The organism is Hansschlegelia beijingensis (assembly GCF_014196425.1).
Lineage (GTDB): Bacteria > Pseudomonadota > Alphaproteobacteria > Rhizobiales > Methylopilaceae > Methylopila > Methylopila beijingensis.
This window is the reverse complement of the sequence record NZ_JACIDR010000002.1, coordinates 1-57,308: the sequence shown is the minus strand read 5'-3', so window position 1 is coordinate 57,308 and position 57,308 is coordinate 1. Positions and strand designations below refer to the sequence as shown.

At 67.8% G+C, this 57,308-nt stretch carries 48 protein-coding genes and 1 tRNA gene; 32 read left to right on the top strand and 17 right to left on the bottom strand.

Translation table 11 applies throughout. The features are described from left to right. Positions 1-62 precede the first annotated feature (62 nt). The gene (locus GGR24_RS06610; protein WP_183394563.1) at positions 63-584 is read right to left on the bottom strand and encodes a ferritin-like domain-containing protein; all 522 of its coding nucleotides are present in this window, start codon (positions 582-584) and stop codon (positions 63-65) included. Positions 585-657: 73 nt separating this feature from the next. After that, complete coding sequence (locus GGR24_RS06605; protein WP_183394562.1) at positions 658-1,536, bottom strand: manganese catalase; 879 nt, start codon at positions 1,534-1,536, stop codon at positions 658-660. A 221-nt stretch (positions 1,537-1,757) separates the two neighbouring features. Between GGR24_RS06605 and GGR24_RS06600 the strand changes: the two genes are divergently transcribed. Continuing rightward, the gene (locus GGR24_RS06600) at positions 1,758-2,252 is read left to right on the top strand and encodes a YciE/YciF ferroxidase family protein (protein ID WP_183394561.1); all 495 of its coding nucleotides are present in this window, start codon (positions 1,758-1,760) and stop codon (positions 2,250-2,252) included. A gap of 129 nt (positions 2,253-2,381) precedes the next feature. On the opposite strand, the gene GGR24_RS06595 is transcribed toward GGR24_RS06600, so the two are convergent. Next, positions 2,382-3,353: a LysR family transcriptional regulator gene (locus GGR24_RS06595; RefSeq protein WP_183394560.1), complete on the bottom strand. Its 972-nt coding sequence runs from the start codon at positions 3,351-3,353 to the stop codon at positions 2,382-2,384. 104 nt (positions 3,354-3,457) lie between these two features. Here GGR24_RS06595 and GGR24_RS06590 point away from each other — a divergent pair, with 104 nt between their 5' ends. The 10 genes from GGR24_RS06590 to GGR24_RS06545 all read left to right on the top strand — a co-directional run bounded on the left by GGR24_RS06590 (position 3,458) and on the right by GGR24_RS06545 (position 15,346). Next, on the top strand, positions 3,458-4,717 hold the full coding sequence (locus tag GGR24_RS06590; protein ID WP_183394559.1) for a sarcosine oxidase subunit beta family protein: 1,260 nt from the start codon (positions 3,458-3,460) through the stop codon (positions 4,715-4,717). A 12-nt stretch (positions 4,718-4,729) separates the two neighbouring features. Beyond that, on the top strand, positions 4,730-5,017 hold the full coding sequence (locus tag GGR24_RS06585; protein WP_183394558.1) for a sarcosine oxidase subunit delta: 288 nt from the start codon (positions 4,730-4,732) through the stop codon (positions 5,015-5,017). Then, entirely contained in the window at positions 5,017-7,998 is a 2,982-nt protein-coding gene (locus GGR24_RS06580) for a sarcosine oxidase subunit alpha family protein (protein WP_183394557.1), read from the top strand. The genes GGR24_RS06585 and GGR24_RS06580 overlap by 1 nt, the downstream gene beginning before the upstream one ends. Next, positions 7,991-8,569 (top strand): sarcosine oxidase subunit gamma family protein, encoded by a 579-nt coding sequence (locus GGR24_RS06575; RefSeq protein ID WP_183394556.1) that lies wholly within the window; start codon positions 7,991-7,993, stop codon positions 8,567-8,569. The genes GGR24_RS06580 and GGR24_RS06575 overlap by 8 nt, the downstream gene beginning before the upstream one ends. 85 nt (positions 8,570-8,654) lie before the next feature. After that, positions 8,655-9,350, top strand: coding sequence for a helix-turn-helix domain-containing protein (locus GGR24_RS06570; RefSeq protein WP_246398140.1), 696 nt, complete (start codon positions 8,655-8,657; stop codon positions 9,348-9,350). 161 nt (positions 9,351-9,511) lie between these two features. Beyond that, complete coding sequence (locus GGR24_RS06565) at positions 9,512-10,402, top strand: class II glutamine amidotransferase (protein WP_183394555.1); 891 nt, start codon at positions 9,512-9,514, stop codon at positions 10,400-10,402. 27 nt (positions 10,403-10,429) lie between these two features. Continuing rightward, positions 10,430-11,137, top strand: a complete 708-nt coding sequence (locus tag GGR24_RS06560) for a GltB/FmdC/FwdC-like GXGXG domain-containing protein (RefSeq protein ID WP_183394554.1) — start codon at positions 10,430-10,432, stop codon at positions 11,135-11,137. Between the two features lie 7 nt (positions 11,138-11,144). After that, on the top strand, positions 11,145-12,491 hold the full coding sequence (locus GGR24_RS06555) for an FMN-binding glutamate synthase family protein (protein ID WP_183394553.1): 1,347 nt from the start codon (positions 11,145-11,147) through the stop codon (positions 12,489-12,491). A 128-nt stretch (positions 12,492-12,619) separates the two neighbouring features. Further along, positions 12,620-13,921 carry a type III glutamate--ammonia ligase gene (gene glnT, locus GGR24_RS06550; protein ID WP_183394552.1) on the top strand — a complete coding sequence of 434 codons (1,302 nt, stop codon included), beginning with the start codon at positions 12,620-12,622 and terminating at the stop codon, positions 13,919-13,921. 588 nt (positions 13,922-14,509) lie between these two features. Continuing rightward, positions 14,510-15,346, top strand: a complete 837-nt coding sequence (locus GGR24_RS06545; protein ID WP_183394551.1) for a TorF family putative porin — start codon at positions 14,510-14,512, stop codon at positions 15,344-15,346. 136 nt (positions 15,347-15,482) lie between these two features. On the opposite strand, the gene GGR24_RS06540 is transcribed toward GGR24_RS06545, so the two are convergent. After that, positions 15,483-16,820, bottom strand: a complete 1,338-nt coding sequence (locus GGR24_RS06540) for an NAD(P)/FAD-dependent oxidoreductase (RefSeq protein WP_183394550.1) — start codon at positions 16,818-16,820, stop codon at positions 15,483-15,485. A 164-nt stretch (positions 16,821-16,984) separates the two neighbouring features. Between GGR24_RS06540 and GGR24_RS06535 the strand changes: the two genes are divergently transcribed. Further along, a complete protein-coding gene (locus tag GGR24_RS06535; RefSeq protein WP_183394549.1) occupies positions 16,985-17,929 on the top strand; it encodes a quinoprotein relay system zinc metallohydrolase 2 in 945 nt (314 codons plus the stop codon). A gap of 54 nt (positions 17,930-17,983) precedes the next feature. Here the strand turns inward: GGR24_RS06535 and GGR24_RS06530 are convergent. Together GGR24_RS06530 and GGR24_RS06525 are read right to left on the bottom strand one after the other, a co-directional pair. After that, positions 17,984-18,059: transfer RNA gene (locus GGR24_RS06530), tRNA-Glu, on the bottom strand. Between the two features lie 69 nt (positions 18,060-18,128). After that, positions 18,129-18,515 carry a DUF6476 family protein gene (locus GGR24_RS06525; protein WP_183394548.1) on the bottom strand — a complete coding sequence of 129 codons (387 nt, stop codon included), beginning with the start codon at positions 18,513-18,515 and terminating at the stop codon, positions 18,129-18,131. Here GGR24_RS06525 and GGR24_RS06520 point away from each other — a divergent pair. The 4 genes from GGR24_RS06520 to GGR24_RS06505 all read left to right on the top strand — a co-directional run bounded on the left by GGR24_RS06520 (position 18,514) and on the right by GGR24_RS06505 (position 23,601). Further along, a complete protein-coding gene (locus GGR24_RS06520) occupies positions 18,514-19,530 on the top strand; it encodes an RluA family pseudouridine synthase (protein ID WP_183394547.1) in 1,017 nt (338 codons plus the stop codon). The two genes, GGR24_RS06525 and GGR24_RS06520, sit on opposite strands and share 2 nt — an antisense overlap. Positions 19,531-19,719: 189 nt before the next feature. Beyond that, positions 19,720-20,607, top strand: a complete 888-nt coding sequence (gene rpoH, locus GGR24_RS06515; protein WP_183394546.1) for an RNA polymerase sigma factor RpoH — start codon at positions 19,720-19,722, stop codon at positions 20,605-20,607. A 281-nt stretch (positions 20,608-20,888) separates the two neighbouring features. Then, positions 20,889-22,181 carry an adenylosuccinate synthase gene (locus GGR24_RS06510; protein WP_183394545.1) on the top strand — a complete coding sequence of 431 codons (1,293 nt, stop codon included), beginning with the start codon at positions 20,889-20,891 and terminating at the stop codon, positions 22,179-22,181. Between the two features lie 67 nt (positions 22,182-22,248). Beyond that, complete coding sequence (locus GGR24_RS06505) at positions 22,249-23,601, top strand: hypothetical protein (protein ID WP_183394544.1); 1,353 nt, start codon at positions 22,249-22,251, stop codon at positions 23,599-23,601. 124 nt (positions 23,602-23,725) lie between these two features. Here GGR24_RS06505 and GGR24_RS06500 read toward each other — a convergent pair whose 3' ends face one another. The 6 genes from GGR24_RS06500 to GGR24_RS06475 all read right to left on the bottom strand — a co-directional run bounded on the left by GGR24_RS06500 (position 23,726) and on the right by GGR24_RS06475 (position 30,933). Further along, a complete protein-coding gene (locus tag GGR24_RS06500; RefSeq protein ID WP_183394543.1) occupies positions 23,726-24,601 on the bottom strand; it encodes an RNA polymerase factor sigma-32 in 876 nt (291 codons plus the stop codon). 225 nt (positions 24,602-24,826) lie between these two features. Further along, a complete protein-coding gene (locus tag GGR24_RS06495; protein ID WP_183394542.1) occupies positions 24,827-25,396 on the bottom strand; it encodes a CarD family transcriptional regulator in 570 nt (189 codons plus the stop codon). Between the two features lie 325 nt (positions 25,397-25,721). Beyond that, on the bottom strand, positions 25,722-26,060 hold the full coding sequence (gene fdxA / locus GGR24_RS06490) for a ferredoxin FdxA (RefSeq protein WP_183394541.1): 339 nt from the start codon (positions 26,058-26,060) through the stop codon (positions 25,722-25,724). Positions 26,061-26,149: 89 nt separating this feature from the next. Then, a complete protein-coding gene (locus GGR24_RS06485; protein ID WP_183394540.1) occupies positions 26,150-26,503 on the bottom strand; it encodes an RNA-binding S4 domain-containing protein in 354 nt (117 codons plus the stop codon). A gap of 4 nt (positions 26,504-26,507) precedes the next feature. Then, positions 26,508-29,879, bottom strand: a complete 3,372-nt coding sequence (locus tag GGR24_RS06480; RefSeq protein WP_183394539.1) for a helicase-related protein — start codon at positions 29,877-29,879, stop codon at positions 26,508-26,510. 163 nt (positions 29,880-30,042) lie between these two features. Next, on the bottom strand, positions 30,043-30,933 hold the full coding sequence (locus GGR24_RS06475; protein ID WP_183394538.1) for a DUF3108 domain-containing protein: 891 nt from the start codon (positions 30,931-30,933) through the stop codon (positions 30,043-30,045). A gap of 295 nt (positions 30,934-31,228) precedes the next feature. Here GGR24_RS06475 and rpmB point away from each other — a divergent pair, with 295 nt between their 5' ends. From rpmB to GGR24_RS06425, 10 genes are all read left to right on the top strand, one after another. Then, positions 31,229-31,534, top strand: a complete 306-nt coding sequence (gene rpmB / locus GGR24_RS06470; protein WP_183394537.1) for a 50S ribosomal protein L28 — start codon at positions 31,229-31,231, stop codon at positions 31,532-31,534. A 41-nt stretch (positions 31,535-31,575) separates the two neighbouring features. Next, positions 31,576-32,166, top strand: a complete 591-nt coding sequence (locus tag GGR24_RS06465; protein WP_183395185.1) for a queuosine precursor transporter — start codon at positions 31,576-31,578, stop codon at positions 32,164-32,166. Between the two features lie 410 nt (positions 32,167-32,576). Next, on the top strand, positions 32,577-33,785 hold the full coding sequence (locus tag GGR24_RS06460; RefSeq protein WP_183394536.1) for an aminotransferase class V-fold PLP-dependent enzyme: 1,209 nt from the start codon (positions 32,577-32,579) through the stop codon (positions 33,783-33,785). A 125-nt stretch (positions 33,786-33,910) separates the two neighbouring features. Then, on the top strand, positions 33,911-34,852 hold the full coding sequence (locus GGR24_RS06455; protein ID WP_183394535.1) for a D-2-hydroxyacid dehydrogenase: 942 nt from the start codon (positions 33,911-33,913) through the stop codon (positions 34,850-34,852). Between the two features lie 197 nt (positions 34,853-35,049). Next, the gene (locus GGR24_RS06450) at positions 35,050-35,916 is read left to right on the top strand and encodes an NADP-dependent methylenetetrahydromethanopterin/methylenetetrahydrofolate dehydrogenase (protein WP_183394534.1); all 867 of its coding nucleotides are present in this window, start codon (positions 35,050-35,052) and stop codon (positions 35,914-35,916) included. Then, positions 35,916-36,542 (top strand): methenyltetrahydrofolate cyclohydrolase, encoded by a 627-nt coding sequence (gene fchA / locus GGR24_RS06445; protein WP_183394533.1) that lies wholly within the window; start codon positions 35,916-35,918, stop codon positions 36,540-36,542. The genes GGR24_RS06450 and fchA overlap by 1 nt, the downstream gene beginning before the upstream one ends. A gap of 44 nt (positions 36,543-36,586) precedes the next feature. Beyond that, positions 36,587-37,765: a malate--CoA ligase subunit beta gene (locus GGR24_RS06440; protein ID WP_183394532.1), complete on the top strand. Its 1,179-nt coding sequence runs from the start codon at positions 36,587-36,589 to the stop codon at positions 37,763-37,765. A gap of 17 nt (positions 37,766-37,782) precedes the next feature. Continuing rightward, positions 37,783-38,682 (top strand): succinate--CoA ligase subunit alpha, encoded by a 900-nt coding sequence (sucD, locus tag GGR24_RS06435; protein ID WP_183394531.1) that lies wholly within the window; start codon positions 37,783-37,785, stop codon positions 38,680-38,682. Between the two features lie 94 nt (positions 38,683-38,776). Beyond that, on the top strand, positions 38,777-41,539 hold the full coding sequence (locus GGR24_RS06430) for a phosphoenolpyruvate carboxylase (protein WP_183394530.1): 2,763 nt from the start codon (positions 38,777-38,779) through the stop codon (positions 41,537-41,539). 164 nt (positions 41,540-41,703) lie between these two features. Next, positions 41,704-42,681 (top strand): HpcH/HpaI aldolase/citrate lyase family protein, encoded by a 978-nt coding sequence (locus tag GGR24_RS06425; protein WP_183394529.1) that lies wholly within the window; start codon positions 41,704-41,706, stop codon positions 42,679-42,681. Between the two features lie 91 nt (positions 42,682-42,772). Here the strand turns inward: GGR24_RS06425 and GGR24_RS06420 are convergent, their stop codons facing one another. Next, complete coding sequence (locus GGR24_RS06420) at positions 42,773-44,224, bottom strand: amino acid permease (RefSeq protein WP_183394528.1); 1,452 nt, start codon at positions 44,222-44,224, stop codon at positions 42,773-42,775. 326 nt (positions 44,225-44,550) lie between these two features. On the opposite strand from GGR24_RS06420, the gene GGR24_RS06415 reads away from it, so the two are divergent. The 4 genes from GGR24_RS06415 to GGR24_RS06400 all read left to right on the top strand — a co-directional run bounded on the left by GGR24_RS06415 (position 44,551) and on the right by GGR24_RS06400 (position 49,612). Then, the gene (locus GGR24_RS06415) at positions 44,551-45,843 is read left to right on the top strand and encodes an amidohydrolase family protein (RefSeq protein ID WP_183394527.1); all 1,293 of its coding nucleotides are present in this window, start codon (positions 44,551-44,553) and stop codon (positions 45,841-45,843) included. A 170-nt stretch (positions 45,844-46,013) separates the two neighbouring features. Beyond that, complete coding sequence (locus tag GGR24_RS06410) at positions 46,014-47,561, top strand: gamma-glutamyltransferase family protein (RefSeq protein ID WP_183395184.1); 1,548 nt, start codon at positions 46,014-46,016, stop codon at positions 47,559-47,561. 57 nt (positions 47,562-47,618) lie between these two features. Beyond that, complete coding sequence (locus GGR24_RS06405; protein WP_183394526.1) at positions 47,619-48,866, top strand: GSCFA domain-containing protein; 1,248 nt, start codon at positions 47,619-47,621, stop codon at positions 48,864-48,866. Continuing rightward, positions 48,863-49,612, top strand: coding sequence for a hypothetical protein (locus GGR24_RS06400; RefSeq protein WP_183394525.1), 750 nt, complete (start codon positions 48,863-48,865; stop codon positions 49,610-49,612). The genes GGR24_RS06405 and GGR24_RS06400 overlap by 4 nt, the downstream gene beginning before the upstream one ends. Positions 49,613-49,660: 48 nt before the next feature. On the opposite strand, the gene GGR24_RS06395 is transcribed toward GGR24_RS06400, so the two are convergent. After that, entirely contained in the window at positions 49,661-50,389 is a 729-nt protein-coding gene (locus GGR24_RS06395; RefSeq protein WP_183394524.1) for an ABC transporter permease, read from the bottom strand. Positions 50,390-50,642: 253 nt separating this feature from the next. Here GGR24_RS06395 and GGR24_RS06390 point away from each other — a divergent pair, with 253 nt between their 5' ends. Beyond that, positions 50,643-51,413 (top strand): phospholipase D-like domain-containing protein, encoded by a 771-nt coding sequence (locus tag GGR24_RS06390; protein ID WP_183394523.1) that lies wholly within the window; start codon positions 50,643-50,645, stop codon positions 51,411-51,413. Between the two features lie 354 nt (positions 51,414-51,767). Here GGR24_RS06390 and GGR24_RS17830 read toward each other — a convergent pair whose 3' ends face one another. Further along, the gene (locus GGR24_RS17830; protein WP_183394522.1) at positions 51,768-53,579 is read right to left on the bottom strand and encodes a glycosyltransferase; all 1,812 of its coding nucleotides are present in this window, start codon (positions 53,577-53,579) and stop codon (positions 51,768-51,770) included. Between the two features lie 211 nt (positions 53,580-53,790). Between GGR24_RS17830 and GGR24_RS06380 the strand changes: the two genes are divergently transcribed. Then, positions 53,791-54,903, top strand: coding sequence for a LicD family protein (locus tag GGR24_RS06380; RefSeq protein ID WP_183394521.1), 1,113 nt, complete (start codon positions 53,791-53,793; stop codon positions 54,901-54,903). Here GGR24_RS06380 and GGR24_RS06375 read toward each other — a convergent pair. Together GGR24_RS06375 and GGR24_RS06370 are read right to left on the bottom strand one after the other, a co-directional pair. Then, complete coding sequence (locus tag GGR24_RS06375) at positions 54,889-56,484, bottom strand: LicD family protein (protein WP_183394520.1); 1,596 nt, start codon at positions 56,482-56,484, stop codon at positions 54,889-54,891. The genes GGR24_RS06380 and GGR24_RS06375 overlap by 15 nt on opposite strands. Before the next feature lie 576 nt (positions 56,485-57,060). Next, positions 57,061-57,308: hypothetical protein (locus GGR24_RS06370; protein WP_183394519.1), on the bottom strand; the 248-nt coding region annotated here is incomplete at its 5' end.

Genomic DNA, 57,308 nt, shown 5'->3' with positions numbered 1-57,308 from the left:
CAGACCGGCGCCCGCGGCCGCCGCCTTACAAGGCGCGGCCGCGGGGCGGCGGCGGGGCCGCGTCAGCGGTCCGCCTTCTCGCCCTGCGAGGAGAGCGTGAGATATTTGGTCGTGATCGCCGGCACGCGCTCCTCGAGCCACGCCGCCATCGCAAGCTCCTCGTCGAGGGTCGTCTGGAGCAGCGGCACGGCGGCGGTGAAGCTTCCGGCCTCCGCGACCGTGATCAGGGAGCGGTAGCTCGCCGCCTCGAAGTTCTCGAAGGCGAAGTTGGCGAACGTGTTCTTCAGGATCTCGTCGCCCGCGATCGTGTGGCCGAGGGCCGCGAGATTGCCGCCAAGCGAGAGCGCCGCGTCCTTCAGGGCGGAATGGCTCTCGTCGAGCGAGGCCAGGATCTCCTCGAGGCGACGGATCTGCTGCTCGGTCTCGCCGCGGTGGCGCCGGAGCTGGTCGGCGACCTCGTCGTAGTTCTTCAGCCGGTCGAGCTGCCGGTCGATGAGCGACAACGCCTGGTTCTCCACGGCATGCGCGTCGCGCAAGCCGACGACGAAGGTGGAACGGACGACGTCTTGGTCGAAGGTGGCCATGGGTTCCTTCCGGAAAAAGGGGCGGGCGACGCTGCGCCCGCAAGGTGGGAGGAAAAGGGGGACAGAAGAGGCGCTATTCGGCGGCCTCGGCCGGCACGGGCGCCGGCGGGGTTCCATAGGTGCGCGGATCGACCGGCGAGAGCAGGCCCTGGTCGCTGGTGAGCGGCTCGAGCGGAACCGATCTGATCTCCCCGCGACCGTCGGCCGACACGCCGCTGGCCCACCGGCCAGTCGTGCTGACGCCGCCTTCCGAGCCGGCGACATAGAGATAGGAGACGTCGGTCTTCTCGAGCTCCTGCGGGAAGGCGGACGGCACGGGGGTGCTCTCCAGCCCGTCCTCCTCGAGTTCGCGGATCGCCGCGAGCCACTGGTTCTGGTGCATGGTGTCGCGGGCGAGCAGGAAGGCCAGCATCCGCCGCACGCCCTCGTCCTGCGTCATGTTGTAGAGCCGGGCCACTTGCAGGCGGCCCTGGCTCTCGGCCGTGAGGTTGAAGCGGAAATCGGCGAGCAGGTTGCCGCTCGCGCACATGTAGCCGGCCGTCCACGGGTTGCCGGCGCTGTCGGCCGGGCGGGGGCCGGAGCCCGCCACGATCAGGTGCTGCGGGTTCATGCCGGCGAGGATCGCGTCCTCGATGCGCGCGCCGCCCATCACCGCGCCCACCAGGGAATCCTTCGCCGCGTCTTCCTGCGCTTCGACAGGGGAGCTCTCCAGCAGGCGCGCGATCATCGTCGCAAGCATCTCGACGTGGCCGATCTCCTCGGTGCCGATGTCGAGCAGCATGTCTCGGTATTTCTGAGGCCCCCGGCATGACCAGCCCTGGAAAAGGTAGGTCATCATCACGCTGATCTCGCCCCATTGGCCGCCGAGGGGCTCCTGAAGCATCTTGGCGAACAGTGGATCCGGCTTGTCCGGGCGAGCTTCGAACTGAAGAACCTTGCGGTGACCGAACATTGATCTCTCCTTTCGCAGAGTTTGGCGCTGCGGCTGGCGCGGCGCGGTCCGGGAGGAAAGGGCGAGGGCGGAAGAATGTTCCGTTGTCGAAGCCGTTTTGGGGCCCGAGCCGCCCAGTGAATCGGCGCCGCTGTCCTGAGGAACGATCTGGCCCCTTTCCCGGTTGTTCGGGCACGGCGGCCTTGACCGCGCGTCACCGATCAAAGGGGCTGGAAAATACGATGGCGACCAAGGAAAAGACTCTGGAAGACCTCTTCCTCGACACGCTGAAGGACATCTATCACGCCGAGAAGCAGATCCTTCGCGCTCTCGGCAAGATGAGCAAGTCGGCGGAGTCCGACGAGCTTCGGCAGCTGTTCGAACAGCATCGCGAGGAGACCGACGGGCAGATCCAGCGGCTCGAGCAGGTGTTCGAGATGCTCGGCAAGCGCCCGCAGGGCAAGCCCTGCGAGGCGATGCAGGGGCTCGTCGAGGAAGGCAAGGAGATCATGGACGAGTTCAAGGGCAGTCCCGCCCTCGACGCCGGCCTGATCTCGTCCGCCCAGGCCGTCGAGCATTACGAGATGGCGCGCTATGGCACGCTCGCGAGCTGGGCGACGCAGCTCGGCATGCCCGACGCCGCGCGGCTGTTCGAAGAGACGCTGAAGGAAGAGAAGAACGCCGACCAGCTGCTGAACCGCGCGGCTCAGGCCAAGGTCAACAAGAAGGCGGCGTAAGCGACAAGGCTTATTCAAAGCGCGGCGGGTCGTCCGCCGCGCTTTTTTATTGCTGATCCGCTGATCAGCGACCGGACATGTCGATCTCTCGTCTGAGACACGAAGAGGCTGGCGGCGCCCGTCGCTCCGCTAGAGGACAGTGACGGCCGCCCCAAGCCCCGGGGCTGCGGCCTCGATGGCCGGCAGCGCCTCGGCGGTGAGCCGCTCGCGCACAAGCTCCGCGATCTCGAGCGGAATGCGGCCGAGTTGATGGCGGTATGCGACCAGCGTCAGCTGGCGGCGAAGCTGAGGCCCGGGCGTGGCCGCGAAGGCGAGCTTGCCGATGTCTTCCTTCGCCTCAAGCACGCACAGCGGCGTGGTGATGGCGAAGTGCCCTCCACTGGCGACCATCGCGGTGACGCCTGCCGGCGTGTCGAACTCCAGCCCGCGCGGCAGCTCCAGCCCGAGCCGGCGCAGATGCCTGTCGATGTCCCCGCCGGTGCTGGAGCGCGCGCTGAACCGGACGAACTTCAGCCGGCCCGCGAGCGCCTCCAGCTCGGCGAGCGTCCGCACCGGAGCTTCGTCCTTCGGCAGGACCAGAACATAGGTCTCGGCCACGATCGGCCAGCGCTCGAGGCCGCTGATGTCGCCGAGATCGTCGACGCCGATCATGACGTCGAGATTGCGGGTCACCAGCGCGCTGGCGTGCGCGGCGGTGAGGCCGGAGAAGATCGAGACCTCGTCCGCCCGCCCGGACAGGAAACGCGCCAGCGGGGCCGCGACCGTCCGCGACAGCGAGTCCACCAGCCCGATCCGCACAAGAGGAAGCCGCCCGCGGCCGACCTCGCGCAGCACGGGAGCGATCTGGCGGGCTTCCGAAAGCAGCGCGCTCGCCCGTTGCCGCAGCAGCGCGCCCGCGGGCGTCAGCGCGAGAGGCCGCACCGCCCGGTCGAACAGCCCGGCGCCGATGCGTGTCTCCAGTTCCCCGATCGCGATCGAGACCGCCGGCTGGGTGAGCCCGAGGCGCCGCGCCGCCACCGCCATCGCGCCGGCGTCGCAAACCGCCAGGAAGATCAAGAGGGAGCGGAGGTCGAAGGGGAGGTCGTCGGAGCGGGTCGCCATGCTGCGCGTCCGGATGCTGGGCGAGCGCCTATAAGTTCGATTTATGTTGAGCGCGCAAGCGCCGCGCGGGATGGCTTGTCGGACAACGGCAGTGGACAGCCTTCATGTCGACCGACAACTACTCGATCTTTTCCGTGCTCCGCGAAGCGCTCCGCGGCCACACCGGCTGGAAGCCAGCGTGGCGCGACGCGGCGCCGAAGGCCGCCTACGACGTGGTGATCGTCGGCGGCGGCGGCCATGGTCTGGCGGCGGCGCACTACCTCGCCAAGGAATTCGGCGTCACCAATGTCGCGGTGGTCGAGAAGGGCTGGATCGGCGGCGGCAATGTCGGCCGCAACACCACGATCATCCGCTCGAACTACCTGCTGCCCGGCAACATCCCGTTCTACGAACACTCGATGAAGCTGTGGGAGGGTCTTGAGCAGGACCTGAATTACAACGCGATGGTCAGCCAGCGCAGCGTGATCAACCTGTTCCATTCCGACGGGCAACGCGACGCCTATGCGCGCCGCGGCAACGCGATGCGGCTCCACGGCGTGGACGCCGATCTGCTGGACGTCGCGGAGCTCAAGCGCATCCTGCCGATGCTCGACTACGAAAACGCCCGCTTCCCGGTGAAGGGCGCGCTTCGTCAGAAGCGCGGCGGCACGGTGCGCCACGACGCCGTCGCATGGGGATACGCCCGCTCGGCCGACGGACGCGGGGTCGACATCATCCAGAACTGCGAGGTGACGGGCTTCCGCATCGAGGGCGGCCGCATCCTGGGGCTGGAGACGAGCCGCGGCTTCATCGGCGCCAAGAAGGTCGCGCTCGCCTGCGCGGGCAACTCCTCGCGCGTCGCCGCGATGGCCGGGATGCGCCTGCCGATCGAGAGCCACGTGCTGCAGGCCTTCGTCACCGAAGGCGTCAAGCCGTTCATCGACACCGTCTGCACCTTCGGCGCCGGACACTTCTACATCAGCCAGTCCGACAAGGGCGGCCTGGTGTTCGGCGGCGACATCGACGGCTACAACTCCTACGCCCAGCGCGGCAACCTGCCGACCGTCGAGGATGTCTGCGAAGGCGGCATGGCGCTGATGCCGGCGATCGGCAGGGTGCGGCTTCTGCGCTCCTGGGGCGGCATCATGGACATGTCCATGGACGGCTCGCCGATCATCGACCGTACGCCGGTCGAGGGCCTCTACCTCAACGCTGGCTGGTGCTACGGCGGCTTCAAGGCCGTGCCGGCCGCCGGCCACTGCCTCGCTCACCTGATCGCCCGCGACGAACCCCATCCGGTCGCCGCCGCCTATCGACTCGACCGTTTCGCCACCGGGCGGACGATCGACGAGAAGGGCATGGGCGCGCAGCCGAACCTCCACTGAGAGCCCATCGCCATGCGCATCGCCTGCCCCTTTTGCGGACCGCGCGGCGTCGACGAATTCGCCTATCTGGGCGACGCGACCGTCAAGCGGCCGAACGCCGACGCGCCGGACGCGCTGCCGGCCTTCGTCGAATATGTCTACCTGCGCGACAATCCGGCCGGCCTGCACCGGGAGCTCTGGCAGCACGCGCTCGGCTGTCAGTCCTGGCTGGTCGTGACCCGCAACGTCCGCACGCATGTGATTGATCAGGTCGAGGCCGCCCGCGACGTCGCCGCCGCGCGGTCCTCGGAGGCCGAGTGATGTCCCAGTCGAACCGTCTCGCCGCCGGCGGCCTGATCGATCGCGCCTCCAGCATCGGCTTCACCTTCGACGGGCGGCGCTACGCCGGCCATCCGGGCGACACGCTGGCTTCGGCGCTGCTCGCCAACGGCGTGAAGCTCGTCGGCCGCTCGTTCAAATATCATCGTCCGCGGGGGGTGCTGACCGCAGGCTCCGAGGAGCCGAACGCGCTGGTCGAGCTGCGCTCCGGCGCGCGCCGCGAGCCGAACGCCAAGGCGACGGTGGCCGAGCTCTATGACGGCCTCGAGGCGACCAGCCAGAACCGCTGGCCCTCGCTCGCCTTCGACCTGATGGCGGTGAACCAGCTGGCCTCGCCGGTCTTCGTCGCCGGCTTCTACTACAAGACCTTCATGTGGCCGGCGAAGTTCTGGGAGAAGCTGTACGAGCCGATGATCCGCCGCGCTGCGGGCCTCGGTCGGCTCTCCGGAGAGGCCGACCCGGATTCCTACGAGAAGATCACCGCGCACTGCGACGTGCTGGTGATCGGCAGCGGCCCCGCCGGTCTTGCGGCCGCCCTTGCCGCAGGCCGGTCCGGCGCCCGGGTGATCCTGGCGGAAGAGGATTTCGCGCTTGGCGGCCGGTTGAACTCGGACCGTCGGCTGATCGGCGACAAGACCTCTGCGGCCTGGGCGGCGGAAGCCGTGGCGGAGCTCGAAAGCCTCCCTGAGGTGACCGTGCTGCGCCGCACGCCCGTGGTGGGCGTCTACGACGACGGCGTCTACGCCGCCCTGGAGCGCGTTTCCGATCACATGCGCGAGCCAGGCGCGCATCAGCCGCGCCAGCGGCTGTGGCGCATCGTGGCCAAGCGTTCGGTCCTCGCAGCCGGCGCGCTCGAGCGGCCGATCCCGTTCGGAGGCAACGACACGCCGGGCGTCATGCTCGCGAGCGCGGTCCGGACCTATCTCAACCGCTTCGGCGTCGCGCCCGGCAAGCGCGCCGTGGTCTACGCCAACAATGACGACGCCGCCGCCACGATCGCGGACCTCGCCGCGGCCGGCTGCGAGGTCGTCGCGGTGGTCGACGCACGCGGCGACGCTCCGGCGCTGCATGCGGCCGCTCGGGCCGCGCGCGCCTCGCTGGTCTTCGGCGGCGCGATCGCCCGCGCCTATGGCGGCCGGTCGCTCAAGGGCTGCGAGATCGTCGACGGCCGCGGCGGCGGCTTCAAGGTCGCCTGCGACCTGATCGCGGTCTCCGGCGGGTGGAACCCGTCGATCCAGCTCACCACCCATCTCAGCGCCAGGCCGGTGTGGGACGATCGTCTCGCGGCCTTCCTTCCGGGCGCCCGGCCGGTCGGGATGGAGGTCGCCGGCGCCGCCGAGGGCGCGTATGGGCTTGGTGACGCTCTCGCGGCGGGCTTCAGGGCCGGCGCGGCGGCCGCCGAAGCCTGCGGGTTCGCCGCCGGCGCCGTCGACGTTCCCGCCACGGATCAGGAGCCGGGCGACACGCACGGCCGCGGTCCCTGGCGCTCGCCGGTGAAGCGCGGCAAGGCCTTCGTCGATTTCCAGAACGACGTCACCGTCTCCGACGTCGAGCTTGCGGCGCGCGAGGGCTTCAAGTCCGTCGAACACCTCAAGCGCTACACGACCCTCGGCATGGCGACGGACCAGGGCCGCACCTCCAACGTGCTCGGGCTCGCCCTGATGGCGGAGATCACCGGCCGCTCAATCCCCGAGACCGGCATCACCGCCGCCCGTGCGCCGTTCACGCCGGTCGCGATCGGGGCGCTCGCGGGCGCCCACCGGCACAAGGAGTTCCGCCCCACGCGTCTGCCGCCCTCGCATTTCTGGGCCGAGGAGCAGGGCGCGGTGTTCACCGAAACCGGCCAGTGGATGCGCGCGGCCTATTTCCCGCGGCCGGGCGAGAAGGACTGGTTCGAGAGCGCGGTGCGCGAGGTCACGACGGTGCGCACCGCGGTCGGCGTCTACGACGCCTCGACGCTCGGCAAGATCGACATCCAGGGCGCCGACGCCGGCGTGTTTCTGGACCGCGTCTACGTCAACGCGTTCTCCTCGCTCGCTGTCGGCAAGGCTCGCTACGGCCTGATGCTGCGCGAGGATGGCGTCGCCATGGATGACGGCACCACGACCCGGCTGGGCGAGACGCATTATTACATGACGACCACCACGGCGAACGCCGGCGGCGTCATGCGCCATCTCGAACTCTGCAAGCAGTGGCTCTGGCCCGAGCTCGACGTTCACTTCTCCTCCGTCACTGACCAGTGGGCGCAGTACGCCATAGCGGGGCCGCGCTCCCGCGAGGTCGTGGCCGCGCTGGTGGACGAAGGCTTCGACGTCTCCAATGAGGCGCTGCCCTATATGGGCGCCAGGGAGCTGACGGTGTGCGGCGGCGTCAAGGCGCGGCTGTTCCGGCTCTCCTTCTCGGGCGAGCTCGCCTATGAGCTCGCGGTTCCGGCGCGCTATGGCGACGCCATGATCCGCGCGATCATCAAGGCCGGCGAACCGTTCGGCATCTGCCCCTACGGGGCCGAGGCGCTCGCCATCATGCGCATCGAGAAGGGCCACGCCGCCGGTCCCGAGCTCAACGGCAACACCACCGCGGCCGATCTCGGCATGGGCAAGATGCTGTCGAAGAAGAAGGACTTCATCGGCCGCACCATGTCGGGCCGCGAGGCCTTCCTGGATCCGGAGCGGCCGTCGCTGGTCGGCTTCCGTCCCGTCGACCGCTCCGCACGGCTGCGTTCCGGCGCCCATTTCGTGCCGCGCGGCGAGACGCCGAGCGCCGCGAACGATCAAGGCTACATGACCTCCACGGCCTATTCGCCCAGCAACGGCCACTGGATCGGCCTCGGCTTCCTGGCCCGCGGGCCGGAGCGGATGGGCGAGATCGTCCGGGCCTATGATCCGGTGCGCGGCGGCGACGTCGAAGTCGAGGTGGTTTCTCCCGTGTTCGTCGATCCCGAAGGAGCCCGTCTCCGTGGCTGAGACCCTTGTCGCCCGCTCCGCGCTCCGCGCCCACGTCGCGCCGCCGGCCGCGCCGGCCGGGGCGCCGGGCTTCACCCTGCGCGAGGTTCCCGATCTGACCCTCGCCTCGGTCGCCGCTCTCAAGGGCCGCGAGGCCGAACTGGCGGAGGCCGTGAGGGCGGCCTATGGCCTCGATCTGCCGCAGGGACCCAAGCGCGTCGCCTCCGGTCCGGTCGCGTTCGTCGGGGCCGGCCCCGGCAAATGGCTCGCCGTGTCTTCCGCGGCGACGGACTTCTCCGCCCTGCCGGCGGCGGTGGCCGACCAGTCGGACGGCCGCTCCGCCTTCCGTCTCGCCGGACCGAAGGCCCGCGAGACGCTGGCGACGCTGATCCAGGTCGACCTTCACCCCCGCGCGTTCGGGGCGGGCGACGTGGCTCTCACCCACGCCGCCTCGATCGCTGTCACGCTCTGGCAGCTCGACGACGAGCCGAGCTACGAGATCCTGATGTTCCGCACCTACGCGGCCACGCTGTGGCGGTGGATCGTGGAGGCCGGGCGGTCGCGCGGGGTCGAGGCGCGTCTCGCCGGCTGACGATTTCGAGGGTGCGGCGCCGACGGGCTTGGGGTTTGCGAGCGGCTTCGCTAGCGTGGCCATCGGTTTCCTGGGGAAAGGTCCGATGTCCGACAGGGTCGCCAAGATGCAGGGCGCGAAGCGCGCGGATCGGTCCGAGCCGCCGCTGAGCGTCGTCGCGTCGGACGACGAGCCTTACGTCACGGGCTCGGGAGCGCCGGCGCCCGCCGAGCGGCGCACGCTTGAGCAGGCCATCGGCCTGCAGATCAGACACCACCGCAAGCAGATGGGCCTCACGGTCGCGGAGCTCGCGGCCGCGGCGAGCGTCTCGACCGGAATGCTCTCGAAGATCGAGAACGGCCAGATATCGCCGTCCCTGACGACGCTGCAGACGCTCGCGACTGCGCTCAACATGCCCATCAGCCTGCTCTTCTCGGAGTTCGAGGAGCGTCGGGACTGCTCCTACGTTCCGGCCGGGCAGGGCGTCGTCATCCAGCGCCGCGGCACGAAGGTCGGGCACAAGTACGAACTGCTGGGTCACATGCTGGGCGGGAAGGTCGCGGTCGAGCCGTACCTCATCACGCTGACGGAGGACGCGGCCCCCTATACGGCCTTCCAGCACGAGGGAACCGAGCTGATCTACATGCTGAGCGGCGAGGTGATCTATGCCCACGCCGGCAACAGCTATCACCTGAAATCAGGCGATTCGCTGCTGTTCGACTCCGGCGCCCCCCACGGGCCGGAGCGGCTGGTGGTCAAGCCCATGACCTATCTCTCGATCATCATGTACGAGAAGGACTGAGGGCGCCCTAGCGTCGCTCCGGATGGGCCGGCCCGGCGTCGCCCTCAAAAGTTTCTTGAGAAGAATTATTTTTTCCAGAACGTTGACGGCGCGGGCGCCGCTCGATAGCTTCCGATCACGCCCTTACGGGCCCTTTTCCTTGAGATCGGAGCCCCGCGCCCATGTGCGGCATCGTCGGATTATTCCTGAAGGACAAGTCGCTCGAGCCGAAGCTTGGCGAGATGCTGAGCTCGATGCTGGATGTGATGTGCGACCGCGGACCGGATTCGGCCGGCTTCGCCGTCTACGGCGCCGGCGAGGCTGGACGTGTGAAGCTCACCCTGCGCGGCCCCGAGGGCTACGACTTCGCAGCGCTTGCGGAGAAGCTTGGTTCGGACGTCCGCCTCACGGAGCGCGCCACGCACGCGGTTCTGTCGGTACCGGAAGCGTCCGAGGCTGACGTCCGCGCCTCGATCGCGAAGCTGGCGCCGGAGGTCACCGTCGTCGGCGCCGGCGCCCGGATGGAGCTCTACAAGGAAGTCGGGCTTCCGACCGACGTCGCGAACCGCTTCAAGCTCGCGGAGATGTCCGGCACGCACGGCATCGGCCACACCCGCATGGCCACCGAGAGCGCGGTCACGACCAATGGCGCGCACCCGTTCTCGACCGGCGCCGACCAGTGCCTCGTGCACAATGGTTCGCTGTCGAACCATCGCGGCGTCCGCCGCAATCTCGAGCGCGAAGGCGTCAAGATCCAGACGGACAACGACAGCGAAGTCGCGGCCGGTTACCTGACCGCCCGGATGGCGAAGGGCCGCAGCCTCGGTGAGGCGCTGGAGGACTCGCTGAACGATCTGGACGGCTTCTACACCTTCGTGGTCGGCACCGAGACCGGTTTCGGCGTGCTGCGCGATCCGATCGCCTGCAAGCCCGCCGTGATGGCTGAGACCGACGAATACGTCGCCTTCGGCTCCGAGTACCGCGCGCTCGCCAACCTGCCGGGCATCGAGAACGCCAAGGTCTGGGAGCCCGAGCCGGCCAAGGTCTATTTCTGGGAACGTGCGGCCGCCTGAGAGCAGCCAAAGAGGGGAGGCCGTCTCATGAACGCAGGCGCGCAGAGCAACGCCTTTGACTTGTCGCACTCCACGGTGCGCGAACTGAACGCCGCGCTGCATGGGCTGAAGCAGGGGTCCAACGCCCTGTTCTGGCGCATCGCGCATCCCGGGGGGCTTCATGCGATCGCGGCCGGCGTCGACGCGCCGGTCACGATCGAGATCGACGGGCCCGTCGGCTACTATTGCGGCGGCATGAACAAGCAGGCCACGATCCTGATCAAGGGATCGGCCGGGGTCGGCGTCGCCGAGAACATGATGTCCGGCCTCGTCCATGTCGAAGGCGACGCCAGCCAGGCGGCGGGCGCGACCGCGCATGGCGGCGCGCTGATCATCGACGGCAACGCGGCCGCGCGCTGCGGCATCTCGATGAAGGGCATCGACATCGTCGTGAAGGGCTCGGTCGGCCACATGTCCGCCTTCATGGCCCAGGCCGGCACGCTCACCGTGTTCGGCGACGCCGGCGAGGCGCTCGGCGACTCCATCTACGAGGCGCGGCTCTATGTGCGCGGCTCGGTGACGAGCCTCGGCGCAGACTGCATCGAGAAGGAGATGCGCGACGAGCACAAGCAGCAGCTCTTCGAGCGCTTCAAGCTTGCGGGCGTCGACGGCCAGATCGATCCGTCGGAGTTCAAGCGCTACGGCTCGGCGCGAAACCTCTATCATTTCCACGTCGACAACGCGTCGAACTACTGAGGGCGACATGAACGAGCACGTCAAAGCCCCCGCCGCGCCGCGCACGCTGCCGCGTGAATCCGCGACCTTCGACGCCTACACCCTGTCGGAGATCCGTCGCGCCGCCGCGACCGGCATCTACGACATCCGCGGCGCCGGCGCGAAGCGCAAGGTCCCGCATTTCGACGACCTGCTGTTCCTGGGCGCGTCGATCTCGCGCTATCCGCTCGAGGGTTATCGCGAGCGCTGTGGAACCGACGTCGTGCTCGGCACGCGTTTCGCGAAGAAGCCGATCGAGCTCAAGATCCCGATCACGATCGCGGGCATGAGCTTCGGCTCCCTGTCGGGCCCCGCCAAGGAAGCGCTTGGCCGCGGCGCGTCGCAGATGGGCACCTCCACCACCACCGGCGACGGCGGCATGACGCAGGAGGAGCGCGGGCACTCGAAGACGCTCGTCTACCAATACCTGCCGTCCCGCTATGGCATGAACCCGGACGACATCCGCAAGGCGGATGCGATCGAGGTCGTCATCGGCCAGGGCGCGAAGCCCGGCGGCGGCGGCATGCTGCTCGGCCAGAAGATCTCGCCCCGCGTCGCGAAGATGCGCACGCTGCCCGAGGGCATCGACCAGCGCTCCGCCTGCCGTCATCCGGACTGGACCGGTCCGGACGACCTCGAGATCAAGATCGAGGAACTGCGCGAGATCACCGACTGGGAGAAGCCGATCTACGTGAAGGTCGGCGCTTCGCGGCCCTATTACGACACCGCGCTCGCGGTTAAGGCCGGCGCCGACGTCGTGGTCGTGGACGGCATGCAGGGCGGCACGGCCGCGACGCAGGAAGTGTTCATCGAGAACGTCGGCATCCCGACCCTCGCCTGCATCCGCAACGCCGTGAAGGCGCTTCAGGACCTCGGCATGCATCGCAAGGTGCAACTCATCGTCTCCGGCGGCATCCGCAACGGCGCCGACGTCGCGAAGGCGCTGGCGCTTGGCGCCGACGCGGTCGCGATCGGCACCGCGGCCCTGGTGGCGCTCGGCGACAACGACCCGAAGTGGGAGAGCGAATACGAGGCCCTGGGCACCCGCGCCGGCGCGTATGACGACTGGCACGAGGGGCGCGATCCCGCGGGCATCACCACGCAGGACGCGGAGCTCATGAAGCGGCTCGATCCCGTGATGGCCGGCCGCAGGCTCGCCAACTACCTCGCCGTGATGACGCTCGAGGCGCAGACCATCGCGCGCGCCTGCGGCAAGAGCCATGTCCACAACCTCGAGCCCGAGGATCTCGTGGCGCTGACGCTTGAGTCCGCCGCGATGGCGCAGGTCCCGCTCGCCGGAACCAGCTGGGTGCCGGGCCAGGACGGGCGCTTCTGAACGCAGAATAGAAGGAGGCCCGCCGCCGCAGTCCCGGGGGGCCTCCCCCTCCGGCGGATGGCGCCTCCCGCAGCGAACGAGAGGAGACGGTCGTGAACGCACATGTCGGGACAATCGGGGGAACTGGGGTGGCTGTCGATCTTGAAGAGACCGCGCGCGACCGCGGAATAAAGTACTTTTTGATCTCCTATACGGACCTGTTCGGCGCGCAGCGCGCCAAGCTGGTGCCGACGGCGGCGATCGGCTCCATGCAGCGGAGCGGCGCCGGCTTCGCGGGCTTCGCGACATGGCTCGACATGACGCCCGCGGACGCGGATCTGTTCGCCAAGCCCGATCCGGCGAGCCTGATCCAGCTGCCCTGGAAGCCGGAGGTCGGCTGGCTCGCGGCGGACCTCTGGATGAACGGCAAGGAGGTCGAGCACGCTCCCCGCAACACGCTGAAGCGCCTGATGGCGCGCGGCCGGGAGATGGGCTTCCAGATGAAGTCCGGCGTGGAGTGCGAGTTCTTCCTGACCAATGCGGACGGCTCCGCGATCAGCGACGGCGCCGACACCCAGGACAAGCCCTGCTACGACCAGCTCGCACTGATGCGCCGCTACGAGGTCATCACCGAGATCTGCGACGCGATGCTGGCGCTGGGCTGGAAGCCCTACCAGAACGATCATGAGGACGCGAACGGCCAGTTCGAGATGAACTGGGCTTTCGACGACGCCCTCGCGACCGCCGACAAGCACTCCTTCTTCAAGTACATGACGAAGTCCATCGCCGAGAAGCACGGTCTTCGGGCGACCTTCATGCCGAAGCCCTTCGTGAACCTCACGGGCAGCGGCTGCCACGCCCACGTCTCGCTGTGGAACGAGGGCACGGCGATGTTCGAGGACGACGGCGGCGAGCTCGGCGTGTCGCAGCTCGGCTACCACTTCATCGGCGGCCTTATGCACAACGCGGCCGCGATCTGCGCGATCACCAATCCGACGGTGAACTCTTACAAGCGCATCAACGCGCCGCGGACCGTCTCGGGCGCGACCTGGGCCCCGAACACCGTGAGCTACACGGGCAACAACCGCACCCACATGATCCGCATTCCGGATCCGGGCCGGTTCGAGTTCCGGCTGCCCGACGGCGCGGCCAATCCGTATCTGCTGCAGGCCGCGCTGCTCGCCGCCGGCATCGACGGGATCGAGAACAAGCGCGACCCGGGCGAGCGCAGCGACGTCAACATGTACACCGAGGGCCACCTCTGCACGAACGGCAAGGCGCTGCCGCTCAACCTCCTGGACGCGCTGCGCGAGCTCGAGTCGTCGGACGTCCTGAAGGGCGCGCTCGGCGAGGAGTTCGTCACCGCCTACGTCAAGCTGAAGACGCAGGAGTGGAACGCCTATGCCCGTCATCTGACGCAGTGGGAGCGCGACAACACGCTCGACTGCTGAGCCAGACTCTCCCCGAGCCCTCCCCTCGGCTCCCGCGCCGCGCCAGGCCTTCGCTTGGCGCGGCCTTTTTTCGGCTGGAGGCCGATCCTCGAGGCGGTCGAGGCTTGTGCGCCCTGCCTAAAACCGGATCACGGCGGCTGACGAAATAGGCGCCCGCCGCGTTCCGGGCGACGGGGCCCCCGCCGCCGGGGGCGGCGGCCGCAACCATCGGCCGTCTCCGGAGCGCCTTCGGTTCGGCCTCACTTTCTGCTGATCAGTCGAGGCCAGAGAACAACCCCGGGCTCATCGAGCGGCGGGCGGCGACAGGGCCGAGTCCGCATGTCCTTATATTGAGCCGACGAGAATATGGATCCGTCAATGCGCCAGGATTCGACGCTTACGATCCAGAGGTAACTTGAAATTAGGGAATTGAGACACGGCTATAGTTTGTTCCCCTCTTCGCGCGCTTCGGCTTCTCATCGCTGTGGCAAAAAAGCATCGATACTTGACAAGCAGGGTCGAGCCTAAAAATCAGGCTAGACTTTCAGGTGGCGCGGCCGGATTTTTACACTCAACCGACTGCGCGTACTGATGAATCGGGGAACTCAGATGAACAAATTCGCCGGGCTTGCAATCAAGACGCTGATGGGCGTCGCGGCCGGATCGATGATCGTGAGCTCGGCCTCCGCGGCTGACCTCTCCATGCCGGAGCCGGTGGTGGAAGCCTCCGTGACCCCGAACTGGGACCTGGCTTTCGGCGTCGCCGCCGTCACGAACTATGTGTTCCGCGGCATCACGCAGTCCAAGAACAACCCGGCCGTCCAGGGCTACGCCGAACTGCAGGCGTTCGACTGGGTCTATGCGGGCGTGTGGATGTCGAGCGTCGACTTCTCCACCCGGTACGGCCTCTCGGACCCGTCGGCGGAAGTCGACATCTACGGCGGCATCCGTCACAGCTGGGACTGGTTCTCGCTCGACGTCGGCGGCCTGTACTACTGGTACCCGGGCGAGAAGGGCCCGGCTCGCGAGACGGACTACTGGGAAATCTTCGCCAAGCCGTCCTTCACCTTCGGCGGCCTGACGCTCGGCCCGACCATCTACTGGACCAGCGACTTCATCAACACCAAGGCTAACGCCACCTACCTGTCGGGCGTCGCCAAGTACTCCTTCGCCGTCGACACCATGCCGGACCTCGGCTTCTACGTGTCCGGCGAGTTCGGCAAGCAGTGGGTCGAGCGCACGCGCTACAACGCCGGCATCGACTACCTGACCTGGAACGCGGGCGGCGGCGTGACCTACAAGGCCGCGACCCTCGACCTGCGCTACAGCAGCACCGACATGAAGAAGCGCGAGTGCACCCCGGCGGGCTTCGGCCTCAAGAACTGGTGCGGCGATCTCTTCGTCGCCAAGCTCGCCTTCGACACGTCCTTCAACAAGCTGAAGTGATCGGGCCCCGCATCTAGCGGGTCAGACGAACAGAAACGCCGCGCTCCCAAGAGCGCGGCGTTTTCGTTTGCGGTGTCCGCCGACGCCCCGGCGCTGCGCCTCTCAGCGCCTTCGCGCGGCTGAGAGCTTCGCGTTCTCAGAGACCCGTCGCGTCCCGCCCCCGCCGCCAGAGCTCGACCAGCGGGACTGCGGCCTTGGCGAACATTTGCAGCGGGTGCGTGGGGAAGGCGATGTCGTCGAAAGCGCTGCGGCCTTCCGGACGGCCGAGCATCTGGAGCGCGATCTTCCGGCCGAAATGCGTGGCCCGCGAAACGCCGGTGCCGCAATAGCCCATCGCGTAATGCACGCCCTCCGGTGAGCGCCCGAGATGCGGAAACTCGTCGAACGTGTAGCCGATCCGCCCGGTCCAGCCATGCGTCACCGCCACGTCCTCCAGATAGGGGAAGACGCGCAACAGGTCGCGCGCGAGGTGGCGGTAGGCGGCTGACGAGTTCTCGCGGGCGAGGTGGCTCGCGCGGCCGCCCCAGATCAGCCGGTTCTCGCCCGGCGCGGGTCGGAAGTAATAGAAGACGCGGTTGGACTCGCCGTAGACCCGCCGTGTCGGCGTCGCCCGGTCGAAGAGCGCCTGCGGGACCGGGCCGGTTGCGATCTGCGCCGAGACGACGGGTACGATCCGCCTGTCGAAATGCGCGCCGACGCCCTGGGTGTAGCCATTGGTGGCGATCAGCACGTCGCGCGCGCGGATTTCGGCGCCGTCGATGCGCACCCGGAAGTGATCCGCCTCGGCGGAGACGGCCCGCACCGCCGTGTCGCCACGCACCACCGCGCCGGCTTCCGTCACGCGCCGCATGAGCCCGGCATGGTAGCGGCCGGGGTGCAGGTTCGCGTCCATCGGCAGCAGCGACCCGCCGTGAAAGACGCCTGTCCCGATCTCCCGGCTCTGCGCCGCCCGGGGCACCATCTCGAAGTCGACCCCGGCAAGTCGGGCGAGATCTTCCATGTCCTGCGCCATCGCGTCGTAATGCGCCGGGCGGACCGCGCCGCGGAAGCGCCCGCAGCGCATGAAGCCGCAGTCGATCTTCTCCTCCGCGATCAGCGTCTCGATGCCGTCGAGCATCGCGACGCCCTCGCGCAATAACGCGGCCGCCTTCCGCTCGCCCTTCATGGCGATGAGGTCGCGGACGCGGAATTTCTGGTTGCCGCTGCCGACCTGTCCGCCGTTGCGGGTGCTGGCGCCGAATCCCGGGACACCTGCGTCGACCACGAGGGTGCGCCGGCCGGCCCGGGCCAGAACGAGCGCCGCGGAGAGGCCGGTGAAGCCGGCGCCGACGATCAGCACGTCGGTTCGCTCCGGCGGCTCAGGCCACGGACCGGCGTCAGGCGGCGCTGCGTCCCACCAGTAAGGCGCAGGGGCGAAGCTCGCCGGCTTTCCGGCGGCGAGCTCGCGCAGGGAGATCTGAGGTCCGGAGGCCATGGTCGACGCCGGCTCCTTCTGGCGGCCCGTCGTCCCTGCTGCATAGCCGCGCCCCCGGCTCGACGCCACGGGCGTCGTCTTGATCGCACGACAGGGCTCCACTAGTCGGTAGGAGCCAAAAGAGGCGGGCTCAACGTAAGTCCGCCCGAAAGCGGGAGGCAGGGATGAAGCGCGGATCAGGGGTCCGGACGAGCCGCCGCGAACTTCTGCTCGGCGGCCTTTGCCTCTGCTGCCTGCCGCGGACGGGCTTCGCGGCCGAGTCGGTCGGCGTCCAGGAGATCGAGACCGGCGTTTTCGTCAGGCGCGGCCTCGACGTCGACGCCGCGCCCGGCAACGCGGATGCGATCGCCAATATCGGCTTCGTGATCGGCCGGGACGCGGTCCTCGTGACCGACTCCGGCGGCAGCCTCGCGGACGGCCGATGGCTGCGTGACCAGATCCGCCAGAAGACCGACCGGCCGATCCGGCACGTGGTCCTGAGCCACGTTCATCCCGACCACAGCTTCGGCGCCTGCGCCTTCCTCGACGACGAGCCGGACTTCATCGGCCATTCAAGGCTGAAGGCGGCGCTCGGATCGCGCGGCGAGTTCTACCGGAGCAAGCTCGCGGAGACGCTGGGAGACGCGAATGTCGGTCCGGTGGTCATGCCGACGCGCGAGATCGGGCCGGACGGCGGGGAGGTCGATCTCGGCGGCCGCAGGCTCTCCTTCAGGGCGCACGCGACGGCGCATACCGATTGCGATCTGTCGATGATGGATAGCGCGTCGGGCCTGCTGTTCCCGGCGGACCTGCTGTTCGTGAAGCGCGTGCCCTCGCTCGACGGCAGCCTGCTCGGCTGGCTGAAGGAGCTCGACGGGCTGGAGGCGCTCAGCGCCAGGACCATCGTCCCGGGCCATGGGCCGGTGGCGGTGAAGCCCGACGCTTTCGGGGAGCTCCGCCGCTACCTCACCGTCCTGCGCGACCAGACCCGCAAGGCGATCAAGGACGGAAAGGCGATCGACGAGGCGATCGAGACGGTCGGCGTCTCGGAGAAGGACAACTGGACGTTGTTCGCCGACTACAACAGCCGCAACGTCACGCAGGCCTACAAGGAACTTGAGTGGGAATAGCCCGGCGCTTGCGACGCGAGGCCGACCCCGGCCGGGCGCGGCAGTAAAGCGCCGTGGCGCTCCCAAGGGGACTCGAACCCCTGTTTTCGCCGTGAGAGGGCGACGTCCTAGACCGCTAGACGATGGGAGCTTCGCGGGAGGCGCATCCTATAGCGACCCTTTCGAGCCGCATCAAGCGAGGCGGGCCAAAATTCCGCCGTCAACGCAGCGGCGGCGCCGACGGGCCGCCTGGCGTGACCTCCAGGCGACCGGTCTCCGCGAGGGAGCTCGCGTCGAGGACGTGGATCGTCGTGCGGCCTTCCGCCTCGGTCGTGACGATGATCCGGCCATCGTCGACGGCGGTCGAGACCACCCTCGCGCCCGCAGGGATCGAGAGCGAGCCGGCGGTCGGTCCGGCCGCAACGGGGCTGGACTTGACGAGCCGGTAGGCGATCACCGACATGACGGACACAAAGCAGAAGCCCATCGTGAGGGCGCCGATCAGCGTCAGGGTCCGCAGGCGGCGGTAGACACGCTGGATCCGCGGATCTTCGTCGTCCGCCATCTCGTTGAGCGACGGGCCCTGGGAGCCGATCTGCGCCGTCATGTCCGTACCGTCCTTTGAAGCCGTCGGCGTCGACCCCGACCGTCTCCGCGTCGTCGTCGCGGAAAGTCGGGACGTCGGTGAGCGGCTCGACCGATTTCTGGCTGCGCGGTTGCCGGAATTTTCCCGAGCGAGGCTGCAGGCCCTGATGCGCCAGGGCGCGGTGCGCTCGGGCGGGCGGACGCTAGAGGACCCTGCCGGAAGGGTCAACGCGGGCGAGATCGTCATAGAACTGCCGCCGCCCGAGCCTGCGGAGCCGATCGGCCAGAACATTCCGCTCGTCGTCGTGCATGAGGACGAGCATCTCATCGTGATCGACAAGCCCGCCGGGCTGGTGGTGCATCCGGCGGCGGGGCATGCCGACGGCACGCTGGTGAACGCGCTCATCGCGCATTGCGGCGCGAGCCTCTCCGGCGTCGGAGGCGTGGCGCGGCCGGGCATCGTGCACCGGCTCGACAAGGACACCAGCGGGCTTCTGGTGGTCGCCAAGAACGACGTCGCGCATCGTTTCCTGAGCGCGCAGTTCGCCGATCATGGGCGCACCGGGCCGTTGCGTCGCGCCTATCTGGCGCTTGTCTGGGGAATCCCGTCCCGGCCGCGCGGCACCGTCGACGCTCCGCTCGGGCGCAGCGCGCGCAATCGCGAGAAGATCGCGGTCCGGTCGGACGGCCGTGAAGCGATCACCCACTGGGACACGCTCGAGCGCTTTCCGGCCTCGGACGCGGCGTTGGTGGAATGCCGGCTGGAGACAGGGCGCACGCACCAGATCCGGGTGCATATGACGTCGATCGGCCATCCGCTTCTGGGGGATGACGTCTACGGCGCCGGGCACCGCTCGAAGGCGTCCCGCCTGAGCGAGCCCGCGGCGGCCGCATTGGCCCGGCTCGGCCGCCAGGCGCTGCACGCCGCTGAACTCGGCTTCGTTCATCCCGCAACGCGGGAGGCGCTCGAGTTCACCAGTCCGCCCCCGCCCGATTTCGCAGATTTGCTTCGCGAGCTGGGAACGCCAGAGCGCTGAAAGTCTTTACGTTATGCAAGCAGCCTCACGCGCACGTGTTGCGAAGGCATGCATTTTTGCACGACAGCGTGATGTGTAACGACGAGCATCGCGCATGCGAAATGCGGTATAAGAACCGCGTGGTCGGCTAGACAGCGGCCGCGAGCCGGGCCTGCCGGAGGAGCGGGGGCCCAGATCCAGGAGGCGCATATGGCTTCAGCAGCACTCCCAATACTCGTCAGCGACGGCGGCCTGAGCCGCTACCTGGACGAGATCCGCAAGTTTCCGATGCTCGAGCCGCAGGAAGAGTACATGCTCGCCAAGCGGTGGCGCGAGCATGGCGACCGCGATGCGGCCCACCGGCTCGTCACCAGCCATCTTCGGCTCGTGGCCAAGATCGCCATGGGCTACCGCGGCTATGGCCTGCCGATCGGCGAAGTCGTGTCCGAGGGCAATGTCGGCCTGATGCAGGCGGTGAAGCGCTTCGAGCCCGAGAAGGGCTTCCGGCTGGCCACTTACGCGATGTGGTGGATCCGGGCGTCGATCCAGGAATACATCCTGCGTTCCTGGTCGCTCGTGAAGATGGGCACCACGGCGAACCAGAAGAAGCTGTTCTTCAACCTGCGCAAGGCCAAGAGCCAGATCTCGGCCCTCGACGAGGGCGATTTGCGGCCCGATCAGGTGAAGCAGATCGCCACCAAGCTCGGCGTGACCGAGACCGACGTCGTCGACATGAACCGCCGTCTCGGCGGCGACGCTTCGCTGAACGCGCCGCTGCGCGAGGACGAGGGTTCGTCCGAGTGGCAGGACTGGCTCGTCGACGACAGCGAGAGCCAGGAGGCGCGGCTCGCCGAGAGCCAGGAGCTCGACAATCGCCGCACGGCGTTGTCAGGCGCGCTCAAGGTGCTGAACGACCGCGAGCGCCGGATCTTCGAGGCGCGGCGCCTGGCGGACGATCCTCTGACTCTCGAGGAATTGTCCGGCGAGTTCGGCGTCAGCCGCGAACGCGTGCGGCAGATCGAGGTCCGGGCCTTCGAGAAGGTCCAGGCGGCGGTCCGCAAGAACGTCGCGGCGATCGAGGCCGGCATGCACGCCTGAACCGGCAAGACCGGAATGACGGAGCCGCGCGGGAAACCGCGCGGCTTTTTTGTTTGAGCTCAAGGTCGGCTGCCGGCCGGCGACCTTTCGCCAAGCGCTCACGGGGCGCGACCGGGCTGCCGATCGAGGCCGGATCATGCATGAGGGCATGATTGCCCTGCGCCGTGGCCCGTGCGCCTTGCCTCTGCGGCCGCGATCCTCTAGCAAACCGAGGGAGGACCCCGGCTCTCCAGAGCCGGGGTTTTTTTCGTCCGGAACGGGACGCGGAAGGACTTTCTTTTATGGCGAACGTCGTCGTGGTCGGCGCCCAGTGGGGCGACGAAGGCAAGGGCAAGATCGTCGACTGGCTGTCCGAGAAGGCGGAAGTCGTCGTTCGTTTCCAGGGAGGCCACAATGCTGGCCATACCCTTGTCATCGATGGGGTGACTTACAAGCTGAGCCTGCTGCCCTCGGGCGTGGTGCGCTCGGGCAAGCTCTCCGTCATCGGCAACGGCGTGGTGGTCGATCCCCACGCGCTCGCGACCGAGATCGAACGTCTGCGCGAGCAGGGCGTGGCGCTTACGCCCGAGAACCTGAAGGTCGCCGACAACGCGACGCTCATCCTGTCGCTGCACCGCGAGCTCGACGCTCTGCGCGAGGGCTCGAACGAGGGCACCCGCATCGGCACGACGAAGCGGGGCATCGGCCCGGCCTATGAGGACAAGGTCGGCCGCCGCGCGATCCGGCTTCGGGACCTCGCCAACCTGCCGACCCTTCGCCCGAAGATCGAGCGCCTGCTCACCCACCACAACGCGCTCAGGCGCGGCTTCGGCCTGCCCGAGTTCACGGTGGAGACGATCTATGAGGAGCTCGCCTCCGCGGCTCCGAAGGTGCTGCCCTATGTGGCGGCGACCTGGGAGATCCTCGACGAGCGTCGCCGCGCCGGCGACCGCATCCTGTTCGAGGGCGCGCAGGGCGCTCTCCTCGACGTGGACCACGGCACCTACCCGTTCGTGACGTCGTCCAACACTGTGGCCGGGCAGGCCGCGACCGGCTCGGGCGTGGGCCCCGGCGCGATCGGCTACGTGCTCGGCATCGCCAAGGCCTATACGACCCGCGTGGGGGAGGGGCCGTTCCCGACGGAGCTGACGGATGAGATCGGCCGCAGGCTCGGCGAGCGCGGTCACGAGTTCGGGACCGTCACCGGTCGCCCCCGCCGCTGCGGCTGGCTCGACGCGGTCGCGCTTCGACAGACGGCGCGGATCTCCGGCATCTCCGGCATCGCGCTGACGAAGCTCGACGTTCTCGACGGGCTCGACGAGATCAAGGTCTGCGTCGGCTACCGGCTCGACGGCGTGGAGATTCACCGTCTGCCGGCCAGCCAGGGCGCTCAGGCGCGGATCGAGCCGATCTACGAGACCATCGAGGGCTGGCAGGGCACGACCGCCGGCGCGCGGTCCTGGGCGCAGCTTCCGGCGCAGGCCATCAAATATGTCCGGCGCGTGGAAGAGCTGATCGGATGCCCGATCGCGCTGGTCTCCACTTCCCCGGAAAGAGCCGACACGATACTGGTCGCCGATCCGTTCGAAGACTGAGAAAACCTTAGGCCGGCGTGTCTTTCGCGCCATCGACGCGGGCCGGCCGCTGACGTATGTCGAGGCTATGGCCGACTATTTCCCAGTTCTGTCGCGCGCCGTCGCGGGGCTCGAGAACAACACCGGCGAGGCGCGCCGCGCGGTCTATGAACGCGCGCGCGCCGCGATCGTGCGGCAATTGCGGGCGATCGACCCGCCGCTCTCCGAGGAAGACATCGCGCGCGAGCGCATGCAGCTCGAGGAGGCGATCCGCAAGGTCGAGGCGGGCGCGGCCCCGCCGGCGCAGTCCACGCCTCCGCAGCAGGCGGAGCCGCGAGCCGGCGCCGCGCCGGCGAAACCGGCGGAAAAGCCGGCTCCGGTCAAAACTGCTCCGGCGGCGGCTAACGAAGCGGCCGGACCTGCAGCCGCGGATCAGCGGAAGCGGCCCCCGGCTGCGCCGTCGCGTCCCGCCAAGCGCGCCGACGGCCGCCCGATCGTCCGCGTGGCCGGCGAGACGTCGAGGAGCGACCGCGGAGGGCGGTCGCGCATGCTGGCGGGGGGCATCGCTCTCGCCGCGATCATCATCGTTGGCGGGCTTTTCGCCGGCCGCTCCCAGATCGCGGCTCTGTTCGGCGGAAGCTCCGAGCCCGCGACCGAGGCCGCGGCGCCGAAGCCCGAAGCCGAAACCAAATCGGCCGACGCGCAGCAGAAGGCGGACGATCGCCTGCCCCAGGAAGGCGCCGAGCCCGAGCGGCAGGCGGCGCAGGAGGCGCCTCAGCAGCAGCAGCCCGAGGCGGCGCCCGCCGCGGCGCCCTCGGCGGCGCAGCCCGGCGCTCCGGCGGGGGCGTCTTCGGAGCCCGGTCCGCTCGTGGCGCAGCGCGCCACCCTCTATGAGGAAGGCCCCAACCAGCAGTCGGGCGAGGCCGTGCCGGGCACGGTGGTCTGGCGGACCGAGTCCGTGAGCGGCGGCCAGAATCAGCCTCTCGAGACCGCGATACGGGGCGACGTCGACATTCCGGCCCGCAAGGTCCGCGCGACCGTCATCATCCGGCGCAACATGGATGCGACGCTTCCGGCGAGCCACACCATCGAGCTGCAGTTCAAGCTGCCGGAGGACTTCCCGAACGCGGGCATCACCAATGTTCCGGGCGTTCTGATGAAGGCCGACGAATCCGCCCGGGGCGCCGCCGTGTCGGGCCTGTCGGTCCGCGTCACCAACGGTTTCTTCCTCATCGGCCTGTCGAACCTGGAGACGGAGCGCTCGGTCAACGAGCAGCTGCTGCGTGACCGCGGCTGGGTCGACATCCCGATCCTCTATGACAATGGCCGTCGCGCGGTGCTGACGCTCGAGAAGGGCGTTCCGGGCACGCAGGCTTTCAACGACGCCTTCGCGGCCTGGGGCGCGGCTCCGGCGGCCGCGGCGCAGCCGGCGGAACAGTAACGGAGCCGGTCGCCGTCGGCAGGTCGCGGATCTTCCGGCGGCTCGCTGATCGGCAGACTGGCGGCGATCGAAAAAAGGGCGGAGCCAAGCTCCGCCCTTTTTTCGTTGGATCAACGCTGAGCGGTCAGACCCGGACCTCAGCCGCGCCCATCGGGTGGCGCTCGACCAGAGCGCGGCGCAGCTTCTCGAGCGCGCGGTTCTCGATCTGCCTGACGCGTTCCTTGGAGATTCCCAGACGCTCGCCAAGAGCCTCGAGCGTCACCGCGTTCTCCGCCAGGCGGCGGGCGCGGACGATCTTGAGCTCGCGCTCGTTGAGCACGTCGAGCGCCCCCCGAAGCCACGTCACGCGGCGTTCAGTGTCGATGCTCTCGCCCACGGTCTCGTCCGGGAGGGGTGCGGTGTCGACGAGGAAGTCCATCCGCTCGGACGAGGAGTTCGGGTCGCTGTCGATCATCGGGGCGTTGAGCGACATGTCCGGGCCCGACAGCCGGGAATCCATCAGCGCGACGTCCTGGGGGGAGACGCCGACGGCTTCGGCGATCTTGCTGTGGAGCGCCCCCGGAACCATCGTCTCGCCGTTCTTGCCGAGCCGCGCGCGCAGCCGGCGCAGATTGAAGAACAGGGCCTTCTGGGCGGAGCTGGTGCCGCCGCGAACGATCGACCAGTTCCGCAGTATGTGATCCTGGATGGCGGCCCGGATCCACCAGGTCGCGTATGTGGAGAAGCGCACCTCGCGCTCCGGCTCGAACCGCGCCGCGGCCTCGAGAAGGCCCACATGCCCCTCCTGAATCAGGTCGGGCATCGGCAGGCCGTAATGCCTGAAGCGGGCGGCGATCGCGATCACCAGACGCATATGAGCCGCGGCGAGGCGGTGCAGCGCCTGCTCGTCGCCCTCATCCTTCCAGAGGACGGCCAGATCGTGCTCTTCATCGCGCTCTAGAAACGGCGCCTCCATGGCGGCTCGGACGAAACGGCGACGAACACCGGCCATTTGGGACATCCCGACACTCCCCATGCGACCGTCTTTGGCGACGGCTTTCGGAAGCTGAAACGCCCCAAGGCCGAAAATGGACGCGCCCGATCTGGGATTAGTGTTCACGGTTTCGTGAACTGCCCGCTGTCCCCCTTGTCCGGGCCGAGGGCCCCGCCAGCGCTCGCGTCAAGAGCCCCAACGAAAAAGGCCCGGCGAGAGCCGGGCCTTTCGTGATGGTGGAACCTGTGCGGATCAGGCCGCCTCGTCCTGCGCCTCGGCCTCCGCCTCGTCGGCGCGACCCCGGCGCGGGCCCTTGGCGAGCTGCGCCTCGATCAGCTTCTGGGCCTCGACGTCCGAAAGCTTCTGGACCGCCGCCACTTCCCGCATCATGCGGTCGAGGGCGGACTCATAGAGCTGGCGCTCGCTATAGGACTGCTCGGGCTGGGTGTCGGCTCGGAACAGGTCGCGGACGACTTCGGCGATCGCGATCAGGTCCCCGGAATTGATCTTCGCCTCGTACTCCTGGGCGCGGCGGCTCCACATGGTCTTCTTCACGCGGGCGCGGCCGGTCAGCGTCTCGAGGGCGCTGGCTACCAGCTGGTCGTCCGAAAGCTTGCGCATGCCCGCCGAAGAAACCTTCGCCACCGGAACGCGCAGAGTCATCTTGTCCTTCTCGAAGCTGATGACGAACAGCTCGAGCGTATGACCAGCGATGACCTGTTCCTCGATCGCGACGATCTGGCCGACGCCGTGGGACGGGTAAACCACATGCTCCAACGGCTTGAAGCCATGCCGACTCTGTGACGTCTTCTTGGTGGTCATCCTGCTTCGCACTCCGTCACGTGCCGACGCGCCGCGCCAGCGCTTCACTTGGTCGGGCGAGCGCCCGCCAACGCGTCCAAGAGCGACCGTTCGCGGCCTTGCCGGCAACGCTCGCCTCTGTCAGAAAAACGACATCGCGCGCCCGCAGACGCTACCAACGTCTGGTCAGCCGAGTTCTCGGATTGGCGGAAAGTTCGCCTTGGCTGGCGACGTGGCGCGCTCGTTTGACTGGCCCGTAACGTAGCACGAACCGGCGCGAAAATCAATGAAGTAGACGCACGGGGGCAACAGTGCCGCCCCGGCTACGCCGTCCGCGAACCGCGGCTCAGTCGCCCTGGCCGGGCTCCGGCGAGAAGTACTTCTCAAGCTTGCCCTCGACCCCGTCGAACTCCTTGGCGTCGGCGGGCGGGTCGCGCTTGATGGTCACGTTCGGCCAGCTGCGCGCATAATCCCCGTTAAGCTTGACCCAGGATTCCAGGCCCGGCTCCGTGTCCGGCTTGATCGCCTCGGCGGGGCATTCCGGCTCGCAGACGCCGCAATCGATGCATTCGTCGGGATGGATGACGAGCATGTTCTCGCCTTCGTAGAAGCAGTCCACCGGACAGACCTCCACGCAATCCATGTACTTGCAGCGAATGCAATTATCGGTGACCACATAGGTCATCGGCGTCTCCTTGCTCGCACACGACGTAGCGAAGCCGCGGAAGCTGCGCAAGCGTCAGGCTGCGGAGCCGCTACGCTTGCGGGTCGGAGCTACGGGCCGGGCTCGTCGTCCGGACCGGTCGGAGCGGCGGCTTCGTCGCGGAAGCCCGTCCCATCCGCCACGTTCGGGGACAGGTCGTCATAGAGGGTGCGCGCTTCCGTCGCGGGCCCCCGACGGACGCCGAGCGCCGCCACGCGAAGCACGCGCACGGTCTGCTCGAGCGCCACGGTGAGCACGTCGCCGGTCCGCACCGCCCGCCCGGCGGACACGACTCGGTGGCCGTTGATCCGCACATAGCCTGACTGCGCCAGACGCGCGGCGAGCGCCCGGGTCTTGGTCACCCGGGCTCGCCAGAGCCAGACGTCGATGCGCGTGCGCGCCGCGGCGTCCGGCTCGTCGGCCAAAGCGTCAGGCGTCCTTGTCGCCGTCGCGGTCCTTGCCGCGCGGCCCACGCTCGAGCTGCGCCTTGAGCGCGGCCAGCTTGGCGAACGGCGAATCCGGATCCGGAGCGCGCTCCGGCCGGCGCGCGGGGGCCGCGTTCACGGCAGCGCCTGCGCCACGCGGGCCGCGATCCTCGCGTCGATCGCCGCGGGGGCGGTCCGGTCGGCCGCCGTCACGGCGCGGTCGGCCGGAATCGCCCTTGCCCGCCTTGTCCCGCTCGCCGCCGAAGCGCGGCCGGTCGCCGCCGCCGGAGCGCTCCTCCCGGCGGGGCTGGCCTTCGCGCCCGCGCCGTCCGGCGCCCGGTTCGGCGCGCCCGCCCTGAGCGCGCGGCTCGCGTCCCCGGCCGGGCCGCTCGCGACGGCCATGGCCCGCGGGGCGCCACACCTCGATCATCTCCGGCTCGACGGCGACCGCGCTTTCGAGCACGGGCTCGGGGGCGAGGTCGGCCTCGGTCTCGGCGGCGGCCTCCGCCAGGCTCCGGGCGCTGTCAGCGTCAAGCTCCGGCTCGACGGGAGCATTGTCTTCGAAGGCCTCTTCGACTTCGGGCTCGATCTCGTCGGACGCCGCAGCGTCAACGATCGAGGGGGCCGCCTCGGCGGCGTCGAACACGGGCTGCTCATCGGCGACGGCGGTGTCCTCGGACTCGGCCGCCTCGGCGCCGGGCGCATCATCCACCACGGCCTCGTCGACCGCAGGGCCGGCGGCGCCTTCGACCGACAGATCCGGCGCGCTGACGTCCGGGGCCGACGCTTCCACGGTCTCGGCCACGTCGGAGGCTTCGCTGGCGCCGGCCGGCGCCTCCGTCTCCGCATCCGGCGTCTGTGCGGCGGCCGCGGCAGGCGGCGTCGCCGCCGGCGGCTTCGGCCGGCGCTCCATGCGGTAGCCGAGCGAACGGAGGATTTCCGCGAAGTCTTCGCCAGAGCAGCCGGCGAGCGAGGTCATCGCCACCGTCACGGTGAAGCCATTGCCGTCCGTGGCGCCCGCCGGCGGCGTTCCGGGCTGGCCGGGCTTCCAGGCGATCGCCGGGCGGATGAGGTCGGCGAGGCGCTCCAGGATGTCGACCCGGATGGCGCGCTGCCCGCACACCCGGTAGCCGAGCGCGCGATAGAGCCCCTTCTCGATCGCGGGATCGACCGGGATGGTGGTCCGCCCGGCCGACGCGAGATGCGCGACGTCGTCGACCCGCGCATCGGTGGCCGCGCTGTGGGACAGGCTCCACAGCTGCGCGGCCAGCGCGCGGGGCGCAGGCTTCATCAGCGTGGGCATGTAGACGTGGTGGGCGCCGAACCGGACGCCGTGCCGGCGCAGAGCCGCGCGCGCCGCCTGATCGAGGCTCTTGAGCTCCTCGGCGACGCGTGCGCGATCGAGGACGCCGAGGTCTTCCACCAGCTGGTAGGCGACCCCGCGCGCGACGCCGGTGACGTCTTCCGCGGTCTCGATCGCGATGAGCGGGCCGAGCAGCTTGTTGACGTGGGCGCGGATCCAGAGGTCGAGGCGCTTCTCGACCTGCTCCCGCGCTCCGCCGGTGAGCTGGTCGTCGGCCAGCACCCGGATCCGCGGCTGCAGCGTCTTCTCGCCCTTCACGAGGCGACCGACCAGCTCACCGAGCCAGCGCACCGCGCCGTCGGCCGCGAGCACGACGTCGCCGTCGGCCGCGTTGGCGAAGCGGCCGGCGCGCGCCTCGATCTCGCCGGCGAGGGCCTTCGAGGCGGCCGCGCGCAGCGCCTTGCCCTCCACCCCCTCGGCGGAGCTGTCCGGAGCGAACTGGAACCCGGCGAGGCGTCCCACATGGTGGCCTTCGACCAGCACGTCGCCGTCCTTGTTGATCTCGGCCTCGAGCATGTCCTTTTCCCTCAGGCGGCGCATGAGAACGCTGGTGCGTCGGTCGACGAAACGTTGAGCTAGCCGTTCGTGGAGCGCGTCGGAGAGCCGGTCTTCGACCGCGCGCGTCACGCCCTGCCAATGTTCCGGATCGTCCAGCCAATCCGCGCGATTAGCCACGAACGTCCATGTGCGGACATGGGCGATCCGGGCCGAAAGTGTGTCGATGTCCCCGTCTGCGCGGTCGGTCTGCGACACGTGCCGCGCGAACCAGTCGGTCGGGACCTTACCCGGCCGGGCGAGAAAACCATAGAGGTCAGCGAGAAGTTCCGTGTGTTGGGCCGGCGCGATCTTGCGGTAATCCGGCACCTGGCAGACGTCCCAGAGGAGCCGGATCTGCTGCTCGCCGCGGGCCGCCTCCCGCGTGACCGGATCGCGGGCGAGGTGCATGAGCGCCCGCAGATCGTCCGCGTCGGGGGCGCGGGTCAGTCCGGCCTCGGCTGGCGGACGCGAAAGGCTGTCGATCAGGCCGCCGACGCTGCGGAAGTCGAGCCGCGCGTTGCGCCACTGCAGCACCTTGACGCTCTCGAAGCTGTGGCTCTCGAGCTTCTCGGCGAGTTCGGGCTCGAAGCCGGGGCAGCGGCCGGTGGTGCCGAAGGTGCCGTCGCGGAGATGGCGTCCCGCCCGGCCGGCGATCTGGGCCATTTCCGCAGGGTTCAGCCGGCGGAACTGGTGGCCGTCGAACTTGCGGTCGCCCGCGAAGGCGACATGGTCGACGTCGAGATTGAGCCCCATGCCGATCGCGTCGGTGGCGACGAGATAATCGACGTCGCCGGCCTGATACATGGCGACCTGGGCGTTGCGGGTGCGCGGCGACAGCGCCCCGAGCACGACCGCGGCGCCGCCGCGCTGCCGGCGGATCAGCTCCGCGATCGCATAGACCTCCTCGGCCGAGAAGGCGACGATGGCGCTGCGCGGGGGCAGGCGCGTGAGCTTCCGTTCGCCCGCGAAGGTGAGTTGCGACAGCCGCGGCCGGCCGATGACGTTCGCGCCCGGCAGCAGCTTCTCGACCAGCGGCCGCATGGTGGCGGCGCCGAGCATCAGCGTCTCGTACCGGCCCCGCAGATTGAGCATCCGGTCCGTGAACACATGGCCCCGGTCGAAATCGGCGCAGAGCTGGATCTCGTCCAGCGCCACGAAATCGACGTCGAGGTCGCGCGGCATCGCCTCGACGGTCGAGACCCAGAACCGGGCGCCGGGCGGCTTGATCTTCTCTTCGCCCGTGACGAGCGCGACCTTGTCCACGCCGACTTTCTCGGAGAGCCGGCCGTAGACCTCGCGCGCGAGCAGCCGCAGCGGCAGGCCGATCAGGCCGGAGCCGTGCGCCGCCATGCGCTCGATGGCCAGATGGGTCTTGCCGGTGTTGGTCGGCCCAAGCACCGCGGTCACGCCGCGGCCTCGCGCCGGCGCGAGGATTTCTGACGCTGCCGCAGGAGCGAGCGTCGCGGGATCGGTCATTCAGAACCCTTTAACCGGTCGTCCGGAGCGGCCGAAGCCGCAAAATGGGAACGGCCCCTGAACGAAGCGCGGCCGAATCGGCGATCCGCGGCGAATTCCTGATTCGTTCCAGCGCCTTGAGCCTGCCCGCGCCAACGTCGCGGGTGAGGCGTCGTCCTGCGGCTCAGAGGCTGGTTCCCTTGCCGCCGGACGCCTGGGTCTCACCGGCGTCCACCACGAACGAGGTCGCCGTGATCACCGCCTTGCCGAGTTGCGTCCGCACGGAGATCTTCCACGGCAGCAAGGCGCGTGTGCCGGCGACGGGGGCGAGCCACACCTCCATGTCCTTGTTGTTTTCCATGAAGGTGGTCTGGGACCGGCCGGGCTTGTGCCCGGAGATCGCCTTGTAGCTCGCCTTGCAGACGATCAGCTTGCCGTCATAGGAGCCCTTGACGGCCGGATCGGCGACCGCGGTTTCGGTGCGGTCATAGCGCAGCGCCACGTCGAAACGCTGCCGCCCGTCGAACACCGGCAGCGTCCGGTCGCACGAGGCGGGCGCCAGCAGATCGCCCGATCCGGCGACCGGCATGACGAGCGCGCTCAGCGGATCCACGATCCCCCGCTTGTCGGTGTCCGTCACCGGGATGGTGTCTTTGGTCTTCGGCGGCGGCTCCACCGACATCTGGCGCACGGCGCCCCCCGCGAGCGCGAAGCGGATGATCTGCCCCTTGTTGTTCGCGCGGGTGTTGAGCGCATAGGCGGTCGGCGTGACGCGAGCGTTCTCGACCCCGCCGCGGGAGGTCGCGGCGCCCCTGCCGCCTGTGAAGAACTTCACCAGGCCCGTCATGCGGACGCTCAGGTTCATGTCGTAGGACGAGCGGCCCACCCCGGCCTGCATGGTGGCGGTGCCGATGTCGAATCCGGCCAGCGTCATGGCGTAGCGCGCGCGGATGCGGGTCTCTCCCGGCCCGGCGGTTTCGGCCATGAGCGGCGAGGTCGCGGTCAGGGTCGCCAGTGCGAGACCCAGAGCGACGCTCGATAGGGGCCGCCGGGCGGCCTTGAACGTGGTTTTCATGAGCGGAGAATCTCGATGCGCCGGCGCGCCAGGCTGATCTGCGACGCGCTCATCCCTGGAGAACGTCCATCCGCCCCTGTACTTAAGCAGAATTCCGATTTTTGTGAGGCTTGGCGGCAAATCGGATCGGAGGCCATATCGCTCGCGCGTGATTCGTCGGCTCGAACGTCCTGATCCTTGACGCACCGGACGGCCGCGTCTATAGCAGCGCCTCCTTTTCCAGGCTCGCGGCGCAGCCCGGACCTCGCGTCCGAAGCCTTCGCTCGGGCCTTTGATCGTTGCAGGAGCAGAGCCCATGTCGCGGCGTTGCGAACTCACTGGCAAGGCCGTGCTCTCGGGGCACAAGGTCAGCCACTCGAACCACAAGACCAAGCGCACCTTCCGGCCGAACCTCCTCCAGGTCTCGCTGCTGTCGGAAGCGCTCGGCCGCTCCGTGCGGCTCAAGGTTTCGGCCCATGCGCTGCGGTCGGTCGAGCATCGCGGCGGCCTCGACGCCTTCCTGACCAAGGCTGCGGACATCCAGCTGAGCCAGGGCGCGCGCGAGCTGAAGCGGAAGATCGCCAAGGCCGGCGAGCAGCCGGTCGAGCGGGCGGCTTCCTGACGCTCCTGCGCGGCTGGGTTCTCGGCCCGGCCGTGACGACCATGCGGAACCTGGCGCCTGCGATCGCGGCGATGACTCTGGTCGTCGTCGCTTCGAACATCCTCGTCCAGCATCCGGTGACGGCCTTCGGCCTCGCCGACAAGCTGACTTGGGGCGCCTTCGCGTATCCGGTCGCTTTCCTGGTCACCGATCTCACCAATCGCCGGTTCGGCCCGTCGGGCGCGCGCCGCGTCGTGTATTGCGGCTTCGCGATCGCGGTCGGTCTTTCGATCTGGCTCGCCACGCCGCGGATCGCCGTCGCCTCCGCGGCCGCCTTCCTGATCGGCCAGTTGCTCGACGTCAGCGTTTTCGCGCAGCTGCGCCGCCAGAAATGGTGGCGGGCGCCGCTGTTCGCGAGTCTCGCCGGGTCGGCGGTCGACACTGTTCTGTTCTTCACGCTCGCTTTCGCTGGCGTCGCGAGCATGTCGGGGCCGACCGCGCTGCTCGGGAGCGCGTTCGTCGCGCCGCTCTGGGCCAATCTTGCGGCGTTCGACTTCCTCGTGAAGGCGCTCGCGGCGGGGGCGTTGCTTGCGCCCTACGGCGTGCTCATGAACGCGATCCGGCCGCTCGAAACGGCCCCGGCCGCGCGTTGACCGAAATGCTCGGACATCGTCAGCCGCCTGTGTCGCGGCCATCCGTGAAGGCCGTATCCCCTGCGCTCCCGGCGCTGCGGGTCCGGGCTTCTCCTAAGGTCGGCCTCGATACCGGACAGCGCGCAGGGCATAATCGCCGTTCATCTCACATCCGTCGCTCGATCACGGGAAGGATGCAGTCCAGCGTCCGTCGCCGTCGAAGACTTGCGCCGGGAGCTGATCGGGCCCGCCTATCGCCCGACGCCGAAAGGGGCGCCAAACTTCTTCTGAACGAAGGATAGTAGTTTCCCTAAATCCAGAAGAACTATCCGTCGTCCGACGTAATCCTATGCGAACGTGACTGGCTGTCGCATAGTCAAACCCAACCCCCCGTGTATTTTCCGCCGCCAAGAAGCGCTTTGGAGGAAACAATGGCGAGACGCCCCGGTCGCAATTTTCTGTTCGTCCCTGGTCCGACCAACGTGCCGGAGCGCGTGCTGCGCGCCATGATGGTCTCCCAGGAAGATCATCGCTCGCCGATCTTCCCTGAGCTGACCAAGCCGCTCTTCGAGGGCCTGAAGAAGGTCTTCAAGACCAAGGACGGCCAGGTCTTCATCTTCCCGTCCTCCGGCACCGGCGGCTGGGAAGCCGCGCTCGCCAACACGCTCGCGCCCGGCGACAAGGTGCTGACGGCCCGCTTCGGCCAGTTCAGCCACCTTTGGACCGACATGGCCATGCGGCTCGGTCTGGACGTCCAGGTCCAGGAAGAGGAGTGGGGCACCGGCGCCCATGAGGAGAAGATCGAGGAGGCCCTCGTCGCCGACAAGGCGCACGAGATCAAGGCCGTCATGGTGGTCCACAACGAGACCGCGACGGGCGTGACCTCCAACATCGCCGCGATCCGCAAGGCGATGGACGCCGCCGGCCATCCGGCGCTGCTGTTCGTCGACTCGGTGTCCGGCCTCGGCTCGATCGACTTCCGTTTCGACGAGTGGAAGGTCGATCTCGCGGTTTCGGGCTCGCAGAAGGGCCTGATGCTGCCGGCCGGCCTCGGCTTCGTGTGCGTCAGCCAGAAGGCGCTCGCCGTCCGCAAGAACGCGGGCCTGAACAGGGTCTATTTCGACTTCCAGGACCACATCAACACCAATCCTGGCGGCTACTTCCCCTACACTCCGGCCACCAACCTGCTGCACGGCCTGCGTGAGTCGCTCGCCTGCATCGAGGAGGAGGGGCTCGAGAACATCTTCCATCGCCACCACGTGCTGGCCTCGGCCACGCGCGCGGCGGTCGACGCCTGGGGCCTCAAGCTCTGCGCCAAGAGCCCGCGCTGGCACTCCGACACGGTCAGCGCGATCCTCGCGCCGGAAGGCGTCGACGCCGCGAAGATCATCTCGCACGCCTATAACCGCTACAACCTCGCGCTCGGCGCCGGCCTGTCGAAGGTCGCCGGCAAGGTGTTCCGCATCGGCCACATCGGCGATCTCAACGAGCTCATGCTGCTCGGCGCGATCTCTGGCGCCGAGATGTCGATGCTCGACAACGGCGTGAAGATCGAGGCCGGCTCGGGCGTGGCGGCGGCGCAGCAGTATCTGCGCCAGAACCCGATCGAGAAGCAGGAAGCCACCCCCAAGGCGGCGTAATTCCGTGTCGTGACCGGCGGGACGGGCCGAAAGGCCTGTCCCGACCGGCTCGCGCGCGATATGCCGTGTTGCTCAAGCGGCCAGCGGAAGACGCCCTCCGTTAAAGCCGCGAAATGGGGGTCTCCATGACGCACAAGATCGTCTTTCTCGACCGCGAGAGCCTGGACGCCAACGTCCGCGCTCCGAACTTTCCGCACGAGTACAAAGAGTACGAGTCGACTTGGACGCCCGACGAGATCGTCGAGCGCCTGAAGGACGCCGACATCGCGATCATCAACAAGGTGCCGATGCGCGCCGATACGCTGAAGCAGCTTCCCAATCTGAAGCTGATCGCGGTCGCGGCGACCGGCACGGACGTGGTCGACAAGGCCCAGGCCAAGGCCCAGGGCATCACGGTCTCGAACATCCGCGGCTACGCGTTCAACACCGTTCCTGAGCACGTCATCGCGCTGCTGTTCGCGCTGCGGCGCTCGATCGTGCCTTACGCGCAGTCGGTGAAGCGCGGCGACTGGAACAAGTCGAGCCAGTTCTGCTACTTCGATTATCCGATCTACGACATCGCGGGCTCCACGCTCGGCATCGTCGGCTATGGCGCTCTCGGCAAGTCGATCGCCAAGCGCGCTGAAGCGCTCGGCATGAAGGTCCTGCCCTACGACGTCTTCCCGCAGGAAGGCCTTGTGGATTTCGAGACCGTGCTGACGCAGTCCGACGCGATCACGATCCATGTGCCGCTGACGCCCGATACCAAGAACATGTTCGGGGAAGAGCAGTTCCGGAAGATGAAGAAGCACGCGCTTCTCATCAACACGGCGCGCGGCGGCCTGGTCGACGAGGCGGCGCTGCTCGAGGCGCTGAAGTCGGGCGAGATCGGGGGCGCGGGCTTCGACGTGGTGGCGCAGGAGCCCCCGAAGGACGGCAACATCCTGTGCGAGGCCGATCTGCCGAACCTGATCGTGACGCCGCACGTCGCATGGGCGTCCAAGGAGGCGATGCAGATCCTCGCCGACCAGCTCATCGACAACGTCGAGAACTTCGTCGCGGGCAAGCCGTCGAACGTCGTGGAGTGAGGCCGTCGCCTCGGTCAGCGTAGCTCGAGCCTTCCTGGCTTGACGCCCTCAGGCCTCGTCGGCCTGAGGAACAGGAGGGTGGCCGTCTACGGCCTCCCTCGCTCGACGAGGCCCGAGGGACGCGTCTCGAAGCACATGGCGGCCTCGGATCGAGGCCAGCAAGAAAACGAGCCCAAGCGCGGGCGACAGGGAAAAACATGACCAAGAAGCTGCTTTTCCAATTCGACACGGACCCCGCGCCGAGCGTCTTCGACACCGTCGTCGGCTATGACGGCGGCGCCGATCACATCGCCGGTTATGGCGGCGTGACGCCGGAGAACGTCGGCGCCTATGTCGACGGCACGATCTACACGCGCGGCGGCGCCGAGAAGAAGTCGACGGCGATCTTCGTCGGCGGCGGCGACATGACCGCCGGCGAGGCGGTGTTCGACGCGGTCAAGAAGCGCTTCTTCGGTCCGTTCCGCGTCTCCGTGATGCTTGATTCGAACGGCTCGAACACGACGGCCGCGGCCGGCGTGGCGCTCGTCGTGAAGTCGGCCGGCGGCGACATCAAGGGCAAGCGCGCGGTGGTTCTCGCCGGCACCGGCCCGGTCGGCATGCGCTCCGCCGTCATGCTCGGCAAGGAAGGCGCGACCGTCGCCATCACGGGCCGCGACCAGGCCAAGACCCAGAAGGCCGCCGACGCCATCGAGCAGCGCTTCGGCGTGAAGGTCGAGGCGATCGAGGCCAAGGACGAGACGTCGCGTCGCAAGGCGATCGAGGGCGCCAACCTGGTGTTCTCCGCCGGCGCGATCGGTTTCGAGCTGCTCTCCGAGGAAGCCTGGAAGTCCGAGTCCTCGATCGAGATCATGGCGGACTACAACGCCCAGCCCCCGATGGGCCTCGGCGGCATCGACGCCATGGACAAGGCCAAGGAGCGCCACGGCAAGATCATCTACGGCGCGCTCGGCCTCGGCGGGCTCAAGCTGAAGCTGCACCGCACCCTGATCGGCAAGCTGTTCGAGTCGACCGAGCAGTCGTTCGACGCCGACGAGATCTACGCCCTCGCCAAGGAAATGGCGTGATGGCGAAGGAGCAGGCGCTCGGCGTCTTCCTCGACGAGCTGGCGAGCGAGCAGCCGACGCCTGGCGGCGGCGGCGCCGCCGGCCTCTCGGGGGCGATGGGCGCGGCGCTTGTGTCGATGGTCTGCAACCTGACCATCGGCAAGCCGAAATACGCGGAGGTCGAGGACGAGCTGAAGCGCGTCCTCGCCCAGGCGGAGGATCTGCGCGCCAAGCTCACGGACGCGATCGCCGACGACGTCGTGGCCTTTGACGCCGTGATGGCTGCCTACGGGCTGCCGCGCGGCACGGAGGAGGAGAAGGCGGCGCGCAGCGAGAAGATCCAGGCCGCGCTCAAGTCGGCGACGGACGTTCCGCTCGAATGCGTGCGTCTGTGCGACGAGGTGATCCGGCTCGCCGAGATCGCGGCCGAGAAGGGCAACGTCAACGTCGTCAGCGACGCGGGCGTAGCCGTTCAGGCGGCCTATGCGGGGCTCACCAGCGCCGCCCTCAACGTCCGCGTCAACGCGCGGTCCATCAAGGACCGCGAGTTCGCAGAGGGTCGGCTGAACGAACTCGAGGCGCTGCTCCGCGATGCGCGCGCCATGACGGAGAAGACGTACGAGGTCGTCAAGAACAAGCTCGGCTGACCCGCAACGAGCCCGCCGCCAAAACGACGGCTGAGGAGGCTGCCATGGACGTTCACGAGTACCAGGCCAAGGAGTTGCTCGCGAGCTTCGGCGTTGCGGTCCCCAAGGGGGCCGTGGCGTTCAGCCCAGACCAGGCCGTCTACGCCGCCACCGAACTCGGCGGCTCACACTGGGCCGTGAAGGCTCAGATCCACGCCGGCGCGCGCGGCAAGGCCGGCGGGGTGAAGCTCTGCCGGACCTATAACGAGGTGCGGGACGCCGCCCGGTCCATGCTCGGCAAGCGGCTGGTCACGGCCCAGACCGGGCCCGAGGGCAAGCCTGTCCAGCGCGTCTATGTCGAGGTCGCGGACCCGTTCGAGCGCGAGCTCTATCTCGGCTATGTGCTCGACCGGAAGGCCGAGCGCGTGCGCGTCATCGCCTCGGCGAATGGCGGGATGGAGGTCGAGGAGATCGCGCAGAAGGACCCGGACTCGCTGATCCAGGTGGTGGTCGAACCCGCCGTCGGCCTGCAGCAGTTCGAGGCGCGCGAGATCGCGTTCCGGCTCGGCCTCAACATCAGGCAGGTCTCGGCGGCCGTGAAGGTGATCATGAACGCCTACAGGGCGTTCCGCGACACCGACGGCATCATGCTGGAGATCAACCCGCTGGTGGTGACGCCCGACGATCGGGTGCTGGCGCTCGACGCCAAGATGTCGTTCGACGACAACGCGCTTTTCCGGCGGCCCGGCGTCGCGGACATGCACGACGCCTCGCAGAGCGATCCTCGCGAGGCGCAGGCGGCCGAGCACAACCTGAACTACATCGGCCTCGAAGGCGAGATCGGCTGCATCGTCAACGGCGCCGGCCTCGCGATGGCGACGATGGACATGATCAAGCACGCAGGCGGCGAGCCTGCGAACTTCCTCGACGTCGGCGGCGGCGCCAGCCCTGACCGGGTCGCGACCGCCTTCCGGCTCGTCCTGTCGGACAAGAACGTCAAGGCGATCCTGGTCAACATCTTCGCCGGCATCAACCGCTGCGACTGGGTCGCGCAGGGCGTCATCCAGGCCGCCAAGGAGGTGAAGATCGAGGTGCCGCTGATCGTCAGGCTGGCGGGCACCAATGTCGAGGCCGGCAAGAAGATCCTCGAAGACTCCGGGCTCGACCTGATCGCCGCCGACACGCTCGCGGAGGCGGCGAAGAAGGCCGTCGACGCCTGCCACGGCGCGCAGAGCGCGGCCTGAGCGAGAGGGAGGACACGATGAGCATCCTGATCGACGAGAAGACGCCCATCATCGTCCAGGGCATCACAGGCGACAAAGGCACCTTCCACGCCAAGGAGATGCTCGAATACGGCTCCAACGTCGTCGGCGGCGTGACGCCCGGCAAGGGCGGCAGGACGCATCTCGGGCTGCCGGTGTTCAACACCGTCAAGGACGCCGTGCGCGAGACCGGCGCGACCACCTCGATCACCTTTGTGGCGCCGCCTTTCGCGGCCGACGCGATCATGGAGGCGGCCGACGCCGGGCTCAAGCTGGTCTGCTCGATCACCGACGGCATCCCGGCGCAGGACATGATGCGGGTGAAGCGCTACCTGTACCGCTATCCGAAGGAAAAGCGGACGATGGTGGTGGGTCCCAACTGCGCGGGCATCATCTCTCCGGGCAAGGCGATGCTCGGGATCATGCCCGGGCACATCTACCTGCAGGGCAAGGTCGGCGTGATCTCGCGCTCCGGCACGCTGGGCTACGAGGCCGCCAGCCAGATGAAGGCGCTCGGGATCGGGATCTCGACCTCGGTCGGCATCGGCGGCGACCCGATCAACGGCTCCTCCTTCCTCGATCACCTGGCGCTGTTCGAGCAGGACCCCGACACCGAGGCGGTGCTGATGATCGGCGAGATCGGCGGCCCGCAGGAGGCCGAAGCCTCCGCATGGATCAAACAGAACTTCTCCAAGCCTGTGATCGGCTTCGTCGCCGGCCTCACCGCGCCGAAGGGCCGCCGCATGGGCCACGCCGGCGCGATCATCTCAGCGGCCGGCGACAGCGCCGCCGAGAAGGCCGAGATCATGAAGTCCTATGGACTGACGGTCGCCCCGGATCCGGGGTCGTTCGGCACGACGGTTGCAGAGGTTCTGGCGAAGAACCGGAAGGCCGCCTGATTACCGGCTCTTCTTCCGGGCGACGGCCCGCCGTCTGCAGTCATCCGCCTCGGGCAGTTGGCGGACGCAGGCGCATGACGAAATGGACATCGTGATGGCACCCATCTCCCAGCTTGCGACGCTCGCGCCCGACGCGCCCTTTGCGCCGCCGGTGATCACCGGCACCTCGCCGGACGCGGCGACCGAAATCCTGTTCCACGCCCTGCTCGAGATCTGCCGCCGCCATGAGCCGGACCTGGAGCCGGTGCTGAAGGGCGAGGCCGACATCTCGCAGCTGACCCCCGAGCGCATGGGGCGGGCGCTGCAGCTGCAAGGCATCTGGTTCCGGCTGCTGTCGATCGTCGAAGAGAACACCGCCATGCGCCGGCGCCGCCATGTCGAGCGCACCCATGGCCGCGCCGAGATCAAGGGCACCTTCTCGCACGTGCTGGCGCACGCGGCGGCGTCCGGCGTGAAGCCGGCCGAGATCCACGAGATGCTCAAGAATCTCCGGATCCGGCCGACGCTCACCGCGCATCCGACGGAGACCAAGCGCGTCACCGTGCTGGAGAAGCTGCGCAAGGTCTATCTGCTGCTGCGCGAGCTCGAGCTGCCGCGCTGGACGGAGCGCGAGCGCAACGCGCTGATGGCGGATCTGAGCGACCAGATCGAGCTGATCTGGCTCACCGGCGAACTGCAGCTGGAGAAGGCGACCGTCGTCCGCGAGGTCTCCTGGGTGCTGCACTTCTTCGATGAAGCGCTGTTCGACACCCTGCCGGAGCTGCTCGATTCCCTTGAGACCTCGCTCGCCGAGTACTACCCGGACGAGCAGTTCGAGATGCCGCCTTTCTTCCAGTTCGGCTCATGGGTCGGCGGCGACCGTGACGGCAATCCGTTCGTGACCTCGGCGGAGACCCGCACCACGCTGAAGCGCAACGCCCGCGCCAGCATGCGCCGCTACCGCGCGAGGCTGAACGACCTCGCCAAGTGGCTCTCGATCACCGAGCGCACGCTGCTGACGCCGATCTCCTTCCGCAAGGAGCTGAAGGAGCGCCTCGACGCGAGCGGCGACGCCGAGGCGATCGCTGCGCGCAATCCCGGCGAGCACTTCCGTCAGTTCCTGACCTGCGTGCTGCGCAAGCTCGACGCCACGATCGAACGCAACAAGGAAGAGCCGACCGCCACGCCCGCGCCGTCCTACAAGGACGCGGATGAGCTGATCAACGACCTCAAGGCGCTGGAGCAGGGGCTGATCGACGCCGATTGCCGCTCGCTCGCGGTCCATCAGGTGCGGCCCGTCCGGCGCATGGTCGAGATCTTCCGGTTCTCGACGGTGCACCTCGACCTGCGCGAGAACTCGACCCGCACCACGAAGACGCTTCAGGAGATCTGGGCGTCGGTCGAAGGCGCGCGGCCCGAGGACGCGCCGGACGTCGATTCAAGCGAGTGGCGGGCCTGGCTGACCGCCGAGCTCTCCAAGCCCCGCGCGACGCCGCGCGAGCTCGAGCTCTCCGAGGAGGCGCGCGAGACGCTCGCCACCTTCGCGCTCGTGGCCGAGATGCGGGCCGAACTCGATCGCGAGGCGGTCGGCGCCTTCATCCTGTCGATGACGCGATCGGTCAACGACGTGCTCGGCGCCTACCTGCTCGCCAAGGAAGCCAGGATCTACCTCGACAGCCCCGGCGTCGAGATCTGCCAGCTGCCGATCGTGCCGCTGTTCGAGACGATCGAGGATCTTCGGGCGGCGCCGGCGATCATGAAGGAACTGCTCTCCATCCCGCTCGTCCGCCGCTCGGTGCGCTGGCAGGGCGGCTTCCACGAGGTGATGATCGGCTATTCGGACTCCAACAAGGACGGCGGCTACTTCGCCTCGAACTGGGAGCTCTACAAGGCGCAGGCCAAGCTCACCGAGATCGGCGAGCAGGCCGGCATCCCGATCGCCTTCTTTCATGGCCGGGGCGGCTCCGTCAGCCGCGGCGGCGCCCCGACGGCGCGCGCCATCGCGGCGCAGCCGCCAGGCTCGGTCCGCCGTCAGTACCGGGTCACCGACCAGGGCGAGGTCGTCTCGTTCAAATACTCGAACCGCGGCACCGCGGCGTTCCAGATGGAGCTCACCGCCGCCTCCGTGATGGACCACGTCCTGAACTCCGCCAAGGACGTCGATGCGGCCCGGCACGAGTTCGACGACGCCATGGAGGCGCTCTCGGGCGCGTCGCGCGCGGTCTACACGCAGCTGATCAACCACCCCGGGCTGGTCGAGTATTTCCAGAATGCGAGCCCGCTCGACGAGCTCGCGCTGCTCAACATCGGCTCGCGTCCCGCCCGCCGGTTCGGCGCGCGCACGCTGTCCGACCTGCGCGCGATTCCGTGGGTGTTCGCCTGGGCGCAGAACCGGCACATCATCACCGGCTGGTACGGCATCGGATCGGCGCTCAAGAGCTTCATCGAGGTCCGCGGCGAGACCGGCGAGGCGCTGCTTCACCGGATGTTCGAGCGCTCGAAGCCGTTCCGGCTGATCCTGGACGAGGTCGAGAAGACCCTGCGGATGGTCGATCTGTCGATCGCCCGGGAGTACTCGAAGCTGGTGCCGGACGAGACCATCCGCAACGAGATCTTCCGGATGATCGAGGCCGAATATGCGCTCACCTGCGAGATGGTGCTGCGCGTCAGCGGCGGCGGCGAGATCGCGTTTCGCTATCCGGCGTTCCGTGAGCGGCTCAACGAGCGGTTGCCGGTCATCAATCAGGTCAGCCGCGAGCAGGTCGAACTGCTGCGCCGGTTCCGAGTCGAAACCGACGAGTTCAAGCGGGACGAGACCAAGTCCGCGCTGCTGCTGTCGATCACCTGCATCGCGGTCGGGTTCGGCGCGACCGGGTGACCCGCGCCGGCGGCCGCTCCTGCGACGCAGCCGCGCAGTAGACGAAATGCCCGGCGCTTCACGCCCGGGCTAGTTCTGTTGACGAATAGGCAAATCAACCGGACCGCCGCAGAAAGTCCGGACGCAGGCGAGACGGAACGGCCAAAGATTTTGAGGAGGACCAAATGAGCTTCACCCTGATCCAGCAGGCGACCCCGCGGCTGCACCGCTCCGAACTCGCCGTGCCGGGCTCCAACCCGACCTTCATGGAGAAGTCGGCGCAGTCCAAGGCTGACGTGATCTTCCTCGACCTCGAGGACGCGGTGGCTCCCGACGACAAGGAGCAGGCGCGCAAGAACATCATCCAGGCCCTGAACGATCTCGACTGGGGCAAGAAGACGATGATGATCCGCATCAACGGCCTCGACACCCACTACATGTACCGCGACGTCGTCGACATCGTGGAGGCCTGCCCGCGCCTCGACATGATCCTGATCCCGAAGGTCGGCGTGCCGGCGGACGTCTACGCGATCGACGTGCTGGTCACGCAGATCGAGCAGGCCAAGAAGCGCGAGAAGAAGATCGGCTTCGAGGTGCTGATCGAGACCGCGCTCGGCATGGCGAATGTCGAGGCGATCGCGACCTCGTCGAAGCGCCTTGAGGCGATGTCCTTCGGCGTCGCCGACTACGCTGCCTCCTGCCGCACCCGTTCCACCGTCATCGGCGGCGTGAACCCGGACTATTCGGTGCTGACCGACAAGGACGAGGCCGGCAAGCGCGAGACGCACTGGCAGGACCCGTGGCTGTTCGCCCAGCAGCGCATGCTGGTGGCCTGCCGCGCCTATGGCCTCAGGCCCATCGACGGTCCGTTCGGCGACTTCTCCGACCCGGACGGCTACCTCTCCGCCGCCCGCCGCTGCGCGGCGGCTGGCTATGAGGGCAAGTGGGCGATCCATCCGAGCCAGATCGAGCTCGCGAACGAGGTGTTCACGCCCTCCGAGGCCGAGGTCACCAAGGCCCGCCGCATCCTCGAGGCGATGGAAGAGGCCGCCAAGGCCGGCCGCGGCGCGGTCGCGCTCGACGGCCGCCTGATCGACATCGCCTCCATCCGCATGGCCGAGGCGCTGATCAACAAGGCCGACGCGATGAAGCAGGCCGCCTGAGGCCTGAGGGACCGCCCCGGCGGTCCCGCGCACTGATCGCAGGGAAGGCGACGGCCGGAAGGTCGTCGCCTTTTTTGCGTTCCGGCTCCGCTCACGCCGCTTCGCGCTGCACCGTGGAGTGCCGGTGGCCATAGCCGAAGTAGATCGCGACGCCGATCGCCATCCAGATCAGCAGCCTGAGCCAGGTGTCGAGCGGCAGACCGGCCATCAGCGTCAGGCAGAGCAGAATGCCGATGATCGGCACGAGAGGCGCGCCCGGCGTCCGGAAGGGACGGTGAACCGTCGCCTCGGTCCGCCTCAGATAAAGCACCGCGGCGCAGACCAGTATGAACGCGAACAGCGTTCCGATGCTGACCATTTCGCCCAGGATGCTGACGGGCAGAAAACCCGCGGCCAGAGCCACCACCGAGCCCACCACGATCTGGCTGATAAAGGGCGTTCCGAACCGAGGATGGATGCGGGAGAACAGCGGCGGCAGGAGGCCGTCCGTCGACATCGTGTAGAAGATGCGCGTCTGCCCGTAGAGCAGCACGAGCATGACCGTGGTGAGGCCGGCGATCGCGCCGATCTTGATGAGGGTCGAAAACCAGCCGAGACCGATCATGTCGACGGCCTTCGCGATGGGGTCCGGCACGTTCAGCTCGGGGAACGGCACAATCCCGGTCAGCACGGCCGAAACCCCCACATAGAGCAGCGCGCACACGACGAGCGAGCCGAGGATCCCGATGGGCATGTCCCGCTGCGGTCTGATGGCTTCCTGTGCGGCGGTCGAGACGGCGTCGAAGCCGATATAGGCGAAGAACACCACCGCCGCGCCGCGGAGAACGCCGCTCCAGCCGAACTCGCCGAACTCACCCTGGTTCTCGGGCACGAAGGGCCGCCAGTGCGAGGTGTCGACATAGAAGGCGCCGATCGCCACGAAGCTGATCACCACCGCGAGCTTCACCACGACCATGATGTTGTTGACCCGGGCGGACTCCCGGGTGCCTCGCGCGAGCATGAAGGTCAGCGCCAGCACGATGAGCGCTGCAGGCAGGTTGAAGACGCCGACCGCCTCGCCGCCGTCGGCGAGCTTCACGACGGCGCCGGTCGCATTGGTCAGCTGCGGCGGCAGATGGATGCCGATGTCGCGCAGCAGGCTCACGACGTAGCCCGACCAGCCGACGGAGACTGTGGCCGCGCCCATCGCGTATTCCAGGATCAGGTCCCAGCCGATCAGCCAGGCGCAGAACTCGCCGAGAGTGGCGTAGGTGTAGGTGTAGCTCGACCCCGACACGGGCATCAGCGCTGCGAGTTCCGCGTAGCAGAGCCCGACGAACGCGCACGCGATCGCTGCGAGCACGAACGACAGAACGACGCTGGGGCCCGCATAGTTGGCGGCCGCGGTGCCGGTCAGCACGAAGATGCCCGCGCCGATGATGGCGCCGACGCCCATGGCGACGATGCTGAAAGCGCTGAGCGACCTTCTGAGACCGTGCGGGCCGCCTTCGTCGGTCCCGGCCAGGCTTTTCAGGCTCTTGCGCAGCATCAGCGTCGTCGCCATCGGCGGTTCTCCAGAGGGCCGCCGCGCGGGCGGAAAAGGGTGTCGTCCGGACGGGGCGGCTTCCTGCAGGCAGACAGCGCGCCTTTGCATCCGGGCACGCAAGCCGTGCCGGCCGCAACCCCGGGCGGCCGGCAAACCGGGCAATAAGAGAGGCTGGCGTCAAGTGAACGGCGCCGCGTCGCGCTCGCCGGCGCGCCGCTTCGAGGCCGGAGAGCGACGGAATGGCCGAACGCCCGGGTTCGCTCCATGACGGCTGGACAATCGCCGCTGCGAATCTGGAAAAAGTCGTAGAAACGCTCCGACGACGGCCACAGAGGGAGACGCGGATGGACATCGTGCTGCGCGGCGTCCGGATCGACGACGAGCGGCCGCTGGTCGACATCGGCGTGGAGAGCGGCCGGATCGTCGAGATCGCCGAAACCATCGAGGGGCGTGGCGACGAAGAGATCGAGGCGGGCGGCCGCGTGGCGTTGCCGGGGTTCGTCGAGCCGCACCTGCATCTCGAGAAGGCGTTTCTGCACCGTCGGCTCCCGGCGCGCACAGGCACGCTCGAGGAGGCGATCCGCGTCACCGGCGTCCTCAAGGCGCAGCAGGAGCGGGAAGACGTGCTGGAACGCTCCCGCCGGGTGCTGGACATGGCGGTGCGCAACGGCACGACCCTGATCCGGGCCCACCCGGACGTCGACCCGATCCAGGGACTGATCGGCGTCGAGACCGCAGTCGAGCTGCGCAAGGAGTATCAAGACCTTCTTGACCTGCAGATCGTCGCCTTTCCCCAGGAGGGCATCCTCAAGGCCGCGGGCGTCGACGATCTGATGGAGCAGGCTCTCGACATGGGCGCGGACGTCGTCGGCGGCTGCCCCTACAACGAGCTCAGCTGGGACGACACCAAGGCCCATATCGACAAGGTCTTCGACCTCGCCGCGCGCCGCGGCCTGCCGATCGACATGCATGTCGATTTCGCCGACGACGCCGATGACCGGCGGTTCGCGTCGGCGCGCTACATCGCCGAGAAGACGATCGAGACCGGGTATCAAGGTCGGGTGGCGCTTGGCCACGTCACGAGCCTCGGCGCGCTGTCGCCCGACGAGGCGAAGCCCGTCATCGACCTACTGCGCCGCGCCGACATCCACATCGTCACCTTGCCGGCGACCGACGTCTATCTCGGCGGGCGCAAGGACGAGGCCAGGCCGCGCCGCGGCCTGACGCCGGTCCGCGCGCTGCACGAGGCCGGCGTCAACGTCGCTTACTCGTCGAACAACATCCGCAACGCCTTCACGCCTTTCGGCAGGGCGGACCCGCTCCAGATCGGCAACCTGCTCGCGCACCTCGTGCAGTTCGGGACGCCCGATCAGCAGGCCGAGATACTGAAGATGGGGACCGTGAACGCCGCCCGCGTCGTCGGGGTCTCGGACGATTACGGGCTTGCGGTGGGCAAGCAGGCCGACATCGTGATCCTCGACACCCTCACGGTGGCCGACGCGCTGCTCGATCTGCCGGCGCGCTCATGGGTGCTGAAGCGCGGGCGCGTGACGGTCGTCACCACGGTCGAGAGCCGCGTCTGCCGCGGCTGCGGCGAGAACCATTCCCTGAAGGCGCCGCAAGCGGCGCCCCGCTGAACGAGGATTCGAACATGAGGAAGGGCCGCGGCCAGGAAGGCGCCGGCGCCGAACTGCGCGATCATGATGGCGAGGTTCGGGGCGGATCGGTCGGGGCAGGGCCCCTCGGTCGGAACGGCGCCCCCGCGGCCGGCGTCGTCCGGCCGCAGCTCGCGACCTCCCGCGCCGGGATGGTGACGAGCCCGCACACGCTGGCGAGCCAGGTCGGAGCCAGGGTGCTGCGGGAGGGCGGCGACGCGATCGAGGCTGCGGTCGCCATCGGGGCTGCGCTCGCGGTCACCTACCCGCACTTCTGCGGAATCGGCGGCGACGCGATCTGGATGATCGCCGACCGCGGCGGCCGCCGTGCGACCATCATGGGTATCGGCCAGGCGCCGATGCGGCTTCCCGCCCATGACGGACCGATCCCGCTGCGCGGACCCGCCTCGACCTCCTCGTCCGCCTGCGCGGTCGACGCCTGGCGGGTGGCGCTCGAGTTCTCCAAAGCCAACTGGGGCGGGCGCAGGAGCCTGGCGGAGCTCATGGAGCCTGCGATCGGCTTCGCCGAGGAGGGCTTTCCGCTGTCGCCCTCGCAGGCGTTCTGGACCGGCTTCCGCAAGTCCGACCTCCCGGATTGGCCGGGCTTCCGGAAGACGTTCCTTCCTGGCGGTGAGCCGCCGCGCGCGGGCCAGACATTCGTGCAGAAAGAGCTGGCGGAGAGCCTCAGGCTGATCGCCCGCAACGGGCCTCGTGACTTCTACGAGGGCGAACTCGCGGAGCGCCTCGCCAGGGGGCTGGCTGAGGCCGGCTCGCCGCTCACCGCGCAGGACCTGAAGGCCACGCGCGCGTCGCTCGAGGAGCCGGTCGCGCTGGACTACCGGGGCCTCACCCTGCTCGCGCCTCCGCCGCCCACGCAGGGGATCGCGACGCTCGCCATCATGGGGGTGCTCAGCCGCTTCGATCTCGCCGCGGTCGAAGAGGGAAGCGTTGAATATTACCACCTCTGCGTCGAGGCGGTGAAGCAGGCCTTCCTTGATCGCGGCCGCATCGCCGATCCGCGCGCGGTCCGTCTTCCGGACGACCTCTGGCTCGGCGCCGGCCTGCTCGACCGGAAAGCCGCCGCCATCGACCTGAACCGCGCGACGCCGTGGCCGGCGGTGTTCCGGACCGGAGACACCGTGTTCTTCGGCGCGACCGACGCCGAGGGCCGAAGCGTCAGCGTGCTCCAGAGCACCTATTTCGACTGGGGAAGCGGGGTGGTCGTGGGCGACACGGGCGTCCTCTGGCAAAATCGAGGCGCGGCCTTCAGCGCCGACCCGCGCGACCCCAACGTCATCGCGCCCGCCAAGCGGCCATTCTACACGCTCAATCCCGGCATGGCGCTCAAGGACGGCATGCCCCGCCTGATCTACGGGACGCAGGGCGCAGACGGTCAGCCGCAGACCCTCGCCGTCCTCCTGACCCGGCTGATCGACTACGGCCTCGATCCGGCCGAAGCGCTCGCGCGTCCGCGCTTCCTGCTGGGCCGCACGTTCTCGGACAGCCGCGACACATTGAAGCTGGAGGCAAGCGTGGGCCCCGCCGCCTTCGCGGCGCTCGGCCGCATGGGGCACGAGACGAGCGTCATCGACGCGAACAGCCCGCTCGCGGGGCAGGCGGGCGCGATCCTTATCGGCGACGACGGCCTGATCCAGGGCGCGCACGACCCCCGCAGCGACGGGGAGGCGGTTGGGATCTGAGGGTCGCGGCGTTCGACGCCGGCATCTCGCGGGCGCCTCCTCGGATCTGCCTCGACCGTGCGCAGCGAGCGGCCCGCTGGCCTTCTGCGCCTGTTCTGGTCGGCACGTCCTGGGGATGCTTTTGACGAGGCGGCCGCCGCGCTGTGGACGGCGTCGGGCGCCGGCCGGCCGAGGCTAAGCCCTTCACAGGCGGCGATGATCTGTGCGAGCCTGACCAAGGCTACCCACTGGGGCAGGACGATGCTCGACAGGCGGACGACGGCGGCGAAGCACCCGTATCACGGGATGCCGCCGCGGGCTTTCTGGAAGAACATGGCTCGGCTCAGTCCGCTCGCCATAGACGGTCTCTACAAGAAGAAGTTCCGCATCGGCGCCGACACGAAGGTCGCGTCCGCAGGCAGTTGCTTCGCTCAGCACGTGGGACGCGTGCTGAAGGCGTCCGGCTTCAATTATCTCGATTACGAGCCTGCGCCCCGGCTTCTCGATGAGGCGGACAGGCAGCGGTTCGGATACGGGATGTTCTCCGCCCGTTACGGCAACATCTACACGGCGCGCCAGCTCAGGCAGTTGCTCGAGCGGGCGCTGGGGCAATGCAAGCCTGTCGACGACCATTGGGCGGTCAACGGCCGCTACTACGATCCATATCGGCCGACAATCGAACCGGGCGGATTCGCCAGCCTCGCTGAGCTCCAGACGATCCGGCAGCATCACCTGGAGCAGGTTCGCCGCCTGTTTCAGGATGTCGACGTGTTTGTCTTCACGTTGGGGCTGACGGAGACCTGGGTTAACGCCCAGGATGGCATGGCCTACCAGGTATGTCCGGGGACATCAGCCGGGATATTTGATCCCGATCAGCACGTCTTCATGAACGCGAGCTACAAGAGCGTCGTGGCCGACATGAAAGCCTTCATGCGGATGGCTCGGTCGCTCAACCCAAAGATCAAGATCCTTCTGACGGTCTCACCAGTTCCGCTCGCCGCGACCGCGACTGACCAGCATGTTCTGGTCGCGACTTCCTATTCGAAGTCTGTGTTGCGCGCGGCCGCGGGATATCTGGCGGAGCGCTACGATTCCGTCGACTATTTCCCTTCATATGAGATCATCTCGACGCACCCGTTCCACGGCTTCTTCTTCGAGAGAGATTTGCGCGAAGTCAATCCGAAGGGAGTTGAGTTCGTCATGGGGCATTTCTTCGAGCAGCATAAAATACCCTCGAAGAAAGCTTCTTCTGGCGGAAAGCGCGCCAAGAAGAAGACGGACGAAGACGTGTGGTGTGACGAAAAGGTTCTGGAGAAGTATGCGTGAGGGTGCTGATTGCAGGTGACTCGCATACGCGAGCCTACCGAACTGCGCTGGAGCGGTCGCCGCGCCCGAACATGATTGCGACAATGCTGGGGAGCGGATCCGGCACCAAGCGCCCCTTCTTCGTTCGCGAGGGGGTGGAGGTCCGCTTCGCGGCTGACCCCTACAGGAGCGCCTGGTCGCAGGCGTCCGGGCGGGATGACATCCTCCCTCGAGAGGGGGAGACGCTGGCGCTTGTCATGGGCTTTCACTCCGCTCCGAACTTCCGGCACCGGGACTGGACGGCTTTCGCCCCGGCGGAGCTCGCCGCGGGGAACGGCGCGATCCCGATCAGCGCCGCCGTCCAGGATGCGGTCGCCCTCAAGGGCGGCGGCCACACCCGGAGGTTCGTTGAAACCCTCGTCGATGCCTGGCGGGACCGCGAGGGGAGCCGCGACGCCCCGATCTTCGTGCTCTCGGCGCCGCCGCCCTACAGGGGGCATTCGATCATCCGAAGGGCGAAGGCGAAGCCCGAGGTGGTGATCGCCGCCCATCGTCGTTTCGTCGAGAGCGCCAGGGAATTCTTCCGCGGACTCGGGGTCGAAGTGATCGATTACCCTGCGGCGAGCACGGACGACGAAGGCTTTCTCCTTCCGGAGTTCCGCGAAGGGATCTCTCCTCAAGACCCTCATCACGCGAATTCGAGGTTCGCGGATATCATGATGGATCAGCTCGAGCTGCGGCTTCGAGGCTCCTCGACCACCTCCTGAGAGGAATGGCGCTCGGCCGGGACGCCTCCGGCCCCCGGCCTGACGTCCTCAACGCCGGCGGCCGGCGGCGTGGCGACGCGTGGCCCGTTCTCCGGCCAGGCCGAGCAGCATGAACATGACGGTCACGGTGAAGAGATAGGGCAGATCAAGGTTGGCGCAGACGTATCCCCTGTAGAAGCCTTCCCGGAACCATTCAATACAATGGACAAGCGGGTTCCATAAAAGCACCTCGCGCAGTCGCGGCGTGACGCGGTCGATGATGGTGGAGAAGCCCGACGTGATGAAAATCACCAACATGATGATGTTCTGAAAATGGGAGATGCCGGGCGCCACCGTCAGCAGCAGCGCCAGGACGAGCCCGAAGGAAAGGGAGAACAGCGCCGCCGTGAAAAAAGCGGCGATACATATCAGCGGCCTGTAAGGCGCTACGTCGAAGCCGAACAGCCCCAACATGAAAAGGATGAGGATCATCGCGACAGCAGATGTCGCCGTGCTCAGGATCCACGCAGCGTATGTCGCGTCGATCCGGTGCACGAACGACGTCTTGGTTTTCTTTTTGAGGGCCCGGGCGACAGCCTGGGCGGTCGTGCGCCATCCGCGCGCTATGACGACCCCGGTGGCGAAAAAGACCTCGTAGCTGGTTCCGAGCGGCGGTTGGTGGTCGTCCCTGCCTCGGATGGCGAACTTCAGGATGAAGATCCAGATGATGGGCTCCAGGATCGCCCAGATGTAGCCGGCCCTCGAGCCGGCATACTGGGTCCGGATCCGCTGCATCATGAGCGCGAAGATGATCCGTGCCTGGAGCCTCGCCGAAGATGCTATGCTCATGCGATTACCTTACAGGACGCCCCTGATCACACTGCTGGTGCGTGCTTGGCCATCATCGCTCAACAAGGGGCGACGTCCGCACTTTAGCGGGTGAGCCATGACCGCGCGATAGGCGACGATTCGCTGACGCTCGAGGCGCTGCCGCCGCCGCGCGGTTTCCGACGGATGGCCGGGGACTGGATCGCCCGAGGCCAGCGGCCGGATGCGCGCCGGCAACCTCATCGCCAAGGTGTTGGCCTCCTCATATGACGCGAGAGAGGCATGGCGGCCTGCCGCGTTCGGTGAACGCCGCGACCAGCACCATCGTCATGGCGCATTTGTGTGGCGACATCGGATAGCGACCGGTTCATCCCGGCGTAACCCGGGAGGATCGATGAGAAAGACACTTCTGCTGGCGCTAGTCCTCGGCCTCGGCCTGCCGGCGTCTCAGGCAGCGAGCGAGCAGCCTGCCGCGCGCATGGACGTTGATAACGCCAGGGTGAACGCGTGCTTCACCCCGGGCGATCGATGCGACGACATGCTCGGCTCGGCGATCGACGGCGCCAAGCGAGAGATTCTCGTTCAGGCGATGTTCTTCACGAACAGAAAGCTGATGCGTGGGCTCGCGCGAGCGAAGGCGCGCGGCGTCGACGTGCGGATGATCATGTCGATCGGCTCCGAGAAGCGCCGGAGCAAGAGCCTGGCCTACTTCCTGGAGCACGGCATCCCGGTCCTCATCGACGCGACCGTGAAGACCCAGCACAACAAGATCATGATCATAGATCAGAGCGAGGTTTTCACCGGGAGCTACAATTTCACCTCAGCGGCGCAGAACAAGAACGCTGAGAACATGATCAGGATAACCTCTTCGCCCGAGGTCGTCGCCAGCTTCACAAAGAACTGGGAGCGCCGGGCGGCGGCGTCGCGCCCGGCCAATATGAGCGCCGGGGCGAGCGGAAAGAACGACGCCGAGGAAGACGACGACACGGAATGAGAGCGCGCGCCGCAGATTCTCGGCGCGGTTTGGGCCGGCGACGTGGCTCGGGCGGTCACGGCTCGAGGGAGCCGACTGAGGGATAGCCGCGGCGTATCCGGCCGGTCGGTTAGCTGCTGAACGGGTATGGCCCGTCCAGCAGCCCCACCTGGAGACAAGCAACCGCCGGCTTCGCGCGCCGATGAGCCGGATCGACCAGCCGAGGAGCGGGCCGTTAGACCCGGCGCCACGGCGCCTCCGGGAATAAGACCCGGGCGCGCTCTCGGATGGTTCAGCGTCGCGTGACGTAGGGCGGGCGAGGAAGGGGCATCGGCCGCAGGCGCGGCGATTGCGCCCGACGCTCGCCGAGACAGACTAGCTGGGAAGGCCGACCTTAGCCTCGCACAGTTCCGTCACCTTGTTCGCCCACAGAGCAGATATCCGCTTGCGGTCGAACTTCCTGACCGAAGCGTCGGCCGCCTTGATCACTTCGAGGATCGCCTCGTCCTTGTTCTCGATCATGGTCATGACCTTGGCCATCGCGGCGGCGAGGTCGTCCCGCTTGTTGTCGCGAGCGAGGAAGCCGGTCTTGTTATTCTTGATCATATACTTGGCGCCATACTGCTTGTCGTAGCTGACGACGGGGCAGCCGGCGACCATCGCTTCGATAAGCACGAGGGGGTGAGCCTCTGCGGCGCTTCCCGTGACGAAGACGGCTCCTTCGGCCAAGACTGACGTGACCGCCCGATCGAAGCCGCGCAGCGTCACGCGGTCGCCGATCTCCAGCTTCTCGATCTGCTCCTCCAGCTCCGGACGCCTGTCGCCCTCGCCGAAAATGTCGAGCGTCCATTCGGGGAACTGATCGGCGATCAACCGGAAGGCGTCGATCACGTGGCCCATCCGCTTCGTGCCGACCAGGCGTCCGATCGAGATCAGCTTGCGGGTGGCGAAGAACTCGCTCCCCCGGCGCGTCGACTCGCCGAGCTCGGCCATATTCGGAATCGCGAACACCGGCCGCTCGGTAAGGGGCTGCAGAAGCTCGCCGATCAGAGGATTCACGGTATGGGCCGCGTCGAAGTTGTTCAGCGCCCATACGAAGTGCTCGTTGGGCTCGCCCTTCTTGACCATCTCCGGGCGGCGCGGATTGTGATCGCCGATCACCAGCACGGTCTTCGGACCGGCGGTTTCCTTGATCACCTTATAAATTTCGGAATCGTAATTCGGCACATAAATGAAATCGAGCTCGTTTTCCTTCATATAGGCTCGAAGCTTATCGTCGGTAGATCTATTGATGTGCTTGTTTACGCTCTGAAAGGCGCTCTCGCCCGCGTTCCGCTCTGCTGGGAGCCGCCGGTAGGATCCATCGATGAAGTCGAATCCGATGTTGTCGGGAAACCGGAATTTCGGCTGCTTGTTCGGAAACCACAGCGTGGTGACCCGCACGTCGTTGCCGGCGCTCGCCAGCGCCTCCGCGAGCTGGAACACGGCCTTCGTCTTCCCGCCCCCGCGGCGGATGTCGGTCACGAACATCATGATCCGCTTGCCGTTGGGTGCGGCCTTGAGGGATCCTGTCCTGCGGTCCAGGCGCAGCTCGAGGTGGCCGTCGGCCGTCCGGTGGAAGATGATCGTCCGGCGACCGATGTCCGTCCGGAACGGCGCGACGCCCTGCTCGCAAACCACCGGAACCGCGCGCTCGTCGGTCCCGCCCGAAGAGCTCTCGCTCTGCGGGTCCGGCCAGACCAGCGTGAGGCTCGCGGTGAAGCTTATGAGCCACTCTTTTCTCACGGTCGAGCCGACCGGTCGGACCGGAACATGGTAGACATAGACGCCAGCCGACGGCGAGGACGCAGGGGCGATGTCCTCGATCTTTCGGGGCATTTCCTGCTCGGGCCCTCGACGCCATGAGAAGGCGAGATTGGGGGCGCCTGAGGTGTGTTGTGGAGCGCGAATCTCCAATAGAATCGTTTCGTCCGCGAGTGTACAGCTCAAAAGAGTCGCATCTTCGCGTGAGGCCGACGGCATGTTTCGATTAGCAAGGAGAATCATGAAGCAGCCGCCTTTGCGCTTCCTAACAATGCCCATACTTCCACGTGGAGCGTACTTGCCACTTCGCGCTTGCGAAACTAGCTTTTGCGCCGCCAAAGTGGCAGTTTCGTAATCAGATGCTGGAAGAGACCAGCATCGCACCTTTATATCGTTATGAGGCGCCTTGATGCCAGATATTTCTGTGTTCGAAGCCCGCGCCGAGGCCATTCTGGGGCTGCGAAAGAACTTTTTTCCGGACCTCTTTTTCCAATCCGACACGACCGAAGAGCCGCTGCGCGTCAGGCTCCCAGACCAGCCGATCAGCTGCGTTCGGTTCGAACTTTCTGAGCCCGGCGCTCTCCACCTCGGGTCCATGAGCCTGGAGGACGCCGACGGCAAGATCAGCGATCTCTCCAATGCCGCACTGCACACCAGCAGCGTCTATCCGGGCTCCGAGAAGGCGCTGGATGCGCGCCTGTTTTTCGAGAAGCAGTGGGCCCGCGTAGGGTTTCACACCAAGAAGGATCGCGCCCCCTGGGCCGAGGCGCGGCTTCCGGTCGCTGGCGCTTACCGCCGGCTGATCGTCAACAACCGCAGCGGGAAGTGGGCGTCTCGCGCGTGGGCGCTTCGCATAAAGGTCCAGACCGCCGAGTCGGAATGGCTGGAGGTGTACGATCATCAGGCGCGCCGCCGGATGTTCGAGGCCGTCCTCACCGGCTCGATCGCCGGATACCCGCCGGAGGATCATCCGGCGATCGGAGCCTTCGACCGGATCGTCCTCGAGGCGCTGGCGGGCGAGTTCCGCGGCATGAAGAAGAACCTGCGCGCGGAGCCGGGAGTGTCGCGGCAGGACAAGGCCGACATGCGGAAGGTCGTGAACGACCGCATCCTGCTCTCCCGCGAGGTCGAGTGGACGACACATGGCGTCACCCGGTCGTTCCGCTTCTGGTCGGACGCCGAGAAGATCGAGTATCTCAAGGAAGCGAACCAGCTCGTGGAAGACCTCCGGGCGGTGACGCCGGACGTCTGCCTCGGCTTCGGCTCCGTGCTCTCGATCGTGCGCGACCGTAATCTAATCCCGCACGACGATGATCTCGACATCATCATCGCCTTCCCCCGCAGCGTCGTGGCGAAGTTTCCCGATGGTCTCAAGATCGTAACGGAACATCTGAGCGCGCGCGGCTATGCGGTGAAGGGAGGATATGTCAGCCATCGACATGTCTCCCTCCGTGGCTCCAAGGCGGTCGATGTCTTCGTCGGCGTTTACGAGGACGAGGACCGGGTTACCTGGTTCCCCGGTCCTCGCGCGACGCTGAAGCGCGACGACATCTTCCCGCCGATCGACGCGCCGCTGTTCGGCGTGCCGTGCGCCATTCCGCGCAATCCGTTCCTCTACCTCGAGAAGATCTATGGCGCCGAATGGGGCGTTCCCAAGCCCCGATGGCACCACAAATGGGATCGGGAGACGGTCTCAGATCTTCTCTGACGAAGCCCGGGCGACCGTGCGCTGGATGTGCTCTCCCGGTTCGGGGAGAGCATCGGGGACGATCTCGAATCCGAGCGATTTCAGATCGTCCTCCAGCGCCGTTCGGTTGATCAGTTGACGGAAGCGGTGCCACTGCGCTTTCGGCGGCTGCGGAGCCGTGTCGGAGAGGTACTCGAGGACAAGAATGTCGCCGGCGCGGGCGGCGCGCCGAACCTCGCGAAGGATCTTCGCGCCAGCCGCCGCCTCAACGGCGTTGAGCAGGAGCCGGGAGACGAAAAGCTTCTCTTCGGGCCCGAACTGCTCCCGAGACACGAGGTCCTGAATCCCGCCGGCCGCCGTGGCGTCCGCCTGGACGGCCTTGACCGGTTGCCCCTCGCGCAACCGCTGGTTCGCCAGGTCCACCGCAGCCGCAGAGCGGTCGAACCCGACGACCAGCTTCGCGCCGTTCGCGGCGTACCATGCGAGATCCGCGCCGGCGCCGCATCCGACGTCGACGATCTGCGGGCGCTTCGTGGAGCTGGCTGTGAGGTGCTGGGCAAGCTGGCTCGGCTCGGCGAGCGGAGCGGCCGCGTAGTGGTTATACCAGAACAGATCGCTGCGTTCGAGCTCGGAGAAATTGGCTTCCTTGGCCGCGCCCTTGCGGTCCTTCGGCCAGGAAAATCCGGGATCCGGCGTCCGCCAGTTCGGGCCATAGGTGTGGGCCAGCAACTTGTCGGGATTTGCCGGCACGAACACCCGGTGCCCGGCGAGGGATGCTTCGGACCAGCCGGTGAAATCTTCCTTCATGTAAGGCGGCTCGCCGGCGTAGCCGAAGGGGAACTGCAGCTCTCCCGTCTCGCCGAAATAGAAATGGAAGATATCGATCCTGAGTTTCTCGCCTCTCCTGCGCACGTGAATGCAGGTGCGCCTCAGCGTGATGTTGAACCCTGCGTCCACCAGTCGGCGGGCGATGCCGATGAGCTCCTGGCGTACGTCTTCCGGATCGCTCTTCTCGGATATGTATCCGCAATCGAAGTCATCGTCATGGCCGATGAAGCCCTGCTCGCGCACGGCGCCCAGCATGCTTCCGTAAGACGGAAACAACGTATAGCCCCACTCCGAACGGAATATCTCGTTCAGCTGGCGGTAGAGGCTCACGACCCTGGACTGCCAGTCCGTGTCCTTCCGTTTGGAAAGCTGCAGCTTGCCGCGCTTGTCGAAGATGTAGCCTTTGTCGATCATCTCGGCGAGCTGGGCGGCCGACTGGTCGCCCGTGCGGGCGCGGCGCCAGAGGTATTTGTCACCCTCGCCTGCGATGGGCAGCCTCACGCCGTCCGTCTCTACGGTGAGGACGTCGCCGCGGTCGAGGAACTTCCAGATGTCCTTTGTCGGGAACCGGAAGTGCCGAACAGTGCCGGAGCCCCCACGATCGACATCGCGGCTGGCGACGCTCGCCGCCACGGGCTTGTCATTGACCTTGAGGACGACCCGCCGGAATTCCGCGTCGCCCGCCTCGATCCATCCCTGAATGGAGCGCCGGGTAAACGATTCGACCTGGCCCGTCGGCTGGGCGGTGACCAACGAGCTGTTGTTACCAGACATGCAGAATCCTCTTTATCTGCCGGGGGCCGGAGCATTTGCGCTCAAGCCGCCATACCGCAGGGCATTCCAGGGGAGGGGTCATCAGACTCGTCGAGCTATCCCGCGCGGTCGTGCGGCGTCCAGCCAGGGGCCGGCCGCCAAGCGCTCCGAGCCCGCCGCAAGCGGCGCCGTCCGACCTGTGATCGACTGGCGTGGACCCTCTGCGCTTGCAGCCAAGGGCCTTCTGGCGAACGCGCGTCGCGGAAGCGCGCTCCATTGTCGGCCTTGTAATCAAGCGGGTCGTCAAGCGCAGCAATCCCATCGCTTGGCTCGCCTCCCGCCGATCGGCGCCGGGCGCAACGCCATTAAGGCCTTCACGCGGCGTTGATCTCCGACAGTTTCGGCTTTTTCAAGATGCCCCGAAGGTCCCGGGCAGGACCGGAGTCATCCGAGACCATCGTCGTTTCCTGATCCCGCGGCGGCTTCACGGAACACGTTATGCGATCGGGAGATTGAGGTCGACAGCCCCTCATCGGCCGTGTCCGGGGCCGCCTGGTCCCTGATCGAGAAGGTGCGGGCGAGCGGCCGCGCAAGCCGTCATTCCAGCCACAGCCTGATGTCGCCGGTGGCGGGGTCGGCGAAGTGACGGATCACATGGCTTCCGAGATCGCCTTCCGTCATCAGGACCGCCGGCTTCTGGAAGTAGTATCGGTTGTAGGGGCGGATGCTGGAGCGCGCGGCCCCGATCCGGACCTCGAGGTCGTAGAGCCCCTTTTCGGGGAAGGCGGTCATGACCGGGACCGACAGCTCGCCGTGGAACGGCAGCGCGTCGGTGTATTGGCGGT

Excerpts from the sequence above, each read along its gene's own strand:
- GGR24_RS06610 (WP_183394563.1), bottom strand. The coding sequence starts at position 584 with ATGGCCACCTTCGACCAAGACGTCGTCCGTTCCACCTTCGTCGTCGGC.
- GGR24_RS06605 (WP_183394562.1), bottom strand. The coding sequence starts at position 1,536 with ATGTTCGGTCACCGCAAGGTTCTTCAGTTCGAAGCTCGCCCGGACAAG.
- GGR24_RS06600 (WP_183394561.1), top strand. The coding sequence starts at position 1,758 with ATGGCGACCAAGGAAAAGACTCTGGAAGACCTCTTCCTCGACACGCTG.
- GGR24_RS06595 (WP_183394560.1), bottom strand. The coding sequence starts at position 3,353 with ATGGCGACCCGCTCCGACGACCTCCCCTTCGACCTCCGCTCCCTCTTG.
- GGR24_RS06590 (WP_183394559.1), top strand. The coding sequence starts at position 3,458 with ATGTCGACCGACAACTACTCGATCTTTTCCGTGCTCCGCGAAGCGCTC.
- GGR24_RS06585 (WP_183394558.1), top strand. The coding sequence starts at position 4,730 with ATGCGCATCGCCTGCCCCTTTTGCGGACCGCGCGGCGTCGACGAATTC.
- GGR24_RS06580 (WP_183394557.1), top strand. The coding sequence starts at position 5,017 with ATGTCCCAGTCGAACCGTCTCGCCGCCGGCGGCCTGATCGATCGCGCC.
- GGR24_RS06570 (WP_246398140.1), top strand. The coding sequence starts at position 8,655 with ATGTCCGACAGGGTCGCCAAGATGCAGGGCGCGAAGCGCGCGGATCGG.
- GGR24_RS06565 (WP_183394555.1), top strand. The coding sequence starts at position 9,512 with ATGTGCGGCATCGTCGGATTATTCCTGAAGGACAAGTCGCTCGAGCCG.
- GGR24_RS06560 (WP_183394554.1), top strand. The coding sequence starts at position 10,430 with ATGAACGCAGGCGCGCAGAGCAACGCCTTTGACTTGTCGCACTCCACG.
- GGR24_RS06555 (WP_183394553.1), top strand. The coding sequence starts at position 11,145 with ATGAACGAGCACGTCAAAGCCCCCGCCGCGCCGCGCACGCTGCCGCGT.
- GGR24_RS06545 (WP_183394551.1), top strand. The coding sequence starts at position 14,510 with ATGAACAAATTCGCCGGGCTTGCAATCAAGACGCTGATGGGCGTCGCG.
- GGR24_RS06540 (WP_183394550.1), bottom strand. The coding sequence starts at position 16,820 with ATGGCCTCCGGACCTCAGATCTCCCTGCGCGAGCTCGCCGCCGGAAAG.
- GGR24_RS06535 (WP_183394549.1), top strand. The coding sequence starts at position 16,985 with ATGAAGCGCGGATCAGGGGTCCGGACGAGCCGCCGCGAACTTCTGCTC.
- GGR24_RS06520 (WP_183394547.1), top strand. The coding sequence starts at position 18,514 with ATGTCCGTACCGTCCTTTGAAGCCGTCGGCGTCGACCCCGACCGTCTC.
- GGR24_RS06525 (WP_183394548.1), bottom strand. The coding sequence starts at position 18,515 with ATGACGGCGCAGATCGGCTCCCAGGGCCCGTCGCTCAACGAGATGGCG.
- rpoH (WP_183394546.1), top strand. The coding sequence starts at position 19,720 with ATGGCTTCAGCAGCACTCCCAATACTCGTCAGCGACGGCGGCCTGAGC.
- GGR24_RS06510 (WP_183394545.1), top strand. The coding sequence starts at position 20,889 with ATGGCGAACGTCGTCGTGGTCGGCGCCCAGTGGGGCGACGAAGGCAAG.
- GGR24_RS06505 (WP_183394544.1), top strand. The coding sequence starts at position 22,249 with ATGGCCGACTATTTCCCAGTTCTGTCGCGCGCCGTCGCGGGGCTCGAG.
- GGR24_RS06500 (WP_183394543.1), bottom strand. The coding sequence starts at position 24,601 with ATGTCCCAAATGGCCGGTGTTCGTCGCCGTTTCGTCCGAGCCGCCATG.
- GGR24_RS06495 (WP_183394542.1), bottom strand. The coding sequence starts at position 25,396 with ATGACCACCAAGAAGACGTCACAGAGTCGGCATGGCTTCAAGCCGTTG.
- fdxA (WP_183394541.1), bottom strand. The coding sequence starts at position 26,060 with ATGACCTATGTGGTCACCGATAATTGCATTCGCTGCAAGTACATGGAT.
- GGR24_RS06480 (WP_183394539.1), bottom strand. The coding sequence starts at position 29,879 with ATGACCGATCCCGCGACGCTCGCTCCTGCGGCAGCGTCAGAAATCCTC.
- GGR24_RS06475 (WP_183394538.1), bottom strand. The coding sequence starts at position 30,933 with ATGAAAACCACGTTCAAGGCCGCCCGGCGGCCCCTATCGAGCGTCGCT.
- rpmB (WP_183394537.1), top strand. The coding sequence starts at position 31,229 with ATGTCGCGGCGTTGCGAACTCACTGGCAAGGCCGTGCTCTCGGGGCAC.
- GGR24_RS06465 (WP_183395185.1), top strand. The coding sequence starts at position 31,576 with ATGCGGAACCTGGCGCCTGCGATCGCGGCGATGACTCTGGTCGTCGTC.
- GGR24_RS06460 (WP_183394536.1), top strand. The coding sequence starts at position 32,577 with ATGGCGAGACGCCCCGGTCGCAATTTTCTGTTCGTCCCTGGTCCGACC.
- GGR24_RS06455 (WP_183394535.1), top strand. The coding sequence starts at position 33,911 with ATGACGCACAAGATCGTCTTTCTCGACCGCGAGAGCCTGGACGCCAAC.
- GGR24_RS06450 (WP_183394534.1), top strand. The coding sequence starts at position 35,050 with ATGACCAAGAAGCTGCTTTTCCAATTCGACACGGACCCCGCGCCGAGC.
- fchA (WP_183394533.1), top strand. The coding sequence starts at position 35,916 with ATGGCGAAGGAGCAGGCGCTCGGCGTCTTCCTCGACGAGCTGGCGAGC.
- GGR24_RS06440 (WP_183394532.1), top strand. The coding sequence starts at position 36,587 with ATGGACGTTCACGAGTACCAGGCCAAGGAGTTGCTCGCGAGCTTCGGC.
- sucD (WP_183394531.1), top strand. The coding sequence starts at position 37,783 with ATGAGCATCCTGATCGACGAGAAGACGCCCATCATCGTCCAGGGCATC.
- GGR24_RS06430 (WP_183394530.1), top strand. The coding sequence starts at position 38,777 with ATGGCACCCATCTCCCAGCTTGCGACGCTCGCGCCCGACGCGCCCTTT.
- GGR24_RS06425 (WP_183394529.1), top strand. The coding sequence starts at position 41,704 with ATGAGCTTCACCCTGATCCAGCAGGCGACCCCGCGGCTGCACCGCTCC.
- GGR24_RS06420 (WP_183394528.1), bottom strand. The coding sequence starts at position 44,224 with ATGGCGACGACGCTGATGCTGCGCAAGAGCCTGAAAAGCCTGGCCGGG.
- GGR24_RS06415 (WP_183394527.1), top strand. The coding sequence starts at position 44,551 with ATGGACATCGTGCTGCGCGGCGTCCGGATCGACGACGAGCGGCCGCTG.
- GGR24_RS06410 (WP_183395184.1), top strand. The coding sequence starts at position 46,014 with ATGGTGACGAGCCCGCACACGCTGGCGAGCCAGGTCGGAGCCAGGGTG.
- GGR24_RS06395 (WP_183394524.1), bottom strand. The coding sequence starts at position 50,389 with ATGATGCAGCGGATCCGGACCCAGTATGCCGGCTCGAGGGCCGGCTAC.
- GGR24_RS06390 (WP_183394523.1), top strand. The coding sequence starts at position 50,643 with ATGCGCGCCGGCAACCTCATCGCCAAGGTGTTGGCCTCCTCATATGAC.
- GGR24_RS06380 (WP_183394521.1), top strand. The coding sequence starts at position 53,791 with ATGAGCCTGGAGGACGCCGACGGCAAGATCAGCGATCTCTCCAATGCC.
- GGR24_RS06375 (WP_183394520.1), bottom strand. The coding sequence starts at position 56,484 with ATGTCTGGTAACAACAGCTCGTTGGTCACCGCCCAGCCGACGGGCCAG.